Source organism: Thermodesulfobacteriota bacterium, from assembly GCA_034189135.1.
GTDB lineage: Bacteria > Desulfobacterota > Desulfobacteria > Desulfobacterales > JAUWMJ01 > JAUWMJ01.
Map to the genome: position 1 here is coordinate 57,672 of JAXHVO010000014.1, position 41,685 is coordinate 99,356.

38 protein-coding genes (1 of these 38 cut by a window edge) are annotated in these 41,685 nt (G+C 43.0%); 16 read left to right on the forward strand and 22 right to left on the reverse strand.

What is annotated here, in order from left to right; all coding sequences use genetic code 11:
* The 11 genes from SWH54_01780 to SWH54_01830 form a co-directional block, all read right to left on the reverse strand.
* On the reverse strand, nucleotides 1–220 hold the beginning of the coding sequence (locus tag SWH54_01780; protein ID MDY6789974.1) for a branched-chain amino acid ABC transporter permease. The gene continues 677 nt to the left of window position 1, outside the view; the window shows 220 of its 897 coding nt (coding positions 1–220); its start codon is at nucleotides 218–220; its stop codon lies off the left edge, out of view.
* Nucleotides 221–230: 10 nt separating this feature from the next.
* Entirely contained in the window at nucleotides 231–1,460 is a 1,230-nt protein-coding gene (locus SWH54_01785) for an ABC transporter substrate-binding protein (protein ID MDY6789975.1), read from the reverse strand.
* Between the two features lie 360 nt (nucleotides 1,461–1,820).
* Nucleotides 1,821–4,043, reverse strand: coding sequence for a TIGR03545 family protein (locus SWH54_01790; protein MDY6789976.1), 2,223 nt, complete (start codon nucleotides 4,041–4,043; stop codon nucleotides 1,821–1,823).
* Nucleotides 4,044–4,319: 276 nt separating this feature from the next.
* Nucleotides 4,320–4,895 (reverse strand): rubrerythrin family protein, encoded by a 576-nt coding sequence (locus tag SWH54_01795; protein ID MDY6789977.1) that lies wholly within the window; start codon nucleotides 4,893–4,895, stop codon nucleotides 4,320–4,322.
* Between the two features lie 14 nt (nucleotides 4,896–4,909).
* On the reverse strand, nucleotides 4,910–5,101 hold the full coding sequence (locus SWH54_01800; protein MDY6789978.1) for a ferredoxin: 192 nt from the start codon (nucleotides 5,099–5,101) through the stop codon (nucleotides 4,910–4,912).
* A gap of 100 nt (nucleotides 5,102–5,201) precedes the next feature.
* Nucleotides 5,202–7,922, reverse strand: a complete 2,721-nt coding sequence (ppdK, locus tag SWH54_01805) for a pyruvate, phosphate dikinase (GenBank protein ID MDY6789979.1) — start codon at nucleotides 7,920–7,922, stop codon at nucleotides 5,202–5,204.
* A 379-nt stretch (nucleotides 7,923–8,301) separates the two neighbouring features.
* The gene (locus SWH54_01810) at nucleotides 8,302–9,168 is read right to left on the reverse strand and encodes a hypothetical protein (protein MDY6789980.1); all 867 of its coding nucleotides are present in this window, start codon (nucleotides 9,166–9,168) and stop codon (nucleotides 8,302–8,304) included.
* A gap of 216 nt (nucleotides 9,169–9,384) precedes the next feature.
* Nucleotides 9,385–10,221, reverse strand: a complete 837-nt coding sequence (locus SWH54_01815; protein ID MDY6789981.1) for a transglutaminase domain-containing protein — start codon at nucleotides 10,219–10,221, stop codon at nucleotides 9,385–9,387.
* 8 nt (nucleotides 10,222–10,229) lie between these two features.
* Complete coding sequence (locus SWH54_01820) at nucleotides 10,230–10,463, reverse strand: DUF350 domain-containing protein (GenBank protein MDY6789982.1); 234 nt, start codon at nucleotides 10,461–10,463, stop codon at nucleotides 10,230–10,232.
* A gap of 219 nt (nucleotides 10,464–10,682) precedes the next feature.
* Nucleotides 10,683–11,747 carry a zf-HC2 domain-containing protein gene (locus tag SWH54_01825; GenBank protein MDY6789983.1) on the reverse strand — a complete coding sequence of 355 codons (1,065 nt, stop codon included), beginning with the start codon at nucleotides 11,745–11,747 and terminating at the stop codon, nucleotides 10,683–10,685.
* A gap of 1 nt (nucleotide 11,748) precedes the next feature.
* Nucleotides 11,749–12,351 (reverse strand): sigma-70 family RNA polymerase sigma factor, encoded by a 603-nt coding sequence (locus SWH54_01830; GenBank protein MDY6789984.1) that lies wholly within the window; start codon nucleotides 12,349–12,351, stop codon nucleotides 11,749–11,751.
* A gap of 297 nt (nucleotides 12,352–12,648) precedes the next feature.
* Between SWH54_01830 and clpB the strand changes: the two genes are divergently transcribed.
* Nucleotides 12,649–15,231, forward strand: coding sequence for an ATP-dependent chaperone ClpB (gene clpB, locus SWH54_01835; GenBank protein ID MDY6789985.1), 2,583 nt, complete (start codon nucleotides 12,649–12,651; stop codon nucleotides 15,229–15,231).
* Nucleotides 15,232–15,383: 152 nt separating this feature from the next.
* Here clpB and SWH54_01840 read toward each other — a convergent pair whose 3' ends face one another.
* The 5 genes from SWH54_01840 to SWH54_01860 form a co-directional block, all read right to left on the reverse strand.
* The gene (locus SWH54_01840; protein ID MDY6789986.1) at nucleotides 15,384–16,568 is read right to left on the reverse strand and encodes an MFS transporter; all 1,185 of its coding nucleotides are present in this window, start codon (nucleotides 16,566–16,568) and stop codon (nucleotides 15,384–15,386) included.
* Between the two features lie 345 nt (nucleotides 16,569–16,913).
* Entirely contained in the window at nucleotides 16,914–17,702 is a 789-nt protein-coding gene (locus SWH54_01845; protein MDY6789987.1) for a sulfite exporter TauE/SafE family protein, read from the reverse strand.
* Between the two features lie 192 nt (nucleotides 17,703–17,894).
* A complete protein-coding gene (locus SWH54_01850) occupies nucleotides 17,895–18,746 on the reverse strand; it encodes an ABC transporter permease (GenBank protein ID MDY6789988.1) in 852 nt (283 codons plus the stop codon).
* On the reverse strand, nucleotides 18,734–19,372 hold the full coding sequence (locus SWH54_01855; GenBank protein ID MDY6789989.1) for an ATP-binding cassette domain-containing protein: 639 nt from the start codon (nucleotides 19,370–19,372) through the stop codon (nucleotides 18,734–18,736). Before SWH54_01855 ends, SWH54_01850 begins: the two co-directional genes overlap by 13 nt.
* Nucleotides 19,373–19,517: 145 nt before the next feature.
* A complete protein-coding gene (locus SWH54_01860) occupies nucleotides 19,518–19,820 on the reverse strand; it encodes a PadR family transcriptional regulator (GenBank protein ID MDY6789990.1) in 303 nt (100 codons plus the stop codon).
* A 144-nt stretch (nucleotides 19,821–19,964) separates the two neighbouring features.
* On the opposite strand from SWH54_01860, the gene SWH54_01865 reads away from it, so the two are divergent.
* The 4 genes from SWH54_01865 (at nucleotide 19,965) to SWH54_01880 (ending at nucleotide 24,277) form a co-directional block, all read left to right on the forward strand.
* Entirely contained in the window at nucleotides 19,965–20,462 is a 498-nt protein-coding gene (locus SWH54_01865) for a GatB/YqeY domain-containing protein (GenBank protein MDY6789991.1), read from the forward strand.
* A 439-nt stretch (nucleotides 20,463–20,901) separates the two neighbouring features.
* Nucleotides 20,902–21,417: a ferritin gene (locus SWH54_01870; protein ID MDY6789992.1), complete on the forward strand. Its 516-nt coding sequence runs from the start codon at nucleotides 20,902–20,904 to the stop codon at nucleotides 21,415–21,417.
* Between the two features lie 105 nt (nucleotides 21,418–21,522).
* A complete protein-coding gene (locus tag SWH54_01875) occupies nucleotides 21,523–21,729 on the forward strand; it encodes a heavy-metal-associated domain-containing protein (protein MDY6789993.1) in 207 nt (68 codons plus the stop codon).
* 88 nt (nucleotides 21,730–21,817) lie between these two features.
* On the forward strand, nucleotides 21,818–24,277 hold the full coding sequence (locus SWH54_01880) for a heavy metal translocating P-type ATPase (GenBank protein MDY6789994.1): 2,460 nt from the start codon (nucleotides 21,818–21,820) through the stop codon (nucleotides 24,275–24,277).
* Nucleotides 24,278–24,724: 447 nt separating this feature from the next.
* Here SWH54_01880 and SWH54_01885 read toward each other — a convergent pair whose 3' ends face one another.
* Together SWH54_01885 and SWH54_01890 are read right to left on the reverse strand one after the other, a co-directional pair.
* Nucleotides 24,725–25,504, reverse strand: a complete 780-nt coding sequence (locus SWH54_01885) for a hypothetical protein (GenBank protein ID MDY6789995.1) — start codon at nucleotides 25,502–25,504, stop codon at nucleotides 24,725–24,727.
* Nucleotides 25,505–25,738: 234 nt separating this feature from the next.
* Nucleotides 25,739–26,350 carry a DUF1007 family protein gene (locus tag SWH54_01890; GenBank protein MDY6789996.1) on the reverse strand — a complete coding sequence of 204 codons (612 nt, stop codon included), beginning with the start codon at nucleotides 26,348–26,350 and terminating at the stop codon, nucleotides 25,739–25,741.
* A 476-nt stretch (nucleotides 26,351–26,826) separates the two neighbouring features.
* Here SWH54_01890 and SWH54_01895 point away from each other — a divergent pair, with 476 nt between their 5' ends.
* From SWH54_01895 to SWH54_01930, 8 genes are all read left to right on the forward strand, one after another.
* Nucleotides 26,827–28,035 (forward strand): DUF2325 domain-containing protein, encoded by a 1,209-nt coding sequence (locus SWH54_01895; protein MDY6789997.1) that lies wholly within the window; start codon nucleotides 26,827–26,829, stop codon nucleotides 28,033–28,035.
* Nucleotides 28,036–28,121: 86 nt separating this feature from the next.
* Nucleotides 28,122–28,475 (forward strand): hypothetical protein, encoded by a 354-nt coding sequence (locus SWH54_01900; GenBank protein MDY6789998.1) that lies wholly within the window; start codon nucleotides 28,122–28,124, stop codon nucleotides 28,473–28,475.
* A gap of 371 nt (nucleotides 28,476–28,846) precedes the next feature.
* Nucleotides 28,847–29,143 (forward strand): FeoA family protein, encoded by a 297-nt coding sequence (locus tag SWH54_01905; protein ID MDY6789999.1) that lies wholly within the window; start codon nucleotides 28,847–28,849, stop codon nucleotides 29,141–29,143.
* Nucleotides 29,124–29,360 carry a FeoA family protein gene (locus SWH54_01910; GenBank protein MDY6790000.1) on the forward strand — a complete coding sequence of 79 codons (237 nt, stop codon included), beginning with the start codon at nucleotides 29,124–29,126 and terminating at the stop codon, nucleotides 29,358–29,360. The genes SWH54_01905 and SWH54_01910 overlap by 20 nt, the downstream gene beginning before the upstream one ends.
* Nucleotide 29,361: 1 nt before the next feature.
* Nucleotides 29,362–31,701 (forward strand): Fe(2+) transporter permease subunit FeoB, encoded by a 2,340-nt coding sequence (feoB, locus tag SWH54_01915; GenBank protein ID MDY6790001.1) that lies wholly within the window; start codon nucleotides 29,362–29,364, stop codon nucleotides 31,699–31,701.
* A 20-nt stretch (nucleotides 31,702–31,721) separates the two neighbouring features.
* Nucleotides 31,722–31,988: a FeoC-like transcriptional regulator gene (locus tag SWH54_01920; GenBank protein MDY6790002.1), complete on the forward strand. Its 267-nt coding sequence runs from the start codon at nucleotides 31,722–31,724 to the stop codon at nucleotides 31,986–31,988.
* Nucleotides 31,981–32,265: a hypothetical protein gene (locus SWH54_01925; GenBank protein MDY6790003.1), complete on the forward strand. Its 285-nt coding sequence runs from the start codon at nucleotides 31,981–31,983 to the stop codon at nucleotides 32,263–32,265. The genes SWH54_01920 and SWH54_01925 overlap by 8 nt, the downstream gene beginning before the upstream one ends.
* Nucleotides 32,266–32,509: 244 nt before the next feature.
* The gene (locus SWH54_01930) at nucleotides 32,510–33,559 is read left to right on the forward strand and encodes an LbtU family siderophore porin (protein ID MDY6790004.1); all 1,050 of its coding nucleotides are present in this window, start codon (nucleotides 32,510–32,512) and stop codon (nucleotides 33,557–33,559) included.
* A gap of 90 nt (nucleotides 33,560–33,649) precedes the next feature.
* Here SWH54_01930 and SWH54_01935 read toward each other — a convergent pair whose 3' ends face one another.
* The 3 genes from SWH54_01935 to SWH54_01945 all read right to left on the reverse strand — a co-directional run bounded on the left by SWH54_01935 (nucleotide 33,650) and on the right by SWH54_01945 (nucleotide 35,490).
* The gene (locus tag SWH54_01935) at nucleotides 33,650–34,393 is read right to left on the reverse strand and encodes an iron dependent repressor, metal binding and dimerization domain protein (GenBank protein ID MDY6790005.1); all 744 of its coding nucleotides are present in this window, start codon (nucleotides 34,391–34,393) and stop codon (nucleotides 33,650–33,652) included.
* A 118-nt stretch (nucleotides 34,394–34,511) separates the two neighbouring features.
* A complete protein-coding gene (locus SWH54_01940) occupies nucleotides 34,512–34,871 on the reverse strand; it encodes a molybdenum cofactor biosynthesis protein MoaE (GenBank protein ID MDY6790006.1) in 360 nt (119 codons plus the stop codon).
* Between the two features lie 10 nt (nucleotides 34,872–34,881).
* A complete protein-coding gene (locus SWH54_01945) occupies nucleotides 34,882–35,490 on the reverse strand; it encodes a molybdenum cofactor guanylyltransferase (protein ID MDY6790007.1) in 609 nt (202 codons plus the stop codon).
* Between the two features lie 578 nt (nucleotides 35,491–36,068).
* Between SWH54_01945 and pyrR the strand changes: the two genes are divergently transcribed.
* The 3 genes from pyrR (at nucleotide 36,069) to SWH54_01960 (ending at nucleotide 38,627) form a co-directional block, all read left to right on the forward strand.
* Nucleotides 36,069–36,602: a bifunctional pyr operon transcriptional regulator/uracil phosphoribosyltransferase PyrR gene (gene pyrR / locus SWH54_01950; protein ID MDY6790008.1), complete on the forward strand. Its 534-nt coding sequence runs from the start codon at nucleotides 36,069–36,071 to the stop codon at nucleotides 36,600–36,602.
* Between the two features lie 12 nt (nucleotides 36,603–36,614).
* Nucleotides 36,615–37,118, forward strand: coding sequence for a molybdenum cofactor biosynthesis protein B (locus SWH54_01955; GenBank protein MDY6790009.1), 504 nt, complete (start codon nucleotides 36,615–36,617; stop codon nucleotides 37,116–37,118).
* A gap of 186 nt (nucleotides 37,119–37,304) precedes the next feature.
* Nucleotides 37,305–38,627: a radical SAM protein gene (locus SWH54_01960; GenBank protein ID MDY6790010.1), complete on the forward strand. Its 1,323-nt coding sequence runs from the start codon at nucleotides 37,305–37,307 to the stop codon at nucleotides 38,625–38,627.
* A gap of 33 nt (nucleotides 38,628–38,660) precedes the next feature.
* Here SWH54_01960 and SWH54_01965 read toward each other — a convergent pair whose 3' ends face one another.
* Nucleotides 38,661–41,558 (reverse strand): PAS domain S-box protein, encoded by a 2,898-nt coding sequence (locus SWH54_01965; protein MDY6790011.1) that lies wholly within the window; start codon nucleotides 41,556–41,558, stop codon nucleotides 38,661–38,663.
* Nucleotides 41,559–41,685 lie beyond the last annotated feature (127 nt).

A 41,685-nucleotide genomic window follows, 5' to 3' on the forward strand; every position in this document is an offset into this window, starting at 1 on the left:
TCCAGAATCCTGACGGACCGCCGCCAAAAAGTGTGGCGATCGCAAAAGCTAAAAATGCGCCAATCATATACAAAGACCCGTGGGCAACATTCGGAATTCGTAAAACCCCAAGGACGAGGCTGAGACCGGAAGCAACGATGAATAGAATCGTTGTCCGGCTCAGCCCCACCAGAACTTGCTGAAAAAGAGCCGCAATTGTGATGTTGGATGCAAATTCCATTAAAAATTCCTTATTTCTTCCTTGCCATTTTAATCTCTTCAATAGACGGCATTACATCTTCGCCTGGTATAGTCACTATATCGGTGGCAATAAGGAAATCATATCCTTCTACTTTCTTAGTTGTGCCCATAAACATGGGAAGCATGGCCTGGTGATCGTACGCACGCATGGTAACTTTGCCCACCGGCGTATCTACCGTCATTCCTTCAAGGGCATCAATGAATTTTTCGGTATCGATTTTGCCTGCCTTTTCATAAGCTTTTTTAATAAAATCGGCAGCCATAAATCCATATACGGCTCCTACTGCAGGGTATCGGTTATAAGCCGCCTGGAACTTTTTTGCAAAATCTTGATTTTCGTTTGTTTCGGGATAATAAAAAAAGTAATTGGAAGTCCCAATTACTCCTTCCGGAGCATTTAACCCCAAGGGTTTCAACGTAGAAAGCTCTGTGGCTGTATGCATATAAAAAGGAACTTTCTCGTTAAAACCTGTTGCTTTGGCCGCTTTTAAAAACGGAACACAATCCCGACCTCCAGTGGCAATAATTACTGCATCCGGTTTTGCTGAAAGGATGGCGGTAATATATGGTGTAAAATCAGGTTCTCCCACTTTCCACCAGGATTGACCAAGTAGCTCTACTTCGGGTTTCATTTTTTTCAAATTATTCCATACGCCGTCTGCAATGGCATGGCCGTACTCATAATCATCACCAGCAATCCAGTATTTTTTATACGGTTTTTTTGCCAAGCCGACGGCTCCGGCCTTTCCGGCCAAAGCTGAGTTCTCCGTAATGGAAAACACATATCTGTGGCCCTTTGCTCCGGTAATTTTAGCACTTTTAGAAAAAGTTGCCAAAAATGGAATTTTTTCATTTTTAGCTAGGTCGGAGATAGCCAGTGCAAGAGAGCTGTTGATTGTTCCCATGAGTATATCCACATTTTCTTTCATGACCAATTCTTTCGCGGCGCTCAGACCGATATCCACCTTAAACTTGCTGTCACGGGTTACAAACTCGATTTTTCTTCCAAGTACTCCGCCCTTGGCGTTAATATCATCAACAGCCAGCTTGAATGCATCCCTTACGTCATTTGTATAAGTGCTTGCTGGACCGCTATAACAGTCCACAATCCCTACTTTTAGGGGAAGAACAACTTCAGGTGGCTTAGATATATAGTAGACAACTATAGCTGCTATAACCAAAATTGCTATTAAAATAATCCATTTAGATCCCTTTTTCATACGATTCCTCCTTTTCTACGTTACCTGCCGCTTATATTTTTGCTCGTGCAAAAAGTTATTTCCCGGGCAGTTAATTTTGATGAATTCAAACAAACCGAATTCATTAGGTTTGAGGTGTTAAATTTTAGTCCTGTCATGGCGGGATTCTGTGGCAGGGCCTGCCCCTGTTTCTTTATTTTTTTATTTATCCGTTTAAGTCGCTTTTGTCAATTCGCTTTTAACCGTTATACCGAAATTTTGTTTTTTGGAAAGCTTCCTGTGGTAATTTTCTTTTCCTGAAGGTATTTGCTGAACTTAAGATAGAATGATATCCCTGCCTGATAAACAGGCAGGGACCAAGAGAATAAAAATGTGGAGGAATTAAAATTTAAGCAGCTTTTTAAGCGCACCACCAGTAATCAGACCACTTGCATTTGAGCCTAAATTACCCAAAGCACTGCTTTGACTGCCTGCAAGGGTATTGATATCGACGATATTGGCGGCTTCATCGTTGAAGGAAGCCAGACGTTCTCGCATCTGACTATCGAGCAGTCCTTTTAACTCTTTCTCATAACGTGCCGCCTGCTTTTTCAGACCAACACTCAAGGCGCTGGAAAGTTTTTTATCAAGATCGGTTTTTACACTAACCTTGGGAGAGTCAAGCTCCCCACCAAGGGTGACATCAGCATTGAAGCGATTGATGCTTTTAAGCACATCTGAAACCACCTTAGCGGTTTTTCCCTTAAGATTGTCTATTTTAATATCGGCGTCACGAAATCTTAAATTAGTCCTTCCGTTCATGGTCTTTGCATCGCTAATTACAAGATCACCGTTAAAACCAAGCGCCGTATTGCTTAATGTCATAGACGAAACCACCATTTCATCAAGCGGGAGCTTTTTCGCACTAAAGGAAAGGCGATCGATAACGCCTTTGCCCAGTCTGTTATCTTCCCCGCTTATTTTTAAGCCACGTATATTTCTCCCATCGCTTGATGCCTCAAAGGTAATCGGCCGCCCCAGTTCTTTTTGCCGATCTGTTATATTGCTAATTGTGGCCGAGAATTTTTGCTCATCCAGGATTCCGTCAATCTCCGTCTTCTTAATAAGCAGGTCCGGATTTAAGACCTTCATGGCAAACTTAATCCAACGCCCTTGACCGCGGGGGGGCAATTTTTCTTCAGGCTTAGCTTCACTCTTTAGATAGGGTGCCAACATCGAGTAGTATTTTTCAGCCATGGCCATATACCCTTTCACTTTTTCGCCAAGGAGGGTAGCAACCAGGTTCATTGCTCCTTTGTCGTCCAGCGAGTAGGTCGATTTTAATTTGTTAAAATCATTCTTCGGCGCATTTTTAATCGCTGCTAACAATGACCCGACGCGTTTCTGGTCGGTATTAAACTCTTTTTCAATGGATTTAATTTGCTTTTCACGTTTCTTTAGCTTTCTCTCAAAAGCCTTAAGGTCGTCTTTAAGTTGTAAAAGCTGACCTGGATCGTTGGATGACGCTTTTCGTTTGAGAGCCTTATAATCGTTTTCCAACTCCTTAAGTGCCTTATCGGAAAACTCGTTTTTTGCTACATCATCCCATTTTGCACGGATCCTAGTAACTTCTGCCTGAGCTTTTTCATACACTTTGACCGATTTCAAATTTGCATTGGCCAGCACTTGCTTGGGATCGGGCAGCTCCAATGCCGGCATAGAAAACGCGTCATCGCTTTTTTCTTCCGATTTTCCCGCAGGAACATCTTCATCTTTTTTAGGCACCGATTTCTTAAGGGTTGCTTTGGTGTGAAACCCCATTCCGTTGATGGCAGCCTTTTCAATATGCGTCCGGTTAAACAGCAATGCATTGAGGTCTATGTCAAAACCGATATGTTCCATGGAAACCGCATCGAACCCCTCTTTCGATCCGGCGACTTCAAGCCGGTTGATATCCACTGCTCCTTCAGTGAAACGGATATCGACCGACCCGATGCGAACATCGCGCTGAAGCAGTTGGCTGGCACCGCCCTCAAGGGCCCATTTTGCAAGCGGATCAGCCAGAAATATCGCAAAGGCGATCAAAACAGCAGCCACACCGGCAAAAACACCCGCACCCCACCAGCGCAGTAATGGATCTTTTTTCCCGCTCGCCTGCAGAATGCCGAAAAGACCAAGCTTGGGAAATTTTGACAATACCGATCCGAGCGCCTCACGATAATGGTTGATGCTCCAACCCAGCAGAAAATAGAGCGGCGCTGCGGCTAAGAGTGCGATTACAGTCGAGCCAAGCACCAAAGTGCTATTGAAGTAGCTCAAGCGCATCAATCCGTTGTTATACCATGCGGTCCACCATCCGTTCAGCCCTTGGCTGGTAAGCAGCGCATAACCGATCCGCTCAAAAATCGGGTCGAACAGGTAACCGATTCCGGCAAAAAACGCTGAAGAGGCCAAGAAGAGTCCCAAATGTATATTGAGTAAAAAGGCAAGGAAAAAGATTACCACAGTCTGGATACCTGAAAGAGGAGTCAAACCCACAACCATACCTAGGGTAATGGCAAAGGTGACTTGCCAGGGTGTCTGTGCTGAATTAAGCGCTTTAAAAAGCTTTAGCAAAAACTGCATACATCACTCCTTAATTTTGAATGGTTCTTCTTTTCTCAGTTTTTTGTCCCATGAAAACATATTCACTTTCCCGGTTTTGTTACGTGTTGAAGCTATTTTTGCCTATTTAATTTAGCAAATTTTGTGCCACCGTCCAAATTTTGACAAAAACCACTTTAAATAAAGGGGGTTTGGCGATTGGATAAGGGAAAACAGGGAGGATAGAAAATTTGGTGTGATAGACATGAGACACGATATGCGAGTCACAAGTGTCTCGCATATCGTATCCTCCAAAATTTACCAGTTTTCACATAGCAGTTCAAAATAACCGGTCGGTTTTACACAGGCTGGGCACTTTTCCGGTGCTTCTTTTCCGGTATGAATGTATCCGCAGCTCAGGCAGCGCCATACTTTTTCTTCCTCCTTTTGAAAGACCCTGTCCGTTGCAATATTTTCAGCCAGCTCAAGATAGAGTTGTTCATGATGTTTTTCCGATACGATAATATTGTTGAACGTATCTTCAGCTCTTTCAAATCCTTCATCCTGAGCTATGTTGGCAAATCTGGCATACATGTCTTCGCTGACATATTTTTCCAGAGCTGCAGCCGAAAGCAGATTGGCACGGGTGTCTTTGATCACACCGGTGGGAAAGGTCCATTTTATTTCAAGCTCCCCCCCGTTAAAAAATTTAAAAAACCTCAGGGCGTGTTCGAATTCCTGGCCTGCGGTTTCATCAAATATTTTTGCTATCTGGATAAACCCTTCCTCCCGGGCCTTGTTGGCAAAAAAATTATATCTGGTCCTGGCCTGGGTTTCTGCTGCAAAAGAGGTATGAAGATTTTTTGCTGTTTGACTTTCCCTGAACTTAACCATAAGCACCCTCTTTCTTATTCTTCGATAATAATTGCATCGGCGCCGCATTCATCAGCAGCCCGGCGAACAACTTCTTTTAAATGCTCCGGAATTTCATCCATTTTAACGGTGGATTTCAATTGATCTTCATCATACTCAAAAATTTCAGGACAAAGATCGTTGCAGTTCCTGTCACCCATGCATTGTTTGGTAATGGTTACTTTCATCTGAATTTTTCCTCCTTTTTATAGTTTTTCTGAATCTTACAACTCGCCTATTCCCCAGTCAAAGTGCAGAAAATACGAATTATGTTCCCTGCTCCTTTTTTTATCCGCGTAATGCTGCGTGAGCAGCTGCCAGCCTGGCGATGGGCACACGAAATGTGGAGCAGGAAACATAGTTTAAACCGAGTTTGTGACACAGCGCAATAGATTTGGGATCCCCCCCGTGTTCCCCGCAGATACCACATTCAAGGTCGGGATTTACACTGCGGCCTTTCTTGATTGCCATTTCCATCAATGCACCCACACCCTCGAGATCTATGGTGGCAAATGGATTATCCGGCAATATTTTGTCTTCCATGTATTGAATTAAAAATCCAGCTTCCGCATCGTCCCGGGAAATACCAAAGGTGGTCTGGGTCAGGTCGTTGGTTCCGAAAGATATAAAAGAGGCAAATTCGGCCATTTTATCTGCTGTAAGTGCGGCCCGCGGTATCTCAATCATGGTTCCGAATTTGTAATCGACCTGGGTGTCCTGTTCGTCCATCACCTTTTTGGCCTCGGATTCGAGAATCTCTCGTTGGACCTTAAGCTCGTTGGCATGACTGGTCAGGGGAATCATTACCTCGGGATGAACCTCGACGCCTTCCTTGGTCACCAAACATGCCGCTTCAAAGATAGCGCGCACCTGCATGATGGTCAGTTCAGGAATCTGGATGCCCAGGCGAACACCTCGCAGGCCCAGCATCGGATTATCCTCTCTTAAACTTTCCACCCTTTTAAGTATGCGCTCCTTTTCGCTGATTTTTCCCAATAGGTTATTCACATCTTCCAGAGTCCCGGCATGCTTTAAGCGTAGTTTGAGGTCAGTCAACTCCCGCATGAGGTCAATGTGGTTGGGTAAAAATTCATGCAGCGGCGGATCAATCAAACGGGTAATGACTGGCAGACCATCCATCGCCCGGAAAAGGCCGGCAAAATCATCACGCTGAAAGGGAAGAAGCGCATCCAAAGCCTCCCGCCGTTCAATGGGCAGATCGGTCATAATCATCTTATGTATATGGGGCAGTCGCTCTGCGTCAAAAAACATATGCTCGGTACGGCACAGGCCGATGCCTTCGGCACCGTATTGACGGGCACGATGGGCGTCTTCCGGATAGTCGGCATTGGTCCACACACCAAGGGTACGAAATGAATCGGCCCAGGAGAGAATTTTCATCAGGTACGGATCTTCAATATCAGGCACCACCGTTTCTAGTTTTCCTAAATAGACCTCTCCGGCCGTACCGTCAATGGATATCCAGTCACCTTCGTGGATGACACTGTTTTTCACAAAAATCTGTCGTTTCCCCATGTCTATTTCCAGTTTGGAAACACCGACCACGGCAGGCTTCCCAAACTGGCGCGCAACCAGTGCAGCATGGCTGGTCCGGCCTCCGCGGCTTGTCAGGATACCTTGAGACGCAAGCATGCCATGCACATCATCCGGCTTGGTCTCAGGACGAACCATGATCACTTCCTTACCGCCTTTGGCCCATTCTTCTGCTAAATCTGCATCAAGAGCGACCACACCGAAGGCGGCACCAGGCGAAACATTGAGACCGTGAGCCAGCAGCTGTCCTCTCTCCCTGGCAGCGCGTGTGGCTTCGTGACTGAACTGCGGATGCAAAAAGAAATCGACCTGTTCCGGAGCCACACGCAGAACCGCCTCCTCCCGTGTGATCAGACCCTCTTGAGCCATATCGACAGCGATACGAACGGCCGCCTGGGCGGTGCGCTTACCGTCCCGTGTTTGAAGCATCCAGAGTTTACCCTTTTCGATCGTAAATTCCACATCCTGCATCTCGCGATAGTGTTTTTCAAGTTTTTCGCAGATCTGCTCGAACTCGGCATAGACCGACGGCATTTCATCTTTTAGCTTGAGGATATCATCGGTCAAACGGATTCCGGCAACCACATCCTCGCCCTGGGCGTTTACCAGATAATCTCCTTCTATGTGTTTTTCTCCGGTGGAACCGTTACGTGTCAAAGCCACACCGGTGGCACTGTCATCTCCCATGTTTCCGAAAACCATGGTGACGACGTTAACGGCTGTTCCCAGATCATGGGAAATACCGGCGGCATTGCGGTAATCAATGGCACGCTTGCCGTTCCAGCTTTTAAACACCGCCTCCGTCGCCATTTGAAGCTGTTTATAGGGATCAGCGGGAAAAGCTTGCCCGGTTTGCTTTTTAAAAATTAATTTGAACTTATGGGTGACCTCTTTCCAGTCATCGGCTGACAATTCCGCATCGTTTTTCACCCCGGCTTTGTCGCGGGTTTTGGTAAGCACCTCTTCAAAAACCTCATCGGTAACTTCCATGACCACACTGCCGAACATCTGCACCAGGCGGCGATAGGAATCGTATACAAAGCGCTCGTCACCGGTTAACTTTATCATGCCCTTGGCTGTATCATCATTTAAACCGATGTTTAAAACAGTGTCCATCATTCCGGGCATGGAAAATTTTCCTCCTGACCGGCATGAAACCAGAAGCGGATTTTCAGGGTTACCGAAAGTCTTTCCGGTTTCCACTTCTATTCTCTTTAAAGCCTCTCTAGTCTGGTCCCACATTCCTTCGGGCATCGTTTCTTTAGAATCAAGATACGCGTTACAGGCTTCGGTCGTAATCGTAAATCCATGTGGTACCGGCACACCGATACGCGTCATTTCCCCAAGATTAGCTCCTTTCCCGCCCAGAAATCCACGCACATCTTCCCAACTTCCACCTAGATATGCTTCTGCCTGATCCACTTCATCAAAAAAATAAACCCATTTTTTAGCCATGTTGAACCTCCTGGAAAAAACTGATGAATCCTCAAGTTGATCACAGATAGAACAGCCGATTTTTTTGAAATCATTGATATTGAAAAAACGCTTCTTTACGCTTGCCAGAATACGTGTTCGTTTGCAAACAGGCAAACAAATCAACAGGAAAAACACGAAAGGGGGGTCACACGAAAAAAACTTTTAATTATCACTAAATCTTAATGTTTTTTATGAACTTGTTTTTTGAAAGCGGATTAAGTTGAAATCTCGGTTTAGTTGCGATAGCAGGATAGACCACCATAGGTGGTATCCCTTAATATGAAGTGTCCATTCTCGTCCAGATACCGGCCATCTGAATACAGCTAACAGATGTCGGCTATATTGTCAACATGCCGAATTATATCTTGATGCTTTTGATAAACTCTTCCATATCTTTCAATAAATCCGCGCTGTGCATGTATTTATTGGTTGGGCAAGCAATGATTTTTCCGCTTGGAAGGGTTTGGGCGATCTTTTTGATATTGTCTTTTGAATGAAGTGTATCTGTCGGGGCATAGGCAAGGGCGGTTGGAATTTTCACGGTTTCAAGATCCGGCCATAATTTGTAGTTCATGGCTGATTTTACTGACAGCTTGATACGTTTAGGATGTGCCGTTTTTAATGTGATATTATAACGACGCATCTGTTCAGGTTCTTTTTTGGCATCCACCCGAAATGTACGAAGGTACCACAAGATAAAATATTTCAAAAAATGATAGCTGAAATCAGGCAGAAAAAGCAGTGCCCGCATAAACGGATGGGCTGAGAACTCACTGTTGGGCCCCACCAGGAATGCGTAATGTACCTTCAATTTGTTGCTTTTAAATGCTTCCAACAGAGCGGTGGCGCCGAATGAACTTCCCATTACGATTGATTTTTCCACATCGATTGGCAGGCTCTTACACACATTTATTATATCAAGGGCAATCCTGGCGAGGGTGAAGTCATTGATTCCGATTTTTTCCTTTTTTATCCGTGCGGAAATTTTCTCTCTGGTTTCAATATAAAAAACCCGTCGCTCTTGGGTCATTGAGCGTAACAGTTCCGCCCAGCCGGAAACATGAGAGACCCATCCGGATACAAAGATAACGGGTTCAACCGCTTCTTTTATTTTGGGTTGCCATTGAAGCACTTTTAGCTTTACATCATCCGAAGCCGATATATACTTGGATGTATAATGCGCCCCAGGTGCAGATATGGGATCATCTCTGTTTAATGAATTCATAAAAAAAAATTTTAACCTTACAACGCAACTGGCCGGTTTTGTTTAGCAACAGCTTGTTTTTTGTGTTATTCGGTATTGTTGCGGGTTACGTGTTGCGGGATACGGGTTGGCAAAAAGTTATATTTCCGGTTAACAACACGCAACTTGTATCACTTACGTAACAGACAAACAAGTAAAAAAGACACATTATGGTTAACGATAAATGTCGTTATAGGGTTAAACCGGATTTTCCTGCTTAGCCCGTTGTATTTCTTTAAAAGAGGATACTATTTCCCATTTACGGTCATCATAGACAGTGGTTAATACGGTACCTGTATTTTTCCAGAAGAAATCCCGATTAAACATGAAGGCCGGCTTATAGTTGGGCCGTTTATTTGCCAGTGGGTAACTTCTTCTGCTCTTCTTATTGGTGGCTTCTATAATATACGTCTTTTGGCCATAAAACAGCACCACCCATGCATGGCCGTTCTTTTTGTAGTTTCCCAGCACCACCCTGGCGTCATATCCCATTTCAATCAGCCAGTCGGCAAGCAAAACCGCATGGTCTTCGCAGTCTCCTCTTAGCCAGTAGAACGCCTGTTTGGATGTTTGCCATACATCCACCATACCTTTAAACTGTTTTTTATCTGTTTTGTATTTTAGCCTGGACGCCAGAGTTTGCATCGGTATCCAGAGTTTTTCAGTTTCAAAGGGAGAAAAACCGATGAGGTATGCATTGGCAACGTGGTGTTTAAAATCCGTCCCGAGAGCGGTGAGGGTATATAGCTTTTTGCGATAAAGCCAGGTGGTAGGGGCTGTGCGTTTAAGTTTGCCCTTGGAATTTCTCAAGTAGCGATCAAACCCGTCGGAGCCGACTTTGTGCTTTGAATCATAGATATATACTATCCCTTTGCGCGGCTGTGCATCTTTTGCAACCGTCGGTTTTAACGGTTCTCCTGTCCCAACGCTGCATTTATACAACAGTATGGTGCCTACACTAAAAAACACCAACAGGTTGGATAGGGTTTTTATCGCCCCCAAAAACCCGATTTTTTTGGAAGCGGTTTTTTTCATTCAACCCGCTATCCTTTTAATCCAAAAGATACAATGACTGCCACGAAAATTAAAATAGTAGAAGCAAAAATTGCGGCAGCAAGGTTGCCGTTTTTAATCTCATCTTCAAGGTCAATCGATTTCAGCAATTTATAATCGACCAATTTCAGCCCGGCAATTCCGATGAAAAGTGCCAGGATGGTGTAAAACAGGTTGATCACGAGACTAACGGCGGTTGAAATAAAAAATTGAGTTTCAAACATATCTTTCTCCTTTGGCAAGTATTCAGGTGGATAGGCTGAAGGATGAAGGCTGTTAGGGGAAAGCACATTTTAAAGCCATATTTGATGAAAGAGTCAGATATTTTCGCCAAAGTACTACAGTGGTGTTTTCTGACTCCTTCGGCCTCCAGTCTAAACAACTTCAGCCTGACTACGTAAAGTTACCTCCTTTTTAGATTAATAAAAACGATACCGGTTTTGTTATTTTGAAATGACCAGCCTTATCTCAATCATTTCCTTTTCCTTCTCATCTGCGTCTGGTAAGGGACCATGGAGAACGCCCATCTTTTTCAATTCATCATAGAAAACAGTGTACCCTTCCGCAGGAATCAGAACGCGGACAAAGATCGCATGTCCTGTTTTATGGTCGTATTCAACCGATTGAATTTTTCCCTTAATCTGTTTTGCTATATTTTTCAGCTTTGCAGTTATATTTTCGACCTCCGCTTCCGGCTCTACCGAGTCTGATTTTACTACAGACGGCTGTGCAGGCAAAGGTTCTTGGTCCTTTTCAACAGCATCGGCAACCGCCTCCTCTCTTATTGCCACCTTTCCTGCCATACGAGACCGTAAAGAAGCGCCCGTGCCAGCTTTTTCTTCCTCATCATGCACTTTGTTGCTTTCAACAGGAGGAGCAGCTTTAATGGGTGCAATTTTCAAATCCGGTTTTTGGTGTGTCCCAGTTTTAAGGGCTAGAGCCAGCTCTATGACTTTTTTTGTTTTCAGTCTTTTTGATACTAGACCCTTAACCTTCTTTGTTTCTGTTTTTTTATGTGCGACGGCCTTTGGGGAAGCCGATTTTGCTGTGTCTATTTTTTTCTCAAGGAATGGTTCTGCCGGCTCTTTCATCGGTTCGGGTTTTACTTCTTCTTTTTCAGCTACCATCGCTTCATTCTTGACCAACTCTTGCGGAAACTGCCTTTCCGGCTTTTGCAAATGAATAATCGAAAAAACCAGAACAGCAGTAGCCGTGGCTGTCACCAGTTGCAGGGGAATTTTTATCCGCATGGGTACAAATAGTTTTTTGATCATCTTGCCAAAACCAAAACGAGGTTCAATTCTCTCATGAAGCCTATCCATAAAATCATCCGGTGCCTTTGCCTTTTCCAGATTCCCGAGATCTTCAACCAAGGCCTTTAGCTCTTCAACCTCTTGTCGACATTTGGTGCAAGTGGAAATGTGCTTTTCAATATCTGCCTTGGTTTGTGCATCCAGAACACCATCAATATATTCCGATAAAAACGGTTTAATCCCGGCACATTTCATGTTAAACTTCTCCTTTCAGTTTTTCTCTTAAGTCCTGCCTTGCTCTGGCAAGTTTAGACTTAACGGTGCCAAGGTTCAATCTGGTAACCGAGGATATTTCTTCATAAGACAGCCCTTCGATATCTCGCAAAACAACGACTGCTTTTTTATCTGGCGGCAGAGAGTTTATGGCCGCTTTAATCAGGTTCATCTTCTCTTTTTTACCAAGTTCAATCTCTGGAGATTTTGATTCATCCGCTATCTCAACACCTGGATTTCCCTTGATCGCCGTATGATTCAGCTGAACAAATTTTTTCTTTAACCGGTATGGGAAGGATTTTAACCTGTTTTTGCATGTATTCACCGTAATCCGATAAATCCAGGTGGAAAAAGTGGCCTCAAACCTAAAGTTTTTTAACGCTTTAAATGCCTTAAAAAATACATCCTGGGCCAAATCGTTGGCATCTTGGGAATCTCCCACAAACCAGTAGCACAAATTAAACACTCTATCCTTATGGCTTAAAACAAGTTCATCGAAGGCAGCTTTCTTCCCTTGCTGAAAAGCTTTAACCAGCTCGCCATCCTTTTTTATCGAGCCTTGAGATGTTTTTTTGTTTTCCTTCATTTATTTAGACAGGAGCTGATGAGAAATGTTCCACTAAAAAAGTTATATTTTCATTTTATCTGTTTACTGCGCAAAATCAAGAAGTTTGACATCAAAACGAGCATGTTTATATTCTATTTAAATGTAATTCAGCTGGATAGACTTAAGGTTGAAGACTGTTAGCAAAGGGCTGAACGTGGCATATAAAAATACTTGATATGATAGCTGTTTTGTCTTGGAAAAATATCAGTCCTCTTTTCCCTTCAGCCTTCAGCCCAATCACCTTCAACCTTTAATAAATAATTGCAGGAGGAACGCATGCAGTTCGATAAATTCACCATAAAATCACAGGAACTCATTCAAAATGGGCAGGCCCTGGCCGCAACACATAAGAACCCGCAGATTGAACCGGAGCACCTTTTAGGCGCCATGCTTAACGAACCGGAAGGGATCGCCGGAGCCATGCTGAAAAAGCTGGGGGTATCCCCCGAGGCTGTTGTCCAGGAGACAATGACAGCCATTGACCACCTGCCAACGGTCAGCCAGACGGGAGATGTTTACCTATCCCAGCGAACCAAAGCAGTTCTGGATGCCGCATTCACCGAAGCCGCCAAAATGAAAGACCAGTATGTCAGTATAGAGCATATTCTTTTGGCTATTTTAGATGAAAAACACGGAGAAGCCGTAAAAATCCTGGGTCGGTTGGGTATCACTCGTGAATCGATTCTCAAAGTCCTCATTGATATTCGCGGATCTCAGCGTATCACTGACCCGAATCCCGAAGAAAAATACCAGGCGTTGGACAAGTTCAGCCGAAACCTTACCGACCTTGCCCGACTGGGTAAGCTTGATCCGGTGATCGGACGCGACGAAGAAGTCAGGCGCGTGGTTCAGGTTCTTTCACGAAGAACCAAAAACAACCCTGTTCTTATCGGAGAACCGGGTGTGGGAAAAACCGCTATTATTGAGGGCCTTGCCCAGCGAATTGTTGAAGGAGATGTGGCGGAAACTTTAAAAAACAAACGCCTCGTTGCGCTTGATATGGGATCACTGATCGCAGGGGCAAAATACAGAGGTGAATTTGAAGATCGCTTAAAGGCGGTTTTAAAGGAAGTGGAAAAAGCAGAAGGAGAGGTCATCCTTTTTATCGATGAATTACACACTCTGGTGGGTGCCGGCGCCAGTGAAGGCTCCATGGATGCGTCCAACATGCTCAAACCTGCTCTTGCCAGGGGGACATTGCGGTGTGTGGGTGCCACTACTTTGAACGAATATCGCAAATATATTGAAAAAGACGCCGCCCTTGAAAGGCGATTCCAACCGGTCATGGTACTTGAACCCACGGTAGAAGATACAATCTCTATCCTGCGGGGATTGAAGGAAAAGTATGAGGTCCACCACGGTGTCAGGATTAAAGATTCAGCCATTGTAGCTGCGGCTACCCTTTCAAACCGCTATATTTCAGACCGGTTTCTTCCCGATAAGGCCATCGATCTGGTGGATGAATGCGCATCAAAGATCAGGATTGAAATCGACAGCATGCCCGATGAAATAGACGAAATTCAAAGAAAGATCACCCAGCTGGAAATCGAACGCGAAGCTCTGAGAAAAGAGTCTGATCCTGCTTCTAAAGAGCGGTTGTCCAAAATTGAAGCAGAACTTGCAGTGATGAAAGAAGAGATTCTGGGAATGAAGGCCCACTGGCAAAACGAAAAAGATCTGATTCAAACCATACGCAATATAAAGGAAGAACAGGAAAAACTGGGTACTGAAGAGCAACAGGCTCAAAGAGAGGGCGATCTGGCGAAAGTTGCCGAGATCCGGTACGGGAAAGCGGCAGAACTTGAAAACCGCCTTAACGATGCCAAAACAGAACTCTCCCGGCTTCAGGAAAACAGCAAAATGCTGAAAGAAGAGGTGGATGATGAAGACATTGCCGAAGTCATATCCAGGTGGACCGGAATTCCCGTCAGTAAAATGCTGGAAGGGGAAAAGGAAAAACTGGTTTCTATGGAAGCTCACCTGGGCCTCCGAGTAATCGGTCAGCGAGAAGCGATATCCGCCGTGTCCAATGCGGTTCGTCGGGCTCGCTCCGGTCTGCAGGATCCGAATCGACCCATCGGATCATTTATCTTCATGGGACCGACCGGTGTGGGAAAAACAGAGCTGGCAAAGGCCCTGGCGGAATTTATTTTTGACAGCGAACAGGCCATAGTCCGAATCGATATGTCGGAATACATGGAAAAACATGCCGTATCCAGACTAATTGGTGCGCCTCCTGGTTACGTTGGTTATGAAGAAGGCGGCTACCTGACGGAAGCGGTAAGAAGGCGTCCCTATTCCGTTGTACTCTTTGATGAAATCGAAAAAGCACACCCGGAAGTATTCAATGTACTGCTCCAGATTTTAGACGACGGCCGTATGACAGACGGTCACGGCCGGACCGTCGATTTTAAAAACACCATTATTATCATGACATCCAACGTGGGCAGCCGATGGATACAGGAATTGGGCGCATCCCGCCGTGAGGAAATGGAAAATAAGATCACTGAAGCGCTAAGGGGCAGTTTTAAACCTGAATTTTTGAACCGGATTGATGAAACCATTATTTTCCATAACCTGACCCATGAGCAAATTGGCGAAATCGTGAAAATTCAAATCGAACATTTAGACACCAGACTTGCGGAAAGAAATATCGAGCTTGTCCTTGCCGATGGCGCTTTGTCGCTAATAGCGGAAAATGGATATGATCCGATTTACGGCGCTCGCCCCTTAAAACGGGTCATTCAAAAGTATATTGAAAATCCCCTTTCTATGGAAATTCTAAAGGGCAATATATTGGATGGAGATAGAATCAGTGCGGAAGTTGAAGGAGGTGACATTGTCTTTAAAAAAATATAAGACTATGGCAAAACACCACTTCTAGAGATTTGTGCTTGCCTGCCCAATTTTTCACCACTGAGCTCACAGAGAACACAGAGATATCGGTTTATTAACTATTTATCTCTGTGAGCTCCGTGGCCTCTGTGGTAAATTTAATTTTATAGAAGGCATCAAACTTCAATCACTTTTTTTCTGCCGACATTGGGAAAGAAAAAAATCAAAATCAAAGTCAGCATCGGGATGAAGGCCACGTATAGCAAAACCGTGTGGATGGAAAACAGGTCGGACAATTTTCCAACCACCGGTGAAATTGCACCTCCCAGACCGTAGGCAAAACCCATCATCAGGCTGGCCACCATAGATCGTCCTCTGGGAGCCAATTCCTGGGCCATGACCACACCGATGGGAAGAGTTGCCAGCACAAACAACCCTGCCGCAAAGGCCCCAACATATATCCAGTTTCCCGATAGCTTAAGGAAAAATAAAAGTGCCGGGGTCATCAATCCATGCGTCCAATAATATATCGGTTTGAAACCGGTTCTATCCGCAATATAACCAGCCGCAAGCCCGCTTAAAGTGCCGGCGACTACAAAAAGAGATATGACACCTCCAACCGCTACCAGAGAGTAACCCTTTTGGACAAGTAACACCGGCATAAAGGTCATAAACGACTGCCCGACCACAGCTCGCAACACCATCACGCACCATATGAGGAGAACCGCTTTCCACACCTCGCCCAGGGTATCTTTAAGGGAGTTGATAAAACCGGAAGTTTTCAACCCTTCCCCTTCCGGTACCGGAATAACCCGGTAAAGAAAAATCAACACTCCCAGTCCAATCAACATGGTAGCGGGCATGGCAGAAAGTCCGTATTGGGCCACAAACCAGGTGATAAAAAGTGGCCCGACGCCGAAAGCCAGAGTTCCACCGGTATTGAATATCGACATGGAAAAACCTGAATTCCTGCCGGCATAAACCGGCACCATTCCGGTAATGGACGGATGAAACATGGAAGAGCCAACCGATCCAAATGCCAGTAAAAGGATAAGTACAAAAAAAGATGGCGAAAGGCCTGACAATGGAATAAACAACACGGTAAGCAAAAGTCCCCCGAGAGCAAACGACCTGGTGGGATATCGGTCTGCCACATAGCCGATTGACGGCTGCACAATAAAGGCAAGAAACCGCATGGTTCCCATGATTATTCCCACCTGGGTCATAGAAAGGGAAAGTTTGTCAACAAAAGCGGGAAGAATGGGAGCGATAAAGGAGCTGTAAAAATCCCCCATGAAATGAACCAGGGTCAGTGCTAAAATAATTTTTACATTGGTATTTTGGGTTTTGGGAGTCGTCATATCTTTTATAATCGGAGTTTAAAAAAGACGGCAGGATAGAATAGGGCCAACGTCCTGTCAAGGGAGAATGGAAAATTTTAACCTTGAAAACTCTATAGTAATTGCCATAAATATGTTCTGTTTTAAATGAGGAAACTGTTTGAGTATATTAGAGAGGGTTAAGAAAGAACTTGAGTACAATTTTGTCCAGTTGTTTAATTATTACAATATATTAAATAGTTATAATATTATCGGTCAGTTCTTTCTTTACCATCTCTTATATACGAGTTTTTCATCGTTTAAAACGGAATATATTTATGGCAAACAGTATAAACCTTACGGTTGACCTCATTTCTTTCTCATATTCTACACCAGCCCAAGGCCCAGAGCAAAAGACAGCAGCAGCAGCATGATTCCGACAAATATCTGTATAAAGCGCATGGTAATTTTACCCAGCAGCCGGGAACCGATAAATGCACCGAGAAATGCGGCAAGTGACCCGGCGATGACCAGGCCGATCCCTCCCTGGCTTTTTAACACAGCAAAATCTCTGGAAAAGAAGGTTGAGCCGTAAATGATGAGGCGAGATACATCCACCACGATGGCTGAAACGACCATGGTGCCGATAAAAGCATTTTTTTCAAGCCCGGTACGAATCAAAAAGGCGGTTCTAAGCGCACCCTGGTGACCCGACAGTCCTCCAAAAAATCCCGAAACAGCGCCGCCAAAGGGAATGAATTTGGGGTCAAAAGCCAGTTTTTCAAAACCCGGAACCAGCTCGAAAATGGCGAAAATGAAAATCATGCCTGCAATAACCAGTTTGACGATGCTTATGGTGCAGACCCTGCCGGCGAGGGTATAGCTGGTAAACGGTTGTGCAGTACTCATATAGGTAAGCAGCAAGGCACCGGCTGCGGCGAAAATGGCAGCCGGCAGAGCAAATCTTAACACAATCCGATAGTCGGCTTTTTTACCAAACAGCCCTGCCTTAAATATATTGTTTGCCAGATGGACAATGGCAGTAGCGGCCACTGCCACTTCAACCGGAAAAAAGATGGCAAATGCCGGCATTAAAAGCGTTCCCAGGCCAAAACCGGAAAAAAGAGTCAGGCCTGAAACAGCCAGTGCCACCGTGCAGATAATCAAATAACTCATTTTATTTAACCATACCTCCGAGGGTTATAAGGTGCGTTTTTTTTCGCTGAGCAATGAGCATCAAGAACAAGCACGCAATAACAGGCGATTGTAAACCTTAACACCGCGGCTATTGATATTTAGAGTCGACGAATGACTGAATTCACCCGCATTTTGGAACGTATCGAAAAAATGATAGGTACAAAAAATTCGTTATGTAATTCTATAGGTTTTATTATTGAATACATTTTTCTCAGTTGTATTTTTATAAACATTTTTATTAATAAATACATCCTGCCGTAATACGCCATACTTGTTGAAACATACACGTAAAGTCATTAGGATAGTAAGTACTACGCTTGTTATTGTGCTAGCGACAATCGCAATCATGATCATAATTTGATATTTAATCCCCACTTCAGGGCTTGCACCTCCAAGAATAACTCCAGTCATCATACCGGGAAGAGCGACTATCCCCATTGTTGCCATGGAAGCGAGTGTCGGTTTTAACGCAAGTTGAACACTTTCCCGAAAATACGGAAGCAATGCCTCATAATGAGAAGCGCCAAGCGACAGCACATATAAATAATTTTTTGTATCCTTTCTCATGTTTTTATAAAAAGTGCTGATGCCGACAATATTGCCCCTGAGGGAATTGCCAAGAAGCATCCCGCCGAGAACTATCAGATATCTTGCGTCAAAAATATTATTAAGCGGGATAACAAAAAAGTTCAGATAAAAAATAACTGCAAAAGTCGAAACGGAAAATGATATAAAACTGGGTATGAAAATCTTACCGATTTTTATGAAAGAACTTCTGATAGCAGAAAAAACAGCAACCATAATCATGATTGCTAACCATAATAAATTCAAAAACACATTATTCCATAAAAAAAGATATTTAAGAAAGACTCCAATCAGAATCAGCTGAATGGACATCCTGGCAACAGAATAAAAAAGTGGTTTAATTAATCTAAAACCACAAATTAAGCTTAAAATTACAGGCAAAGCCAGCAACAGAAAAGTGAGTCCTAATGAGAATATAGTGATATCTACTGTTCCCATTTTTGCCTCTCCAAGTCAAAAACCTTAACAGAAGGGTTCTCAATCCATACAGGATCGTGGGAATTCACTACAAAAGTCCAATCTTTTCTTCCTACAAAATAATCTGCTACTTTTTTCTTGAGATGCTTATCAAGAGCCGATGTAACCTCATCCAGAAAAAAAATATTTCTTTTAAGCAGAACAGAAATAACTATAGCTAAACGCTGCCTTTCACCACCGGATAAATCTTCGACATTTTTATTAATAACATCACTGGTAAACTCAAAATAGTTTAAAAGATCATCAACTTTCTCTTGAGTGTAATCCAAGTGCATATTCGTTTTTAATCTTGAAATAAAATTAAGCAAGTCAAGAATTTTTCCGGCACCTATACTTACGTCTTGATCAATATAAGCAATTTTTTTGCGAATATCCCATGCGTTCTTTTCATCAACACACATTCCATCGAAAATAACCTCCCCTTCGCTGGGTTCGATAAATCCTAAAGCTAAAGAGAAAAGAGAACTCTTTCCTGAACCTGATTTCCCTAAAATAACGGCTTTTTCACCCTGCTTTATCTCAAAAGAAAGGTTTTGAATTATCTTTACGCCATTATAACATAAATGAATATTGTTAAATTTAATCATAGTATTCCTTAGTTACACATCGGCCGGCTGTTACAGAATGTTTTTTCAAATTCTGTAATAGTCAATCGACATCCATTATTATCTTCAACAAATTTTATATAAAGGATCGACCAGTTTCTCTATATTACATAAAAATCGCAAGTTATCACCTTTCCAGGCATACCTCCCTGTACAATTCTTTTATCTTGACCTTCAGGTCGTTAAGCTGCTTAAGTCCTGAAGGGGTAATGTTATAATATTTGCGTTGCTTGTGATTTACGGTTTTGGTAAAACAAGTCAAAAGACCGTTTTGCTGCATTTTAGCCAGAGTCGGATAAAGGGTTCCGGGGCTTAATTTATAACCATGCCGTCCAAGTTCTTCGATCAAGCCAAGCCCATATACTTCTTCGTTTGCCGCGTGGTATAAAATGTGTAGTTTGATGAAAGCCAGGTCGATTTCTCTAATCATATGTTAAAGTCTCAACATTATTATTGCATATCGATATCGATTGATAATATCGTATAACGATATTGTCAACAAAAAATTCTCCCATTGTGCTTAAAGATTTTTTTTGATAAATTGTCGCTAAAATTACCGCCAAAGGAGAGCAAAATGACTCATACGGAAACAGGAAATTACGGATGGAACAAGGATATGCAGATCCCTCTAGTCAAAAAACTTAAAGATGATTTAAAAAAAGCGATGCTGGGAAAAAACGACCCGGTCAGAGATGCCATTCGATTGGTGATGGGAGAGTATCCGAGCCTGACCGTTCCGATTACGTTAGACAGTGGGAAAAAAACAACCAGGGTTAAAAAGCCGGAAGAAATCACCGATGATGACTTGCTTGGAATAATACGAAAGCTGGTAAAATCGGAAAAAACAGTTTTGGAAATAAAACAACAAGATTCCTCTGATTACCTGGAAATACTTGAATCATATTTGCCGAAGATGGCCACCAGAGAGGAAATAGCCGATTGGATTAAAGAAAATATAGACTTTTCCGGGTTCAAAAATTCCATGCAGGCAATGGGCACCATAATGAAGCATTTCGGCAAGCTTGCGGACGGAAATCAGGTAAAACAGATATTGCAGGATTTGGGTAAATAACAGTTCTGAAAAAGCTCAGTCAATGGCTTTCGACCGATATAGTGAAAAAACCGTTTTCCATCATCTGGTTGGTGTTATGATACAGTTGTGTATCAAATTAAACGCGAGACGGTACATCTATAGCTTTTTTCTGTAATATCAATAAATTATATGCTTGCGGAATTACATCTTCTTTTTTCTTTCCTTAAAGTGTATTGCCATCTCACTTGGAGAAAGACCTGCCTTAAGTTTTGGCCCCAGCGACTTGTCCATAACCATCCGATATATAAATATATTTAAAATATTTATATCCATTGTCTCGTCTTGGCACAAAACTTGAAATAGGAAATGTCAGCAGTTAAAAAATGGAAAAATCAATGCTCAACAATTTTAATCCCATAAAAGCCATAAAAGCTGTTCTTACCGCAGCGGCAAATGGTGACATGAAAGGATAATCGTTATGCTGTCAGAAAAAATAGAAAATGCGTTAAATTCACAGTTAAATGCCGAACTTTACTCTTCCTACCTGTATCTTTCTATGAATGCATTTTTCAAATCGATCAACCTTGATGGGTTTGCCAACTGGATGCATGCCCAGGCACAGGAAGAACTGATGCATGCCATGAAGTTTTATGACTTTATTAATCAGCGCGGAGGAAGGGTGGTTCTTTCTCAGATAGAAGCCCCTCCTATTGAGTGGAGTTCCCCTGTGGAAGTATTTGAAGAAACCCTAAAGCATGAGCAAAAGGTCACCGGGCTGATTAATGATCTGGTTGAAATTGCACTGGCTGAGCACGACCATGCCACCCATATATTCCTTCAGTGGTTTGTTACCGAACAGGTTGAAGAAGAAGAAAGCGTGGGTCATGTACTCCAGCAGCTCATGCTTTTAAACGATGCCAAAAATGGTATTTTTATGATTGATCGTGAACTCGCAACCCGGGGGGCTCCGGAAGGAGAAAGCAGCTCTGAATAACTCTGCTTAAAAACTCGGTTTCCTTAGAAAAAATACCCCGTTGTTGCATACCACGGGGTATTTTTTTTTGAGTGTCGAATGGCTCTGTGAAATAGGAGGTAACCAATGATGGAAAAACAAACATTTATAATTCCAAATATCAGCTGCGGTCACTGCGTGATGTCGATTAAAAGCGAATTAAGCGAAATAAATGGTGTAAAAAGCGTGGAAGGTAACCCTGACGCCAAGAGTATTACCGTCGAATGGGGATCTCCCGCTTCAGTAAATACGATTAGGGAAAGGCTAAAGGAAATTAATTATCCTGCGCAGTAAGACGTTGAAAAACGCTGTTTTACCAAAGTCTCAGAGCAGTTCGTATTGTAAGCTGCCGGATGGCCGAACAGCGTAAGAAGGTGCAATAATGTCAAATACCCAGAGCGAACATAAAATATTGCTTCCCGTTACCGGTATGTCGTGTGCCAACTGTGTACTGAATATTGAACGAAATGTCCTCAAGCTTGAGGGCGTTGAAGATGCAAACGTCAACTTTGCCGCTGAACAGGCGGCCGTCTCATTTGACCCGGAGCAAATCAATATTAAGGACGTTGTAGGAAAAATTGAGAGTGTCGGCTATCATGTGGCCACCACCAAGGTCGAGCTGTCAGTCACCGGCATGACCTGTGCCAATTGCGCCATGAATATTGAAAGAACGCTAAATAAGAAAGTTCCCGGGGTGGTGAATGCATTTGTAAACTTTGCCAACCAAAAGGTTTTTGTCGATTATATTTCAACTGTCTCAACCATCGATGAAATCATATCCGCCATACAAAAAGCAGGCTACGGAGTGATCCCTCCTGAAGAAATTTCCCAGGGAGATGATGCGGAACAGGCGGCGCGGGATGCGGAGATCAAAGACCAGACGCGTAAGTTTGTTGCAGGCCTGGTTTTTGCCCTGCCGCTGTTTATTTTGAGCATGGGACGGGATTTTGGATTTACCGGCCAGTGGAGCCATGCGGTCTGGGTAAACTGGCTTTTCTGGGCCCTTGCCACACCGGTACAGTTTTACACCGGATTCGATTATTACCTGGGCGGGTTCAGAAGCCTGGTCAACAAGAGCGCCAATATGGATGTGTTGGTTGCCATGGGATCGTCGGTGGCATATTTTTATTCTGTTGCCGTTCTCTTTTTTCCCGTGGTTGGCGATCATGTCTATTTTGAAACATCGGCGGTAATCATCACCTTGATCAAGTTGGGGAAAATGCTGGAAGCCCGTACCAAGGGCAGAACAGGTGGCGCCATCAGAAAATTACTCGGCTTCAAACCCAAAACCGCAACCATCATTGAAGATTCGATGGAAAAAGAAGTACCTGTTGCCAGTGTTCAAGTAGGACATACGATTATGGTACGTCCGGGAGAACGCATCCCGGTGGATGGCGAAGTCCTTGACGGCCAATCCTCTGTGGATGAATCCATGCTGACCGGTGAGCCGTTGCCGGTGGATAAACATCCCGGTGACAAAGTGGTGGGGGGAACCATCAACCTTGAGGGTCTTTTAAAATTCAAGGCAACGCGGGTGGGAAAAGAAACCGTTCTGGCTCAGATTATTCGACTGGTTCAAGACGCCCAGGGGAGCAAGGCACCTATCCAAGCCCTTGCCGACCGGGTGGCTGCAGTTTTTGTACCATCGATCATTATAATCGCCCTGGTTGTATTTTCTTTCTGGTTGTTTGCCAAGGGCGACTTTGTACCGGCCATGATAAGAATGGTGGCTGTGCTGGTTATTGCCTGCCCGTGCGCGCTGGGCCTTGCCACACCCACGGCCATCATGGCGGGAACCGGAAAAGGTGCTGAAAGGGGGATTTTGTTTAAAAACAGCAAAGCCCTTGAAGCGGCGACAAGACTTGATACGATTGTGATGGATAAAACCGGAACCATCACTACAGGAAAACCGGCAGTCACATATATCATACCTTTTAATCGGAACAAAAAAAGCAAAGACCACCTATTAAAAATTGGCGCCTCAGTTGAAAAGGGATCTGAACATCCGTTGGGGAAGGCGATTGTTAAAGAGGCCCTGGCCAGAGATATCGATCTTGTTGAACCGGAAGATTTTAAAGCTTCGGGAGGTCTGGGGGTTTATGCAAAGGTGGACGGACATCCGGTTATGCTAGGAAAACCAAACTGGTTTTATGAACAAGAAATCGATATTGAAAAGGCGCAGGAGCAAATAAAAGTCTTTCAATCCCAGGGACATACTGTTATGGTGGTTGTTGAGGATCAAAAGCTCAGCGGACTGATTGCCGTGTCAGACACCTTGAAACCGGAATCAAAAGACGCCATCCGCCAGCTTCACGATCAGAATCTTAAGGTGGTGATGTTAACCGGAGACAATTTGGATACCGCGCGCACCATTGCCTTTGAAGTCGGGATTGACGAAATTGTGGCAGAGGTGCGGCCCGAGGAAAAATCATCAAAAATAAAATCCATCCAGGAAGATGGGAAAAAAGTCGGCATGGTGGGGGATGGAATCAATGATGCACCTGCCCTGGCCCAGGCGGACGTGGGTCTGGCAATCGGAACGGGCACGGATATCGCCATTGAAACGGCGGATGTTATTCTTTCCAGCGGCAGTCTTACCGGTGTATCCAGGGCAATCAGCTTAAGCAGGGCCACCATGAATACGATCAAACAAAACCTGTTCTGGGCCTTTGGTTACAACATTATTCTGATTCCGGTTGCCGCAGGAATTCTGTACCCATTTGAGTTTTTGCCAAATTTTCTCAGGCAGCTTCATCCCATAATGGCTGCCCTGGCTATGGCCTTCAGCAGCATTTCAGTGGTCACCAACAGCTTAAGGCTTTATAAGGCTAGAATAGCATGAGACTTAGACAACTTCTTTATTTAAAACAGAATATATTCATTAAAGGCAGTATTCAGACTGAAGCTGTTTAGACTGAAGGCTGAAGGAGTAAAATCACGATTGACGTACTTTATCTGATTTTTGCATCAACTATGGCTTTAAATTGGTCTTTTCCCTAACAGTCTTCAGTCTTTCAACCTAAATAGCTGTGCAGTTACAAAAGGAGTACAAAAATGGAAAATATCTTGATCTTTATTGGAATCATAGGTGTGTGGTTCGTTTTGCAGATCTATATCCTGCCGAAATTAGGTATTTCAACCTGAATGCGTGAATCCTGTCAGGTGACAGGGAAAAAAGACCAAGGCGCGCAGATCGAATCGGAAAAAAAGCAACAGTGATGATCTAAAGTCGTATTAAGTTATCCCATCGACAGCAAATTGGAGATATGTTGCAAGGCGCGTGGCAGCATTAAATAGATGCTGCCAGAAACAGCGCGCCCAGTACCATTATCATCAGTGCGGCAACGGTTTCTATCATTTGGCCGACAACCCCCGCAATATTTCTTCGGCGATTTAGTGCGCCGAGGGCCATTTTTTTACCGACTGTGCCTATTATCACCACCACCGAAATGGTTACCGCCATACCAAAGGTCATTGACAAACCCAGAATAAATCCCAATCCGATCATATTAATTGAGAGGGAGAAAAGCATGACCAGCACCACACCCGGGCATGGCACCATGCCAACCGCAAAGGCTGTGGCCAGTCTCCCTGCTTTTCTTCTCCATGTATACCTGTTGGGATCACGTCGATCAATCACGGTTCGACGACACCATAAATAAATGCTTTTTATCAGTAGAGCGGTTCCAAGCAGCAGGATAAGGCTATAGCTTACGATCTGTGTCACACGTGACACGTCAACAAGCGTTCTTGAGACAGTCGAATGCAAAACAAAATTGATAAGACACACCAGCAACATCCCTGAAAAGCCGTGAAAAAGAGCGATCATATTACCGAATAATAAACTGTTAACAATCCTTCCCTGCTGAGAAACGATGTAAGATGCGGCGACTGCTTTACCATGTCCCGGACCGGCTGCATGAAGGATCCCGTATGAAAATGCGATAATAACTAGAAAGAAAAAAGGCTTCATACTTTCGGTTTCTTTGGCCTGTCGGGCTAAAGCAGCCATTTTCTGGTTGAGCTGATGTTGCCAGAAAGATATTTTAGCCATAAAATGATTCGGCATGGCCTGTTTTTGCGAAGCTTTTGGGGGTTGAGTCTTTGATGTAAAGGGATTTTGGGCGGCTGCCGATGGTATACAAATCAACAGTGAAAAGAAAATCAAAATATAGGTGAGTTGTTTAATCATGTCTGTTTCACAAATCAATAATATACCGCTTTACGACATTGCAGCTGAAATAAACTTATTAATTATATCAAATGGTTATGATTTCGTTGTTTGGAAATTTTTAAAAAGCCATCAATTATTTTTCAATCGAAATTTTAATATCACTTCCACCGGATGAACCATACCGTAATAATATGACTCTTTCAAGTTTTCAGCAATTTTAAAGCCGGTTTCGAAATTCGGCCCCGCTTCAATCTTCACCGGATTATTCTTGCCAAGGATTACCGCAGAGTAATAGGTAGGATCATACTGGGCAATGGTGATTTCCTTAAACGTCGACGAAGCCTTCACATGACAGGGAATAAGAAACTCATAGCTAATCTTGCCGTTTGACAGGGCAGCGATAAAATTGGTCACCCATTTGACTTTAAACGGTTTCCCGTCGATTTTGATAAAAGAAAAATAATCAAAATTTAATAGGTAGCTGAACGCCTCTTTTTTAATCATAGCAATCTCGGACTTTTCAAACTTTTTATTGCGATTTTTATCATAATCACCTGCGATCATGCTGCTGAAAAATTCGTCAAAACTCCAGTTGACACGAATGCCGGCAAACCCATGGTCATCGAAAATAAGTATCATCTTATTTACTACGAAGACATGAGGATGAGAATAAGCGGCGGGGGAAAATACCATTAGCCCGACGACTACCGAGATGAAAAGTAGGCTTAAGTTAAGTTTCATTTCAGTATGGAAAATCCGATTTTCACCGTATCAGTGTAAAATAGAAGCTTTTTCTATTATATAAAATGTTAGCTGTCAATGATGTATTTCCGTGATAGTATAGCCGCATATAAATTTTCGTTCGGGCAAGCCGTCTGGAGGAAAAACCGCCGTTGTAGAAACACCCCAGACATTTCACAACCTGTATGGTGGATCGGTGTGTATCTGTTTTATAGTTTGTGACAGTGGATAAAAAAGCTTGACATATATTTCGTTGTCGCTTATTATTTTAGCCGTGCCTAAATTATACCTCTAAGCATACTGAATGCCTGAGATACAACTATCGGGCATATTTTTTGGGATGTTAAGTTTGGTTAGTCTAAATATATTAGATGTTCCGTAATTAGTTTGACAGAAAAGGTAAGTGTAACAAATTAAAATTTACAGTTTTACCGGAGTAGGATTAATTTTAACACTTCAGATAGGAGGGAAAGAACATGCCAAAACAAATTGGCGATAATAAAAAGAACACGAAAGGTATGGGTGACCGCCTTAACCGCATCTGGGAAATTCATCGCAGTTTCAAGTGCCCGGTTATTGGCGCCTGTCTCGACATCAATGAACACCGCAAGGTTCTTAAAAGGGCAAAATGCCGTATAAAAAAGTTAAAACCGCATCAGCTCCATCGAATAATTATGGAGAATCTGAATGACCAAAATGGAATATCACAAAAAGTAGATAGTTATTTGAGGTATAAGTATCGTGACACTATAGCCGAGCTTGCAGACCTGGATGAAGACGAATTCTTTGCAATATGGAAAGACGTCATCCACTCGGGAAAAATGAATGGTGTCTTTTATATCGCTGCAATACGCAAAGACCTGCCTGTCGAATATTTGGAGGATATTTTTGGGGAAATCCACATGCTGGGCCACGCCAACCTTGCCGAAGTGATGTGGGCGAGGCGTGATGCCCAAAGACAGGCCGAGGCTAATCAAAAGATAACAAAACTTCTAAAACAGGAAAAAATGCGCAGCAAAACCCTTAAAAAAGAAAATGCAGCAACAATTTCTGCTTTGAATGAAACACATGTTTTACTGCAAAGGCTAAAAAGCGGATCCGATAAAGCCGAACCTAAGGCCAAAAATATTGATAAAAATGAATTTGAAAATGCCAATTTAAAAGAAAAATTAAGGGCTTTGGAAAATAAAAACAACCAACTGCTTGATCAACTTCACTACTTGGAAAGGGAAAAGCGGCGGCTTGAAATTGAGCTGTTTGATATACAATCGACGAACCATTTACTTGCCGATGAAGTTAAACAGCTTATTCATCAAATTTCATCTGTGGTTGGTCCGGAGAATAACTGCGATGAGACTTGCCCGCAGTATCAGCTTTGCGCAAAGCGTATTTTAATTGTCGGCGGCATGACAAAAATGAAGCACATGTACCGCCAGCTGGTTGAATCAAGCGGAGGTGAGTTCGATTATCACGATGGATATATGAATAAGGGCAGTCAAAAGATGGAAGCGCTGGTTAAAAGATCCGATCTTATTATTTGCCCGGTAAACTGCAACAGCCACGGTGCGTGCGAAAAAGTCAAAAAGCTGTGCCGAAAACATAGCAAATCGATTAAAATGCTTCCAAGCTCCAGCCTGAGTTCGATCTCAGGTGCTTTAATGGAAAGCTCAATCAGGTTGAATTAGAAATCTTGTAGCATTTTGATGCTGATTTAATTTGCAGGCATCTATAGAACAAACATACCAACATCAAGGAAGATATAGGTGATAAAATGAGTGCAAATTTTACCATTGAGGCACGTAACAATAACGGTGATTTGTATTTAGAATTAAGTGGAGATTTTGACGGAAACTCCGCTTGGGAACTAATCAATAAGATTAAAGCAGACTATACCGAAAAAGGCCGAATACATATCAACACTGATAAAGTTGGAGAGGTCAATTCCTTTGGAAAAGATGTGCTTGAGAAACTGATGGATCACGAAATGATATCAAATAGCAAGTTTGTTTTCCAAGGAGCAAAAAGTGTTGAGATTGATCCTGCAGGAATCAAAAAAGAAAATTACAAAAATAAAAATAATGGCCAGTGGAACGTCAATTGCGCGAGCTCTACTTGTTTAAAATAAAAGGCATCTAAATGGAAGTTTTTTAATATCCAAAGAGCCAATTCCAAAATGCAAGACTCGCGTGATTTTAAGGACGGCATAACCCCGAAAAATAATAATTAACGCCTCGCGTAACCAAGTATGATTAACCCGAATCTATAATCTATTTTGCTTTGCAGAAATGTGAATGGCATTGCTTTGAAAAATTCGATTAAATTCAAAATAGTTTTAGATATCCCAATATTTTTTGGTTAAACTAAAAAATATGCTTGACAAGTTTAATCTTGCCATTATAATTTAGCCTTTCCAAAATAATTAAGCAGTGCCTTACATGATTATGTCTATCAAATAACAGTCGGAAACACCCTGAGATAAATAATTAGGTTATTTTTATGATCAGATTACAGAAATATGCCGGCGGTACATTTCCCATACGCCTGGCAGGTGAAGGGGAAAGGCTGAAAATTTCGTCATTGGTTGGTGGGAGGAAATTTCAGGATCGTATCTTTGGTATTGGACTTCATGTGGGTGCTGAAATCGATATTTTGCGAAATGTTGGGAATGGACCGGTTTTGATTGCCCTTAATGGATCCCGCATGTTTTTGGGCGGAGGAATGGCTTATAAAATTAATGTTACGCCGATAAATGGTAGAAAGCAAGGAGGAAAATATGGAAATCAGCTTACGTGATTTGGCAGTGGGAGAAAAATGCAAAGTCGTCGGGTACACAAAGGGTTCTAAGCTATACCGAGGAAAATTGTTGGCCATGGGACTTACCAAAGGGACGGAATTTACCGTTAAGCGAGTGGCTCCAATGGGCGACCCTGTTGAAATTAATATGCGCGGTTTCGCTTTGAGTCTTAGAAAAGACGAAGCTGCGGCTGTTATGGTGGAAAAGGAGGCTTAAGATGAATGATTTTACTATTGGTGTCGCAGGGAATCCCAATTGCGGCAAAACCACTTTGTTCAACGCACTGACAGGTGCCAGCCAAAGGGTTGGGAATTGGCCCGGAGTCACCGTGGAACGTAAGATTGGAAAATACACACATACCGGCAAAAAAATTGAGGTGGTGGATCTGCCGGGAATTTATTCGCTGTCTGCAGCATCGGTTGATGAAGAAGTTGCACGGGATTACATCCTATCCAAAGAGGCGGATATCATTGTCAGCATTATAGACGCATCCAATTTGGAACGCAATCTGTATCTCACGGTCCAACTTTTGGAAATGAAAACCCCACTGGTGATAGCGCTTAATATGATGGATGTCGCCAGAAGCCGTAAGATCGATATCAATGTGGAGGAGTTGTCTATCCGTCTCGGGTGTCCGGTGGTTCCGATTGTTGCAACAAAAGGAGAAGGGCTCGAAAGGCTTAAATCCGTTATCAATCAGGCGGCAGCAAAGAAAACAGTCCCAATGTCACCGGTTAGCTATCCTGTCGAAATAAAGCAGGCAATCGACGAACTGGTACCGGAAATTAAAAACTCTCTTAAAGGTCAAAATCTGGAACCTCAATGGGCAGCCATTAAGCTTCTTGAAGAAGATCAGATGGTATCCAAACTCGTGGGTAATAAAGCAGATGAAATTCTTATACGCTGCAAAAATGATATTGAAGCTAAGCTTGGTGAAGAGGTCGATATTATACTGGCAGACGGCAGATATGGCTTTATAAACGAGTTGACCGGGAAAACCGTTAAAAAAACCACCCGGATAGGTAAAACCGTTTCAGATGGAATCGACCGAATCGTGTTAAATCGTGCGTTGGGAATTCCAATCTTTCTTGCAGCCATGTATCTGATGTTTATGGTGACTATAAACTTAGGGGGTGCTTTCATAGATTTTTTTGATATCTTTGCCGGGACCATCTTTGTGGATGGGTTTGAGAATTTACTGTCGGCCATGGGCAGCCCGGATTGGCTCAACGCCATCCTTGCCGGAGGCATCGGGGGAGGCATTCAGACCATTGCCACCTTTATACCGCCCATTGGATTCATGTTCCTCTGTCTTTCTTTGCTGGAAGACTCCGGTTATATGTCCCGTGCAGCGTTTGTTATGGATCGGTTCATGAGGTTTATCGGATTGCCCGGCAAATCATTTGTTCCCATGCTGGTCGGTTTTGGTTGCAATGTTCCTGCCATTATGGCCACACGTACCCTGGAAACTCAACGGGACAGAACCCTTACCATCATGATGAATCCGTTTATGTCCTGCGGGGCGCGTCTTCCGGTTTATGCTATTTTTGCCGCCGCCTTTTTCCCTAAAGGTGGACAAAATCTGGTTTTTGGCCTCTATCTCATCGGCATTGGTTTTGCCGTCATTACAGGACTGGTTTTAAAAAACACCCTGCTTAAAGGTGAAATCACACCTTTTGTCATGGAACTTCCTCCTTATCATATGCCTACTCTGCGGGGAGTAGTTTTGCGAGCCTGGGAGCGGCTAAAAACCTTTATATTCCGTGCCGGGAAAATCATTATTCCTGTGGTCGTTATCTTAAGTTTTTTAAATTCCATGGGAACCGACGGGAGCTTTGGCAACGAGGATACCGACAAGTCAGTGCTTAGTTCAATCGGAAAATCGATTACACCTGTTTTTTATCCCATGGGACTTACCAATGATAACTGGCCGGCCACAGTGGGAATTTTTACAGGAATATTTGCCAAAGAAGCGGTGGTCGGGACCCTTGACGCCATGTATTCACAGATGGATGAAAGTGCCGGCGGTGAAGAAGCAGATGAAGATGCGTTTGATTTCTGGGGGGGCATCAAAGAGTCATTTACTACCATCCCTGAAAACCTGGCAGGTGTGGCCGGTACTTTTCTCGACCCGCTGGGAATTTCTGTGGGTGATGTCAGCAGTATCGAAACAGCTTCAGAAGAACTGGAAGTAAGTACAGGAGTTTTCGGATCCATGATAAAACTTTTTGATGGAAGGATCGGGGCCTTTGCCTATCTTCTTTTTATCTTGCTCTATTTTCCATGTGTGGCCGCAATAGCTGCCGTTTATCGGGAAACGAATATGAGATGGACCCTATTTTCCGGTGTCTGGACGACGTTTATGGGTTATATGGCTGCAACGCTTTTTTACCAGATTGCCACCATAGGCCGCCATGCGGCGTCTTCATTGTTCTGGATTGTTATTTTGATCGGCATTTTCGCTGCCAGCGTGTGGGTCATGAGATATTTCGGCCATAAAGGAGAAAAAGTCGATTATCCAGTTTTGGAAACAGCAAAAGCAACGGTAAAAGCATAAAATACAAATAAAGAGGGGAAATGCATATTGTCCCCTCTTTAATAAAAAAGAGTAACTACACCATGATACTTTCACAAATTAAAAGATATCTTTCCGAGAACAAAAAAATAGCCTTGGGTGAACTTTGCATTCGTTTTGACACCGAACCGGATGCCATGCGGGGTATGCTGGAGCACTGGATTAGAAAAAATAAGGTTAAGAAACATGCTATTGTTGGAAATTGCAGCACAGGATGTTTAAATTGCTCCAATCACGATGCCATGGAAATCTATGAGTGGGTTGAATAGAAATAAAACGGTTGAACAAGCGCTTATTCAGAGTGCGGAAAATCTCCAGCAGCAATGTTCTGAGCATTGTCGTTTGTTATGTATTGCAGCGTCAAAAGGACTTGTTGTGGGAAAAAGAAAAAAAGACATTTGCGCTGATTGCCCATACAGGCATCAATTCAAAGAGACGATCGCAAACACAATACGCAAACTTGAAAATACACGTAAAAGTTTTAAATCTAAACAGATTGAACGGCTGAGAAAAGAGCTGACTGCCATTTTGGCCCGGGAAATTTAACAAGCGGGTTCAGTGGATGTCTTACGGTCTTAGCTATGGGCTGAGAAAGTGGAGACGTAACTTGAATTTAATTTAAAGTTGCGTCTTTTTTTATGCAAAAAATTGACGCCATAGTTTATAAAAATCAGATAAGTGTTTTAAATAATCTATTTTAGTTACGCGGCATTATGCCGGTTAAATTTTTTTAATAAAAATGAGCATGAGAAATTATTTTTACAAACCCAGAAAAAAGGAGAGGAGATTTATGAAAAGATTATTTGTTGTTGGTTTATCAATTTTTATCACAGTGTTGCTGGTTTCCGCTCCGGCCATAGCTGATGAGGCCGGAGAGAAATGGTTTGAAAATATCACTTTAAGCGGCGCCATTGAGGTGGAGGCAGGTTTTGAAGATATTGATTATAATGATCCTGCCACCCCGGACGAAGATTCCAGCGACATTGCGGTTGCCACTGTTGAAGTCGGACTCGATGCTGAAATTGTAAAGCACGTTTCCGGACACATTCTGTTTTTATATGAAGAAGATGATACCGACCTTGAGGTGGATGAAGCCATTATCTCAATTAAGGGTGAGGATGTGGTGCCTCTGTACCTGAATGCGGGGCAGATGTATGTGCCATTTGGAAATTTTGAAAGCCATATGATCAGCGACCCGATCACGCTGGAACTGGGCGAAACAAGAGAAAGTGCGGTGGTTGTCGGTTTTGCAACCGATTGGTTGGATATTTCCGCCGGTGTTTTCAACGGAGATATTGATGAAACCGGAGAGGATAATAAAATAGAAAGTTATGTGGCCGGTGCCGTATTTACCCTTCCGGAAAACACTGTCTCCGGTTTTGCATTATCAGCCGGAGCCTCTTACATATCAAATATTGGCGACAGTGATTCTTTGCAGGAAGATATCGCAGCCGGACCGGTGACTGTCAGAGACTATGTGGCCGGGTATAGTGCGTTTATTTCAATTTCCGCTTTAGACAGGTTTTTCCTTAACGCTGAATACCTGACAGCCGATGATGAGTTTGCAGCCGGGGAGTTGTCCTTTGACGGCGGACGGAAATTCAAGCCATCCACCTGGTATGCTGAACTGGCGGTCGGGGTGATTGATGATCTAGAAATTTCAGCACGTTATGAGGCAAGTGATGATGGCGGTGATTTTCTGCCGGAAAAGCGATACGGTGGTGCAATCACATATGGTCTGTTTGAAAACACCTCACTGGGTCTCGAGTATCTCCACGGTGAATTTAAAAATGATGATGAAACCGATGTGGTGACCGCTCAACTGGCTATAGAGTTTTAAGAAAAAATATTGAGGGGGCTTAGAAGCCCCCTTGATTTTGATTTATTTTTTTATCCAGACAAGTACAAAATTGCACAGAAATGGCTTGGTTCAAAGTATTTGAACCATAATCTTGGATGCCTCATCTTCTCTCAGTGAAAGATGATATCCCCTTACCTTAATATCAATAAGGTCATTATCCGATGAAATTCGTTCGACTTCAATAATGCTTCCTGGAGTTATATCAAGCTCTGCAAAACGTTTGCTGATAGTCCCTGTTCCTTTAACTTTAATAAGCTTTGCTCTCTGGCTAAGATCGAGTTTACTTAGGATAACAGACTGTAGAGGCTTGCCCGCAACATTTTTTTTCCTCTTTTTTAAATCTTCCAAACAGGTATTTATCGATGTTCCACAATTGGGAAAAGCTGTACCCTGCTCGCAAAATTTTTGAAAGCCCTTTATCCATTCATCTCCGCCACGCGGACAAATCTCAACGAATTCCACAAAACGGATGATACGGTCTATAATATTAGGCGAAACAGCGTGTTCCACTTTACAGGCTGTTTCTTCAGCCTCGTCTTCATCAATAAAAAGGACCTTGACAAAAAAATCCCGCAGTACTTCATGGCGTCTGACCACATCTTTGGCAAGCTTTTTGCCTTTTTTCGTCAAGGTGATCAGGTCATAAGGAGCATAGTTGACGTAGCCCTTTTCAGAAAGAATGCGCAACGCCCCGGTCACAGACGAATTGTTCACCTCAAGTCGTTTTGCAATATCCTTGGCCCTTGCCGCCTGTTTGTCAGCAGCTATATGAAATATCGCTTCAAGGTAGTCTTCCATACTTGCGCTTAGCATTTTTTATTCCTCTAAAGTTTTTTGTCATTCGTATAAATTTTAGTATAAACAAATAGTAAGAAATCGTCAAGCATTTCAAAATAAAGCAAAAAATTGTTCCATCTATACCGGCCTGGGGTTATGTAAAAAACTCAGTTTTGCTGGTAACGGTCGTTTTTATGGCATCCAGTGCATCGCTTAAGGCAGGAATCACATGATCCCGAATATCTCCGGCAACGACCAAGAGCATCACATCATCTCCCACAGAAAGGTCTTTGTTCTCTGCAATCTCAACCAGTATCTCTATTATACCCGGTCTTTTCTTATGCTCTTCTATTACCTGTTTTAGTTTTTCCTGATCTACATTGATTGTCAGCCCCGAAACTTTCCGGCCATCCCGTGATGTATGGCGGACCACACCATTGTGACACAGAATCATTCCTGCCTTATCATAATCCGGATGTTTCTTTATGGTATTAATCAAATGGGTCATGTTCATCAGATATCTCCTATGGTTGGGTTGTTTTCAGCATTTTCTCCGCTTTTTCCCGGTCCTGTGGCGTATTAATATTAAAAAAAGATATAAGCTCAGGATCTTTTTGGCGCAGGATTTTTTCCGGAATTTTTTTAACGCGTCTTTTTTTAAAAAGCTGATCAATCTTGAATTTTTTTTGCAAAATTTGCCGTTCAACAGGCTTAAGGCATTCTTTGGAATAAACAGCGCAAAGTGGCTCAAGACCTGCCGGAGTTTGAGGAATAACCATATCGACACGCTTTTCGATACTGCGGATGATCGTTTCCACCAACTCCCTTTTTAAAAAAGGCGTATCGCATGCCGCAAAAAATGCAAAGGGGTTTAACGCATAAAAAAGGCCCGCATGTATTCCGGTTAAAGAACTTCTGACAGAGAAAAGATCTGTTACAATATTCATGTCCCACTCAAGATATTTATGTGGGTCATTGGTGACCAGAATGATATCTTCAAACAGAGCATCAAAAAGATGGTACAGATGATCCATAATACGTTTTCCGCCGACTGATAAAAATGCCTTATCTCGGCCGGAAAATCGAGTATTCATACCGCCAGCCAGTATCACCCCGGTACAGGGAAACTCCATGGTAAAAAGGCTCCTTTATAGTGGTTGTCAAAAAAATGTTCCGTTATCGAAACGTTTTTTTCTACAACCACTTATACCGCAATTCCACATTTCGGAACATATTTATGACAAGCGGTATAAAAGAAATATTTGACTACTCATGTAGTCAGGCTGAAGCTGTTTAGGCTGAAAGGGTCAGAAGTGCAAGATTGCCGTGCTCTGGCGAAATGTGATTTTGCACCAAACATGGCTTTAAAATGCGTTTTTCCCTAAAAGTCTACAGCCTTCAGCCTATCCACCTAAGTTGCAATATTTATAATAAAAAACAAATCAAACAAAATCAAGCTTGATATTCAATCAGTAGATGATATAGAATATTAGCATAACTCACTTGGCCATGCTGAAGTTGTTTAGACTGAAGGCTGAAGAAGGCATAAGAGTATGATTGCTGTACTTTGGCAAAAATGTCTGGTTTTGGATCAAGTATGACTTCAAAAAGCGTTTTTCCCTTACAGACTTCAACCTTCGGTCGATTGACCTGAGTTGCCAATACCTTTAAGTCAGGTTTAATTAAAATATGGGGAACATCGGAGAAAACCATGGAAAAGTCATATGAAACTATTTTAGATGCAGTGGATATTGACCGTATATTAACCAGGATTACCCACAAGATTCTTGAAGTACACCGAGGTGCGGAAAATGTGACATTAATAGGGATTCAAACACGTGGGGTTTATCTTGCCAAACGTATCCAGGCAAAAATCAAAGAGATCGAAGGGGTTGAGATACCGACCGGTGATATGGATATCACCCTGTATCGTGATGACTGGACACGTATCAGCCAGCACCCGGTGGTCCAGGCGACAGATATTTTATTTTCCGTTGATGAAAAACAGATCATCCTGGTGGATGACGTTCTTTATACCGGTAGAACGACCAGAGCCGCAATGGATGCAGTCATAGATTTCGGAAGGCCCGACCGTATTGAACTTGCCGTCCTGGTAGATCGAGGGCACAGAGAGCTTCCCATCCAGGCAGATTATGTGGGAAAAATTGTTGAAACAAGGCGCAGAGAGACAATCAACGTACTGCTTACCGAGCATGATGGAGAAGACAAAGTTGTAATAGGATAGAGGAAAAAGGCGATGAGCAGTAAAGCGCATAAAAAGAATGCCCCAAGATCAGTAAAAACAGGCATCATAACTGTATCCACGACCAGGTCTTTGCAAGATGATAAAAGCGGGCATTGGATAAGCAAGCGAGCTAAAAAAGAAGGACATGAGATCGTATTTCATCAGGTGATACCGGATGAAACCGAAATCATCACTCGAACTGTCATGGATGTCATCAAAGATCCCGCCCCACAGGCTCTCCTATTGACCGGCGGAACCGGTATCAGCAGTAAAGATGTTACCCTCGAAGCCGTTCAACCACTTTTCAGCAAAGAACTTACCGCATTCGGGCCCATTTTTGCCCAGCTCAGCTTCGAACAGATAGATTCCGCAGCCATTTTATCACGCGCTACAGCCGGAGTTATCCAAAAAACAATCTTGTTCTGTATGCCTGGAAGCATAAACGCCTGTAAACTTGCCTGCAAAGCCATAATTTTTCCCGAACTCGGGCATCTGGTTCATCATATCCACGAATAATAACCTCGATGGCGTCGTAGAAAGTTCCATCTACTGCGTTGCAGCGGTTTTTCAGAAACTCGGCATACTATTTGTATTGCCTCGTCTCTGAAAAACCACTGCGCCTTGTATATGAAACTTTCTACGACGCCATCGATAATTTTATTTACGAGATCATCAACATTTAGATTTTGAATGCAAAAATCGGTGAAAAAAAATAGCCTGATAACGGCAGTTGTGGCTAATTCCAAAGGAGAAATTTTTGAACTGGATGGCTATGGCGCTTTAGGTATGGCCGGATCGGTCCTTGAACCGCTGACCACGGAGGACACCATCCACATTCCTTTTGGCAGTGAACTTATGTTCCTGCCGGACAGAAACCCGATTCTTTTTAATACGGCCAGTAACAAAATTGAAGTCCTTGCTGAAAACCCCTTTGTTCCCGGTGAAAAGATATTTCCGGTAGCCGCTTTTCATTCGCCCGGATATGTGACTTCTTTTATCAGTGCGTATAAAGAAGAAAAAAGTGCAGGCTATCTTCCGCTTTTTTCATATGGAGCGGCAGGATGGCGAAAAGGAAAGTTCAGGTCCACCGCCATTCTTGTTGATAAAGAAAAACGACAGGATCTGCGCCACATGAAGTACGAAGATGTGGTGGCCGGAGTTCACCGGTTGAGGGGGGAAATGCCATCCAATCGTCTCAGGAGACATCTGGAAAAATGCGCCCTGACATACGGATGCCCGGCAGGGAAGAACTTCTTTCTGGGTCGTTATGAAGCACCCCTTCCGACTTCAAGATTCTGTAATGCAAAATGTCTGGGGTGTATCTCGCTTCAGAAAAACAACGAAATCCCGAGTAGCCAGGACAGGATTTCATTTACACCATCTCCTGAAGAAATAGCCGAAGTTGCTTTGGAACATATCCGAAAGGTTAAAAACAGCGTGGTCAGCTTCGGACAGGGGTGTGAGGGTGATCCCCTGATGGCTGCGAAAGTCATCGAGCCTGCGATACGCATGATACGAGCCAAAACCAGCCGCGGTACAATAAATATTAACACCAACGGCAGCCGGCCCGATATTCTTCAAAAGCTTTTTGCTGCAGGCTTGGACAGTATGCGCATCAGCATGAACAGTGTCAGAAAACAGTGTTACCATGCCTACTTCCGGCCGCAGGGATACAGCTTTTCGGATGTGTTAAAGGGAATTGACACAGGAATATACCGGGGACTTTTCGTTTGCATCAATTATCTCAACTGTCCGGGGTTTACTGATACCCCGGAAGAAATTAATGCTCTGATTTCCTTTATTGAAAAACACCCGGTCCACATGATTCAGTGGAGAAACTTAAACTTTGATCCGATCAGATACTGGAAAGTGATGAATACGGCGGCAAATCACGGCAAACCGGCCGGTATGAAAAAAGTACTAAAACAAATTCGTAAATCCTTTCCAACCTTAAAACACGGATATTTTAACCCGCCAAAAGAAAAATTCGCGGTAAAAAATGATGCTCTTTTAAAAAGCCAATAAAGGCGTGCCTGCTAAACTGAAGCGGGAAACTTTTTACAAAACCTGAATAAACTCATTATCCAGTTCAGCCCGAACGATGGTCCCGATTTTTTCTATTTTGTACGGCTTTTTAATATAGGTGCCCGCCCCGAGTCTTTGGGTTTCCTTGACTTTATCCGTTTCAGAAAACCCACTTGCTATAATCGCTTTTTGCTCAGGGTATAGCTCGAGTATCTGCCGGTAGGTCTCGAGCCCATCAATTCCCGGTGACATTATCATGTCCAGGACCAGCAGGTCTGCTTTGTGGTTCTTCAGGTATTCTACTGCTTGTTCCCCGCTGGAAACCGAGGTGACGTCGTAGCCCAGCTTTTTCAACATCCCGGATGCGATCTCTCTTTGCTCATCCACATCATCTACAATCAGAATAGTCTCCCCCTTGCCCATGTAATCTTTCATGGACAGTGGGGATTCTTCTTTTAGCAATCCCATTCGGGTGACGGGAAAATAGAGGTTAAATGTCGTTCCTTTACCAACCTTGCTCTGAACATCAATGTATCCCTTGTGATCTTTGACTGTTCCCCAGACCACAGCCATACCCAAACCGGTTCCGCTTCTTCCCATCACCTTTTTGGTATAAAAAGGCTCAAAGATTCTTTCCATATCCTCCGGAGAAATTCCTATTCCCGTGTCCGATACGGTGAAAACAACGTAGTCACCCTCCTCGATGTAATCATAACCTGTTATCGGTTTGTCAATATAACGATTGTTTGTTGATACAGTCACCTTACCCGGCCCCTGTATCGCCTCTATGGCATTTGATATAATGTTCATCACTGTTTTGGAAAGATGGACATGGGAGCCTGAGATATTGAACAGCTCCGAGTCAAGCCTGTTTACCACATCCACTTTAACCTCAGGATAGTATGCTTTCAACTTTGTATATTCCGGGCTCTTCAAATACTCAATAATAACCTCATTTAAGTTTACCGGCTTTAAATTTGGAACTCCCCTTCTGGCAAGGGTTAACAAATCCTGAACAATGGTCGCTGCTTTCTCTCCGGAGTTTTGTATGGTCATCAACGGTCTTCTCAACGGGCTGTCTTCAGGGATCTCCATCAACAGCAACTCTGGATAGCTGACAAGGCCGGACAAAATATTGTTAAGATCGTGGGCCACCCCTCCGGCAAGGGTCCCGAGAGCTTCCATCTTCCTGGCATTTTGAAGTTGTGTCTCCAGTCGCTTTCTTTCCCTCTCGGCACGCTTTCGGTCCGTCACCTCCCGTGCAACGCCTCTAAATCCTGCCGGCCGATTCTTGCCATCTTTTATCAATGATACAGATATTTCTACGATGCAAGTTGAACCATCCTTCCGGATAAGCTCCCAATCAACCACTTTGGCCGGCTTTTTATTCAGATAGACTTTATTAAAGGTATGATAAATTTTTTTAGCATTTTTTTTATCCATATAATTTCGATTATTGATACCGATCAGCTCATTTTTTTCATACCGGAGTATCTTGCAGGTCGCTTCATTGACAAATGTGAAATTTCCGGCAAGGTCAACTTCAAAATAGCCCTCTTCAATACTTTCAAGAACGGTTCGATACTTTTCTTCGCTTTCCTGAAGTTTTTGAAAAGATCTGGCATTGGCAATGCCCAGCGCCAGCTGTGAAGCAACACCCGATAAAAGATTTATATCGCTTTGGGTAAGGGGTCTTTTTGACCTTACATTATCAACAGCTAGTATACCCAGAGACTCTTTTTCATATATGATCGGTGCACAAATGAGAGATTGGACATCCATTTTGTCTACCAAGTTACGACTTTTTGGGGAAAGGCGCTTTCCATTCTCCTTTATATTATCAACAAGAAAAGGCTTTTGATCTTTATGGGATTTTACAAAAACCCCTGTAGAATCGGGGTTGTCAAGATGAAATTTGGTTTGTCTTAATACCTGCTTATCCTGCTCATTATACCCGTATCCGGCGGAATAAATAAGCCGTGTTTTTTCTCTGTTGGCCAGCATGACGATTCCGCGGTCAAAATCGAGATGCTTTTCTATAATTCTTGTCACCGTATTAACGAGTTCATCAACATTCAGAAGTGTAGCTGCCACCCGACTGATTTCCTGAATAAACAAGGCGTTGTCATAGCGTATATTCATTTCATCAGTCATGCCTTTTGCTTCATCGCCATGGCTTTCAATGGTTTTGATCAGCTCTTTTTTTTCAAAATATGCTGTATAAAAGGAAAATATGATTACTATAAAAACACAAGTTAAAGAAACAACAGACCAGGAGAAGACTGGCAGGAAAAAAGATAAAACCGGAATTGTAAATATGCAAAGCAGCAAAGAGTAATTACGAACTGTTTTCCAGATTGCATATGGCGTTTTTTCCCAGGTAATGACGTAGCGGCAACAGTCCCCTCCTTTGTGAAAACATTCAGGGTGTTCAATCGTGGCAAATTTTCCGGTAAATAACAGAGCAACAGATTCAAAAGTCCCCATTCTGTTTTTGCATTGATATGGTTTTTCCATAACACCCGGTTTAGGGGTGGACTCAATTTGGACTTTGTTAGATCTAAGCTTTTTGGTTTTAACAAAAGCTCCACGACTCATAATATTGTAAAGTTTCCCCATAAACATATAAAGAGAAGATAGGCTCATAAAACTTAATAAATATTGCCTGAATGCATTCACTCCTCTTATTGAGGTGCTGTAGCGGCCTGCTTCTCTGGCAATATTCTCATTTCCTGTTTTTCTGATAAGGATTTCCTGAAATCGATCCACCTGAGTCTGATTGAACCAGTGGCCTGTGTCATTCACCTCATATTTGGTCATGTTTGCATATTTCAGCAAATCATCTATGTCTATATGGTGATATTTCTTTTTGATGAATTCAAGATAAGCCCTTGTAATGCGGCTATTATAAAGAGGTGATTTTTTATCCATTTTAATTAACTAGTAATACGTTTCATTAATACTTTTACATATTAGCTTGCGGTAAATCGAATTTCTTCCAGCAATGTACAACGGGCTCAGTATTGATTTCTTCAATTCCCTTGAGGATTCTTTCTTT

What these genes read in the sequence shown, in the direction of transcription:
- SWH54_01850 (MDY6789988.1), bottom strand. Translation starts at nt 18,746, where the DNA reads ATGGGAACAGTAGATATCACTATATTCTCATTAGGACTCACTTTTCTG.
- SWH54_01825 (MDY6789983.1), bottom strand. Translation starts at nt 11,747, where the DNA reads ATGAAATGTGCCGGGATTAAACCGTTTTTATCGGAATATATTGATGGT.
- SWH54_01870 (MDY6789992.1), top strand. Translation starts at nt 20,902, where the DNA reads ATGCTGTCAGAAAAAATAGAAAATGCGTTAAATTCACAGTTAAATGCC.
- SWH54_01935 (MDY6790005.1), bottom strand. Translation starts at nt 34,393, where the DNA reads ATGCTAAGCGCAAGTATGGAAGACTACCTTGAAGCGATATTTCATATA.
- pyrR (MDY6790008.1), top strand. Translation starts at nt 36,069, where the DNA reads ATGGAAAAGTCATATGAAACTATTTTAGATGCAGTGGATATTGACCGT.
- SWH54_01875 (MDY6789993.1), top strand. Translation starts at nt 21,523, where the DNA reads ATGATGGAAAAACAAACATTTATAATTCCAAATATCAGCTGCGGTCAC.
- SWH54_01900 (MDY6789998.1), top strand. Translation starts at nt 28,122, where the DNA reads ATGAGTGCAAATTTTACCATTGAGGCACGTAACAATAACGGTGATTTG.
- SWH54_01785 (MDY6789975.1), bottom strand. Translation starts at nt 1,460, where the DNA reads ATGAAAAAGGGATCTAAATGGATTATTTTAATAGCAATTTTGGTTATA.
- SWH54_01800 (MDY6789978.1), bottom strand. Translation starts at nt 5,101, where the DNA reads ATGAAAGTAACCATTACCAAACAATGCATGGGTGACAGGAACTGCAAC.
- SWH54_01820 (MDY6789982.1), bottom strand. Translation starts at nt 10,463, where the DNA reads ATGTTTGAAACTCAATTTTTTATTTCAACCGCCGTTAGTCTCGTGATC.
- SWH54_01855 (MDY6789989.1), bottom strand. Translation starts at nt 19,372, where the DNA reads ATGATTAAATTTAACAATATTCATTTATGTTATAATGGCGTAAAGATA.
- clpB (MDY6789985.1), top strand. Translation starts at nt 12,649, where the DNA reads ATGCAGTTCGATAAATTCACCATAAAATCACAGGAACTCATTCAAAAT.
- SWH54_01810 (MDY6789980.1), bottom strand. Translation starts at nt 9,168, where the DNA reads ATGAATTCATTAAACAGAGATGATCCCATATCTGCACCTGGGGCGCAT.
- SWH54_01890 (MDY6789996.1), bottom strand. Translation starts at nt 26,350, where the DNA reads ATGAAACTTAACTTAAGCCTACTTTTCATCTCGGTAGTCGTCGGGCTA.
- SWH54_01905 (MDY6789999.1), top strand. Translation starts at nt 28,847, where the DNA reads ATGATCAGATTACAGAAATATGCCGGCGGTACATTTCCCATACGCCTG.
- feoB (MDY6790001.1), top strand. Translation starts at nt 29,362, where the DNA reads ATGAATGATTTTACTATTGGTGTCGCAGGGAATCCCAATTGCGGCAAA.
- SWH54_01920 (MDY6790002.1), top strand. Translation starts at nt 31,722, where the DNA reads ATGCATATTGTCCCCTCTTTAATAAAAAAGAGTAACTACACCATGATA.
- SWH54_01815 (MDY6789981.1), bottom strand. Translation starts at nt 10,221, where the DNA reads ATGAAAAAAACCGCTTCCAAAAAAATCGGGTTTTTGGGGGCGATAAAA.
- ppdK (MDY6789979.1), bottom strand. Translation starts at nt 7,922, where the DNA reads ATGGCTAAAAAATGGGTTTATTTTTTTGATGAAGTGGATCAGGCAGAA.
- SWH54_01945 (MDY6790007.1), bottom strand. Translation starts at nt 35,490, where the DNA reads ATGGAGTTTCCCTGTACCGGGGTGATACTGGCTGGCGGTATGAATACT.
- SWH54_01795 (MDY6789977.1), bottom strand. Translation starts at nt 4,895, where the DNA reads ATGGTTAAGTTCAGGGAAAGTCAAACAGCAAAAAATCTTCATACCTCT.
- SWH54_01830 (MDY6789984.1), bottom strand. Translation starts at nt 12,351, where the DNA reads ATGAAGGAAAACAAAAAAACATCTCAAGGCTCGATAAAAAAGGATGGC.
- SWH54_01955 (MDY6790009.1), top strand. Translation starts at nt 36,615, where the DNA reads ATGAGCAGTAAAGCGCATAAAAAGAATGCCCCAAGATCAGTAAAAACA.
- SWH54_01865 (MDY6789991.1), top strand. Translation starts at nt 19,965, where the DNA reads ATGACTCATACGGAAACAGGAAATTACGGATGGAACAAGGATATGCAG.
- SWH54_01840 (MDY6789986.1), bottom strand. Translation starts at nt 16,568, where the DNA reads ATGACGACTCCCAAAACCCAAAATACCAATGTAAAAATTATTTTAGCA.
- SWH54_01965 (MDY6790011.1), bottom strand. Translation starts at nt 41,558, where the DNA reads ATGGATAAAAAATCACCTCTTTATAATAGCCGCATTACAAGGGCTTAT.
- SWH54_01895 (MDY6789997.1), top strand. Translation starts at nt 26,827, where the DNA reads ATGCCAAAACAAATTGGCGATAATAAAAAGAACACGAAAGGTATGGGT.
- SWH54_01940 (MDY6790006.1), bottom strand. Translation starts at nt 34,871, where the DNA reads ATGAACATGACCCATTTGATTAATACCATAAAGAAACATCCGGATTAT.
- SWH54_01930 (MDY6790004.1), top strand. Translation starts at nt 32,510, where the DNA reads ATGAAAAGATTATTTGTTGTTGGTTTATCAATTTTTATCACAGTGTTG.
- SWH54_01790 (MDY6789976.1), bottom strand. Translation starts at nt 4,043, where the DNA reads ATGCAGTTTTTGCTAAAGCTTTTTAAAGCGCTTAATTCAGCACAGACA.
- SWH54_01910 (MDY6790000.1), top strand. Translation starts at nt 29,124, where the DNA reads ATGGAAATCAGCTTACGTGATTTGGCAGTGGGAGAAAAATGCAAAGTC.
- SWH54_01880 (MDY6789994.1), top strand. Translation starts at nt 21,818, where the DNA reads ATGTCAAATACCCAGAGCGAACATAAAATATTGCTTCCCGTTACCGGT.
- SWH54_01885 (MDY6789995.1), bottom strand. Translation starts at nt 25,504, where the DNA reads ATGCCGAATCATTTTATGGCTAAAATATCTTTCTGGCAACATCAGCTC.
- SWH54_01845 (MDY6789987.1), bottom strand. Translation starts at nt 17,702, where the DNA reads ATGAGTTATTTGATTATCTGCACGGTGGCACTGGCTGTTTCAGGCCTG.
- SWH54_01860 (MDY6789990.1), bottom strand. Translation starts at nt 19,820, where the DNA reads ATGATTAGAGAAATCGACCTGGCTTTCATCAAACTACACATTTTATAC.